Consider the following 54,259-nt stretch of genomic DNA (forward strand, 5'->3'; position numbering starts at 1 on the left):
GCTGCTTCCGCTGAGCCCCCGGGCCGCGGCGGCCCCATGCCCGCCCCGCCGCCGAGGCGCGCCCCCCCCCGGCCCGAGGCCCCCGCACCCGTCGCCCGGTTCCGGGGCCCTCGGCCGTCCGGGGCGCTCCCGGGTTCGTTACTCATCGTGATGGTGAGTCCAGGGCGCCAGGGGTCCGGTTCGTCCGTAGTTGCCACCTGTGACCCGTACTTGGCGGTTGTTTTGCCCGTACTTGGGAGTCCGCTCACCGAAGTCCTACCCCGCCGCGACCGGGCCGAGATGTGACGCTCCGACACTTGTTAGGCAAGCCTTTCCTGCCTTAGGTTCTCGTGCCGTCAGGCCGCCGACCCTCGCTTTCCGAGGGCCCCGGCGGCCGTCCCCTGCCCTTCCGGAGGACCCTCACCATGCCCGGTACCGTGCGGCCCCTGGCCGGCCTGTCCCTCGTCGCCGTCTGCGCCCTCGCCCTCACCGCCTGCGGCAGCTCCGGCGGGACGGGAGGCGCGGACAGCGCCACCGCCGCGGCCGGCCAGACCGTCACCGTCTACAGCGGTCAGCACGAACAGACCGTCAAGGCCCTCACCGAGGACTTCACCAAGCGCACCGGCATCAAGGTCGAACTGCGTTCCGGCGACGAGGCCGAGCTCGCCAACCAGATCCTCCAGGAGGGCGACGCCTCCCCGGCCGACGTCTTCTACGCCGAGAACCCGCCCGCGCTCACCGTTCTTGACGACAAGGGCCTGCTCGCCAAGGTCGCCCCCGACACCCTCAAGTCCGTCCCGGCCGCCGACAGTTCCGGCAACGGCGACTGGGTCGGCGTCTCCGCCCGCAGCTCGGCCTTCCTGGCCGGCACCGGCAAGGCCGCCGACACCGCGCCGCCCGCCTCCGTGCTCGACCTGGCCAAGCCCGAGTGGAAGGGCCGCCTCGGCATCGCCCCCGGCGAGACCGACTTCGCCCCGGTCGTCACCCAGGTCCTCAAGGCCAAGGGCGAGGACGCGACCAAGCAGTGGCTCAAGGGCCTCAAGGACAACGCCAAGGTCTACGACAGCAACGAGACCCTCTCCGCCGCGATCAACAGCGGCGAGGTCGAGGGCGGCGTCATCGACCACTACTACTTCTACCGGATGCGCGACGAGAAGGGCGCCGCCGGGACCCACGCGACCCTGCACTACTTCCCCAAGGGCGACCCGGGCTCGCTGATCGACGTCTCCGGCGCCGGGATCCTCAAGCACGGCAAGCACCAGGCCGCCGCCCAGGCCTTCCTCGGCTACCTCGCCTCCGCGCCCGCCCAGACCGTCATCGCCGACTCCGCCAGCTACGAGTACCCGCTGGTCACCGGTGTCCAGGGCAAGCCCGAACTGCCCGCCCTGGCCGGCCTCGGCACCGTCGCCGACCCGGCCGCGCTCGGCGACGGCAAGCAGGCCCTGGTCCTGCTCCAGGACGCCGGACTGCTCCAGTGACGACCCCCCTGCCCGGGTGGCGGTGGCGGGCCGGCGGCCTGCTCGCCCCCGTCGCCGTCGCCGTCGTCGCGGTGGTCGCCTCGCCGCTCGGCTTCGTCACCGCCCAGGCCGCCCAGGCCGGTTGGCAGCAGGCCCGGCGGCTGCTCGGCCGCCCGCTGATCGCCACCCTGCTCTGGCACACCCTCGGCCTGGCCACCGCCGTCACCCTCGCCACCGCCGTCCTCGGCTTCGGCGCCGCCTACCTGGTCGAGCGCACCACCCTGCCCGGCCGCCGGGCCTGGACCGTCGCGCTCGCCCTGCCGCTCGCCGTACCGGAGTTCGTCCGCGGCTACTCCTGGGTCTCGCTGTTCCGCTCCGTCCACGGCTACTGGGGCGCCGTCCTGGTGATGACCTGCTCGCTCTACCCCCTGGTGTTCCTGCCGGTCGCGGCCGCCCTGCGGCACGGCGACGCCGCCGCCGAGGAGGTGTCCCGCTCGCTCGGCCGCGGCCGGCTCGCCACCCTGTGGCGGGTCACCCTGCCGCTCACCCGGCCCGCCCTGGCCGGCGGCGTCCTGCTGGTCTCGCTCTACCTGCTCGGCGAGTACGGCGCCTTCGCGATGCTGCGCTACACCACCTTCGCCACCGCCGTGTTCACCCAGTACAAGCTCGGCTTCGACGCGGCCTCCGCCTCCCTGCTCACCCTGGTGCTGGTCGGCCTCGCCCTGCTGCTGGTCACCCTGGAGGCCTGGGCCGGCCGCCGGGCGCGCACCACCCGGCACGGCGCCCTGGCCCGCCCCGCCGTGCCCGTACGGCTCGGCGGCTGGACCGCCCCCGCCCTCGGCGCGCTGGCCGCACTGGTCGGCGTCTCGCTCGGGGTGCCGCTGTACGCGCTGGCGTACTGGCTGGTCAAGGGCAGCTCCACCACCCTGCCCTCCGCCTCCGTGCTCGGCGCCACCCTGGCCACCCTCGGCTACGCGCTCGGCGCGGCCGTCGTCGCCACGGCCGCCGCCCTCCCCGTCGCCCTGTACGGCTGGCGGCGCGGCACCCGGCCCGCCCGCACCGTCGAGCGGATCGCCTACCTCACCCGGGCGCTGCCCGGCATCGCGGTCGCCCTCGCGGTGGTCTTCTTCGCCGTCCGCTGGGCCCGGCCGCTCTACCAGCAGCCGCCGATGCTGGTCCTCGGGTACGTCCTGCTGTTCTTCCCGCTGGCCCTCACCGCCGTCCGCGCCGCCCTCGCCCAGGTGCCGCCCGGCGTCGAGGAGGCCGCCCGCTCGCTCGGCACCCGGCCGCTCGCCGTCCTCGGCCGGGTCACCCTGCCGCTGGTGCTGCCCGGCCTCGGCGCCGCCGTCGCCATGGTCGGCCTCACCGCGTCCACCGAACTCACCGCCACCCTGCTGCTGCGCCCCACCGGCACCCAGACCCTGGCCACCCAGTTCTGGGTCTACACCAGCGGCCTCGCCTACGGGGCGGCGGCGCCGTACGCGGCCCTGATGGTGGCGCTGTCCGTCCCCTCCGTCCTGCTGCTCACCCGCCGTACATCCGGGAGCCCCCGATGACCGGACTCTCCGTCGTCGACCTGCACGCCGCCCACGGACGCAGCCCCGTCCTGCACGGCATCGACCTGACCGTGCCGGACGGCGCGCTCGCCTGTGTCCTCGGCCCCTCCGGCTGCGGCAAGTCCACCCTGCTGCGGGTGCTGGCCGGCTTCCACCCGGCCGCCGCCGGGCAGGTCGTGCTGCACGGCCGCGTGCTCGACGACGGCCGCCGCAGGCTCGCCGCCGAACAGCGGGGCGTCGGCCTCGTCCCGCAGGACGGCGCGCTCTTCCCGCACCTCAGCGTCGCCGCGAACATCGGCTTCGGGCTGCCCCGTTCGCAGCGCCGCGCCCGGGTCGCCGAACTGCTCGACCTGGTCGGCCTGTCCGGCCTGGGGGAGCGCCGCCCGCACCAGCTCTCCGGCGGCCAGCAGCAACGCGTCGCCCTGGCACGGGCGTTGGCGCCCCGCCCGCGCCTGCTGCTGCTCGACGAACCGTTCGCCGCCCTGGACGCGGCCCTGCGGGCCGACCTGCGCCGCGAAGTCGCCTCCGCCCTGCGGCAGTCCGGCACCACGGCGGTGCTGGTCACCCACGACCAGGACGAGGCGCTCTCCTTCGCCGACACCGTCGCCGTCCTGCGCGACGGCCGGATCGCCCAGGCGGGCAGCCCCGAGGAGCTCTACCACCGCCCGGCCGACGCCGCCGTCGCGGGCGTCCTCGGCGAGGCGAACCTGATCCCGGCCGAGGCCAGGGGAGTCGAGGCGCTGACCGCCCTGGGCGCCCTTCCGCTGGCCGACCCCGCGGTCGACTCCGGCGGCGCGCTCGCGCTGCTCCGGCCGGGCCAACTGCGGCTCACCGCCGAGCCGGTGGCGGGCGCCGTCCCGGCGAAGGTGCTCGGCAGCGACTTCCGGGGCCACGACCACCGGGTCGAACTACGGCCCGGGGCAGCGGGGTTGCCCGAGGTGCTGATCGTCTCCGCCGACCGTCCGTGGCCGGTGGGCGGTGAGGCCTACCTGGCCGCCGCGGGGCCGGTGCACCTGCTGCCGGGGGAGTGAGCGTCCGGGCAGCGCCGGGCGGCCGGGCGGTTGGGCACGCACCTCGCCGACCGGCCGCGTACCTGTGGCGCCTACGGCCCCTCGGGCAGGTCCACCGCCTGCCAGCGGTAGGCCGCGTCCTCCTGCCAGACCTGCAACTCGCCCTCCACCACGGCCGCCAGGCACAGGCGCCAGTCGTCCCCCATGGCGAGGGCGACCCGGGTGGCGGGGCGCAGGGTCGGCCGCCACCAGCGGGGGCGCCGGGAGGCTCCGCCGGGCGGCAGGCGCAGCCGGACGCCGCCCGCGCCGGCCAGGGCGACGGTGGGGCCGCCGCGGTGGCCGACCATGGCGATGCCGAGGGAGGGTTCCCCGTCGCCGATCTCGGTGGCGGTGGCGGTCGCCGAGCCGAGGGTGTGCAACTGGGCGGAGCCGTCCGTGCGCAGGATGGCGGCCTGCGGTCCGGCGGAGGCGCGGGCCAGCGCGCCGGCGCGCAGGGTGCCGGGCGGGCCGAGCGGGACGGGTGGTGAGCCGGAGCCCGGGCGCCAGCTGAGCACGCGCTCGCGGTGCTCGACCAGGACCAGCCAGGCGCCGGGCCGTTCCTCCTCGGCGGCGAGCACCCGGTCGGCGGGGCAGCCGGGGTGCTCCTGGCCGGTGAGGGTGAGGCCGGGGGCCCAGCGGTAGGAGCGCAGGGCGCCGGCGGCGGCGGTCCACACGGTCAGCTCCCCGGCCGCGCCGACCGCCCCGGCCAGGCCGCTGACCCCGCGGGCGGCCTCCCACCAGCCGGCCGCGGTGCCGACCCACAGGGTGCCGGAGCGGTCCTCGGCGCAGACCACCAGCTCGCCCTGGCGCCCGGCCCAGCCCGCCGCCAACTCCCTTACCGCACCGGGCCCCTGGCCGGCGGGCGGCCGGTGGCCGGTGCGTCCGGGGCCGGCCAGCGCGGTGCCGTCGGCGCCGGCCGTGACCACCAGCGGCCGGCCGGCCCGGTCCGGCAGTACGGCCAGGCCCGCGGTGCGCGCCACCGGGCGGTGGGCGCGCAGCAGTTCGCGGCCGCGGGCGGCCCAGGGGCCGAGCGGGGCGGGGCGCCGGTCGGGCTCGCGGGCGAGCGGTTCGCAGGCCCAGCGGGCCAGTTCCTCGCCGTAACCGGCGGCCAGCAGCTCGGCGCGGGCCTGTTCGGCGGCGAGCCGGTGGTCGAGCCGGCCGTGGTCGGGCAGCAGCAGGGTGCGGGCGAGGGTGCCGACCGCGAAGAGGTCCTTGGCGGTGGTGGGGAAGCCGCCGACCTGTTCGGCCTCCGGCGGTACGTGCCCGGGGGTGAACACGGCGACGGTCAGGGTGTGGTCGAGCGGGGCGAGGAAGGTCAGGTCGATCAGTTTGACCAGGCCCTGGCCGTCCACCAGCACGTTGGCGGGGGAGATGTCGCGGTGGACCCAGCGTTTGCGGTGCAGCTCGTCGACGATCCGGCACAGCCGGGCCAGCACCTCGGCCATCGCGGCCGGACCGCCGCGCTGGGCCCGGGCCCAGGTGTGCAGCGGCACGCCGTCGACCCAGGGCGAGATCTGGTAGCCGAGCAGCCCGCCGGAGGGCGCCGCGCCGGGCCGGTGCGGGGAGGGGCCGAGCAGGAAGCTGGGCACCACCAGGTCGGTGACGCCGAGCCGGTGGGCGTTGTGCGAGACGTCGTCCCAGCGGCCGAGCCAGCGCCGCACCTCGGACGGGTCGCGCTCCAGCATGATCTTCGCGGCGACGAGTTCCCTGATCCCGTTGTGCCCGGTGCGCACCGCCCGCCACACCTCGGCCTCGCCGCCCCGGTGGTGGAACTCCAGCAGCTCGTACTGTTCGGGGTCGAACTCGGGCCCGAAGCGGAGCCCGGGCACCCAACGAGATTCTGACACGCGACCCCCGACGCTTCCTCACCACTGCGGACGCGCGACTGCCGTACGGCCTGCGCGCTGCCCAGGATAGTGCGCATTTCTGTTCGTCCGACCGGAGGAGGGCCTATTCTGATGGGCGCCCGAGCAACATCACGAAACAACGTCAACTCATGGTCGTACGGGGAATGTTGATCATGGAGCGGGACGACATCGAGGCACAGGGGGACGGTGCATGCTGCAGCTTGCGGTGCTGCTGATCGTGGTGGCACTGGCCGGGGCGGCCGCCGTCCTGCTCGCCCGTAGGCGAACCACCCTGGACCCGGCCGGAGTCGCCAAGGCCCTGGCCGCGGCCGCCGGACAGCTCGCCGCCGGAAAGGCCCCGCAGGCCCGCCGCCGCTACGCCCGGCTGGCCCGCCAACTCGCCACCGGGCCCGCTGAACTGCGCACCCAGCGCGGCCTCGCCCTGCTCGGCCAGGCCGAGGCCACCATCCCCACCGGCGACCAGCAGGCCACCCTCGCCCTGCACCGCGAGGCCTTCCCGCTGCTCACCGACCCGGCCCGGCAACTGCCCCGCTGGAGCCTGCGCCGGCTCGCCGAGGAACGGACCCAGGCCCCGGACGGCGACCTCGGCCCGGTCCTCGCCTACCTCCGGGCCGCCGCCACCACCGGCACCGGCAGCGCCACCGGCACCGGCACCGCCACCGAAACCGGCAGCGCCACCGGCACCGATTCGGGCGAGGACGCCGTCGCCGTCGCCCGCACCGTACGGTGGCTCCAGCACCTCTGCCGCGAGGGCACGCCCGAGCAGCGCGACCACGCCACCGACCGGGCCCTCGCCGCCCTGCCCGGCCAGGACTGGCCGGTCCTCGCCCGGGCCGCCCTGCTGAACGCCACCGGCCGCGCCGAGCAGGCCGAACCGCTGCTCGCCGCCGCGGCCCCCGGCGGCGGCGCCGAACTCTGGTTCCGCTGGGGCGCCCAGCTGTTCACCGCGCACCGGGACGAACCCGCCGCCGCCGCCTTCGACGAAGCCCTGCGCCGCGGCCCCGGCGACCCCGGCCCCTGGGGCCGCGGCCCGGCCCTGCGCACCGACAGCCTGCTCTTCCGCGGCCTCGCCCGGCAGCGCCTCGGCGCCACCGACGCCGCCTGGGCCGACCTCGCGGCCGCCGCCACCGAGACCCCCGGCGACCCGCGCCCGCGCTACGCCCTCGGCCGGCTCGCCCTGCTGCTCGGCGCCGACGACCAGGCCCGGGAGCAGTTCACCGCCGCACTCACCGTCCAACCCTCCTTCGCCCCGGCCCGGTTCGGCCTCGCCCTGGTCCACGAACGGGCCCAGCGGCACGCCGAGGCCGCCGCCGACTACCGCACCGGCCTCGGCCAGGTCCCCGACTGGCGCCCCGCCAGGGTCCGGCTCGGCGCCGCCCTGACCGCCGCCGACCGGGCCGCCGAGGCCGAGCCGCTGCTGCACGCCGAGGCCGACACCGAACCCGACTCCCGCTGGAGCCGGATCGCCGCCTACCACCACGGCCTCGCCCTCGCCCGCACCGGCGACCCGGCCGGCGCCCTCGCCCGCTGGGAACCCCTGGACGACCCCGAACTGCACGTCCGCCAGGCCCTGGCCCGCGACCGGCTCGCCCGCACCCGGCTGGCCGCCGACCCGGCCGCCGCCCGCGCCCTGTGGCAGCGGGCCGCCGCCGAACACCCCGGCGCCCCCGGCTACCGGTCCGCGCTGCGCGAGGCCGCCCTGCGCGAGGCCGCCCACCTGCTGGTCACCGGCCGCGACCGCGCCGAGGCGCGCGAGGCCGCCGCCGCCGCGCTCGCCCTGGCCGACGCCCTGCCCGGCGCGCTCACCCACCGGCAGTCCCGGCTGCGCGCCGCGCTCGCCCTCGCCGAGGGCGCGACCGAGCGGGTCACCGCGCTGCTCGACCCCGCCGCCGCGCCCCGCGACCGCTACCACCTGGCCGCCGCCGCCCTGCTGGCGGGCCGTCCGGTGCAGACCATCGCCCTGCTCGGTCCGCTCGACCCCGACCCGGCCGGCGACCCGGCGCTCGCCCGGCTGCGCGCCCTGCTCGCCGAACGGGCCGGCAACTGGGCCGCCGCACTGGACTGGTACCGGCACTTCCTCACCGCCCCCGCGGCCGGGTGCGCCGCCGGTTCCCCCGAGGCCGGTTCCTTCGAGGCCGCTTCCGCCGCAGACCCGGTCGGCGACTGCGCGGCCTGCGCCCGCCCCGCCACCGGCGCCTGCGGAGGCTGCGGGCGGGAGGCCTGCGCCGAGCACCTGCACGCCCCGGCCGGATCCGCCTCGCCCCGCTGCACCCACTGCACCGGCCCCGCCCTGCGCGCCCTCCTGGACTGCGCCCGCCGGGCCGGTACCCCCGAACAGGCCGAACCCGTCCTGGCCGGCTGGGCCGAGGCGCTCGGCGACGGCGCCGCCGCCGCACCGGTACGGCTCGACCTCGCCCTGCTGCGCGCCGAACTCGGCCGCCTCGACGAGGCCCTGGCCGATCTGCCCGAGGAGGCCGGCCCGGCCCGGGCGGCCGTCCTGGTCCGCCGGGCCGGCGCCGCCCTCGCGGCCGAGCAGCACGGCCGGGCGGCCGGCGACCTGCGCCGGGCCCTCGCCCTCGCGCCCGGCCACCCGCAGGCGGCCGCCGCGCTGGTGCTGCTCGGCGAGCACGAGGCCCACCGGCACGCCGTCGAGGGCCGCCACCGCGAGGCCTACCGGGCCTACCGCGCGCTGCTGCTCGACGACCCCGCCCACCCCCGGCTGCTGCACGCCCTCGGGCTGGCCGGCTACCGCTTCGCGGCCGCCACCGGGGCGACGGCGACGGGAGCGGCCGACGGGACCGTGGCCGAGGCCGCCGACGAGCAGGCCTGGGCCTGGACGATCGGCTGCCTGGTCGCCGCCCTGCACCGCGAGGAGCTCTGGACCGAGACCGCCCGGACCACCGGCCGCGAGGCCGACCCCCAGCGCACCGCCGCCGCCCGCACCGCGCTCACCGACCGCCTCCGCGAGGACCTGCGCGCCCTCGACCGGGCCGCCGGCCGCAGCGGCGACGAGACCACCGCGTGGACGCTGCGCCTGGGCATGGAGTCCCACGCCGCGGACGCCTTCGCCCAGGAGGACGTCCGGATAGCCCTGCCCGGGCGCCCCACCCGCCGGCTGGTCCTCGGCCCGGGCCTGGACCGGCTGCTGCGCGCCGAACTGGCCGGCTGGGGCGAGGCCTACCAGCAGGCCGTCGGCGCCTGGCGGCGCGGCCCCGGGGCCGCCTCGGGGCCCGCGCTCGGCCGAGCCCTCGGCCTGTTCGGCGCGCTCGGCCCGCAGCAGTACCTGCACCTCCAGGGCCGGCAGGCGGCCGCCGTCGCCGCGCTGGACGCGGTCGCCGAGGGCGAGCGCGGCGCCGCCTGGCAGTCGCTGCTCGGCGCGGCCCTGGTCAGCCAGGCCCGGGAGCACCACCGCAACCAGGACTGGCGGGAGGCGCTGGACTGCCTCACCCGGGCCCGGAGCGTCCCCGGCCTGGTGCTGCCCGTCGAGGTGGCCAAGGTGGCCGCCGAGTCCGGGGTCCGGGCCGCCCGCGCCCTGTTGAAGAGCAGCGTGGACGACCAGGAGGGCGCGGCCGGACTGCTGGAGAAGGCCTTCGCGCTGGCCCCGGACGACCCGGAGGTGCGCGGCGACCTCGGCGCGACCTACGCCCAGTGGGCCCGCAAGATCAACAACGAGGAGAAGGACTACCTGCGCGCCCTCGAACTGCTGGCCAAGAGCGCCGAGCTCGCCCCCGGCGACCCGACCGCCCGGCACTTCCTGCGCGCCGCCCTCGGCAACCGGGCCGGTCAGCTCAGCCGGGTGGACGCCTCCGACGCGGAACTCCAGGAAGCCGTCGGGACGTGGAAGCGGCTGATCGAACTCGACGACGACCCCGAGAACCGCCGGGGCCTCGCCTTCGTGCTGCGCCAACTGGCCCGCTCCGCCGCCTTCGTCGACGACAGCGCCCGCGCCCTCGCCCGGATGCTGGAGGCGCTGGTCTGGGACCCGGACTGGGAGGGCGACGCCGCGAGCGAGGCGGGCCGCCGGGTCTCGGTGCTGCTCGCCAACCACGTCATCGACCACATGCAGAACAGCACCTTCCAGGCCCAGGCCGCGATGCTCCACAAGGCCAGGTCCTACGACGACTCGGCCGAGATCCGCGGCCTGATGGTCAGCGTCTGGCGCAGCCGGGCGATCTCGTTCTACGAGGAGCGCCTCTACGCCGAGGCGATCGGCCTGCTGCGCGAGGCGCTCGAACTCGCCGTCGCGCCGGAGGACACCGCCAAGCTCAAGACCGAACTCGGCATCGTCCTCAGCTCGTTCGCCGTCGCCCGGGCCAACGCCGGCAACCACCTGGAGGCCCAGGGGGCGATGGAACTCGCCCTCCAGCACAATCCCCACGACCGCGAACTGCGTGCCCTGGCGGACCGGATCAACAAGCTCGGCCGCCGCTACTGACCGGCCCCGCAACCGCCGGACGGCCGGCGCCGTCGTAACCCGTGCACCGCGTCCGCACCGACCGCACCGCCCAGCCCGCTACCCCCAACCCCCCTGCCCCGTCCGGACCGTGAGGAGAGAGACCGCCCGCCATGCCACTGCACGAACCGTCGCCGTACGAGGTCCTGGGCATCCCGCTCACGGCCGGGGTACGCGAGATCAACCTCTCGGTCGGGAAGGCGCTCAAGGCGGGCCGGTACAGCCGCCAGCAGATCCAGGACGCCGCGGCCCTGCTGCGCAACCCGGACCGGCGCCTGGAGGTGGACCTCCAACAGCCGCTGCCGCCCGAACCGGTCGACCAGGCCGCCGAGTTGCTCGCCCCCGCGCTGGCCGAACCGCTGCTGGTGATCGAGCGCCCCGGCCTCCCGCCGGCCCCGGCCCTGCTCGCCCTGCACCGGGCCGAGGCCGCCGCCGACTTCGCCGAGCCCGCCCCCGGCGGCGCCGACCCCGAACCGCCCGTCCCCGCCCGCTACGCGGCCGACCTGTCCGTGCTGCCCCAGATCGAGGTCCCGCAATGACCGACGCACCGACCGCACCCGCCGGGCCGACCGCACCGACCGCACCGGCCGGTGTACCGACCGCAGCCCTGCTCGACGGCCACCGGCCGCTGGAGGTCCCGCCGGGTGCGGAGGCCGTCGACCTGGAGGCCAAGTTCACCCAACTGCTCTTCCGGTCCTCCCTGTTGGGCAACAAGCTGACCGAGCAGAAGCAGCAGGCCCGGGCCGAGCAGCGGGAACTGCTGGGCGTCCTGATCGAGGTGGACGACGCGCTGACCGCCCTCGGGCTGGACCGCGAGCTGGTGGCGCTCGGCCGCGGCGCCGGGCTGGAGGCGACCCGTCGGCGGCTGCTCGGCCGGCTGGCCAAGGCCGGGGTCCGGCCGATGCGGCTGGAGGGGTTGGCGGCCGACCCGGCGCTGACCGAGATCGTGGGCACCGAGGTGCGGCCGGGGGTGGCGCCGGAGACGGTGCTGCAGACGGTGGTGACCGGCTTCTTCTGGGAGCAGGAGGTGCTGCGCCGGGCCCAAGTGGTGGTCGCCGCAGCGGAGTCGGCGGCGGAGTCGGCACCGGAGTCGGTGCCGGAGCCGGTGCCGGTGCCGGTCGAGGACCCGCGCAGCGCGCGGATCGGGCTTGAGGAACCGGAGCAGTCCGAGGAGCCGAAGGAGCCCGAGCAGCCGACGGCCGCCGCGCCCGACCCCGCCGCCAGGCCGGTGCCGCCCCGGGTCCGTCGGCACGCCAAGGCGCCGGGCCGGCCGGCCAAGCGCGCCAAACGCAAGAAGTAGCCAGGACCACGAGGGGCAAGAGGGGAACGACATGTACCGCACACTCGGCATCGACCTGGGCACCACCAACTCCGTGGTGGCCCACCTGCGCCGGGGCGCGCCGGAGATCATCTTCAACCGGCAGAACCAGGAGGCCACGCCCTCCGTGGTCGGCAGCGGCCGCAAGGGCGAGCTGCTGGTCGGTTCGACCGCGCGCAGCCGGATCGCCATCGACGGCGCGAACGTGATCCGCTCGGTCAAGCGCTTCATGGGCCGCAAGTTCAAGGACCCGCAGGTCCAGGCGGCGCTCAAGGAGGTCGACTACAAGGTCACCGCGGGCACCGACGGCGACGTCAACGTCTGGTTCAACGGCCGCTCCTACACCCCGATCGAGATCTCCGCGATCATCCTGCACCGGCTCAAGCAGGACGCCGAGCAGCGCCTCGGGGAGCCCTTCCACCGGGCGGTGATCACCGTCCCCGCGTACTTCGGCGAGCGGCAGGTGGCCGCCACCCAGGAGGCGGGCCGGATGGCCGGCCTGCACGTGCTGCGGATCATCAACGAGCCGACCGCCGCCGCGCTCGCGTACGGGCTGGCGAGCGACGCCGGGGACGAGGGCCGCACCGTCCTGGTGTACGACCTCGGCGGCGGCACCTTCGACATCTCCATCCTGCTGCTGGTGCCCGGTTCGGTCTCGGTGCTCGGCATCGAGGGCGACAACCTGCTGGGCGGCGACGACTTCGACCGGGCGATCACCACCGCGCTGCTGGAGGACATCCGCGAGGAGTACGGCTCCGACTACCAGCCGGACCTGCGGGACCGCCCGAAGATCGCCTCGACGGCCGAGACGGTCAAGATCGAGCTGTCCAACCAGCAGTCCTCCGAGGTGATCCTGCCCGGCCTGGGCGCCGGACAGCTGGTGCTGGAGACGGAGTTCGAGCGGGCCCGCTTCGAGGAGCTGATCGAGGCCCAGATCGAGCGGACCATCGAGCTGACCCACAAGGCGATCATGCAGGCCAACCTGACCGTCGGGGACGTCGACGAGGTGGTGCTGGTCGGCGGTTCGACCGCGATCCCGCTGGTCGAGCGGCGCCTCGGCGAGGTGTTCGGCACCCGCCGGATCAAGCGCGGCGTCAACCCGATGCAGTGCGTGGCGCTCGGCGCGGCCGTGCAGTCCGCCCTGGTCGGCGAGGTGGAGTGCCCGGAGTGCCGGGCCCCCGGGGACCTCTCGGCCTCCAACTGCGCCAACTGCGCGACCTCCCTGCTCGGCGGCGACCGGGTCTCCTGCCCGACCTGCCACGTCCCGGTCGAGGCCGGGGCGTCGGCCTGCCCCAAGTGCGCCCAGGAGATGGACGGTTCGTCCGCCGACGGCTCGGCCGGGTCCGGCTCGGCCGGCTCCGGCGCGAGGATCCCGCAGCAGTCCCAGGCCACCACCGCGCTGCGCGCCGACAACTGCCCGCAGTGCGGCACCCCGGCCGCCCCCGGCGTCACCGCCTGCGAACTGTGCGCTGAGCCGCTCAACTCGGCCGCCCCCGGCCACACCAAGGTGGCCTCCACCGCCGCCGAGGACGTCGGCCTGCGCTGCTCCTCCTGCGCCACCGTCAACCCACCGGGCAGCGAAGTCTGCGCGGGCTGCGGCGAGTTGATGCAGGTCACCAACCCCTTCGACATCACCCCGAAGAACCTCGGCATCGAGCTCAACGACGGCCGGCTGGCCGTCATGATCCCCAAGAACACCAGCTACCCGACCAGTTCGCCGGTCGGCCGGGAGTTCGTGGTCTCCGGCAGCGGCCGCCAACGGCTGGAGATCGCCGTCTACGAGGGCGAGCACGAGATCGCCCAGCAGAACGAGCTGATCGGCCACCTCACCCTGCGCCTGCCCGAGGGCCTCGGCGGCCGCACCCCGGTGGAGGTCTCCTTCGGCCTGGACCGCGACCGCACCATCACCCTGTCGGTGCGGATCCAGGGCGGCGCCGAGAAGACCGTCAAGCTGGAGCGGGTCACCCTCGACCCCGAGTTGAAGGTGCAGGTCGAGGAGCAGCAGCGGCAGATCGAGTCCTTCACCGACCGCTGGGGCGGCGAGCTCACCGAGGCCGAGATGCGCGAGGCGCAGCGGCTGATGGACGCCCTGGACGACCTGGCGGCCGGGCAGACCCGCGGCCGGTCGGTGGACGAGGCGCTGGAGCGGGCGCAGCGCCAGCTCAAGGCGCAGCGCTGGGTGCGCGGCTCGGAGGCCTACCTGAGCCTGTTCATCCACTACTGCGAGAAGCACCTGGACCCGAGCGACCTGGACCGGCTGCGCTCGGTGGCCGCCGAGCTGCGCCTGCGCCGGGAGGCGGCCGACTGGGAGGGCGCGATGCGCGCGGCCCAGAAGGCGGACGAGCTGTGCGACTCGCTCGGCCACACCTTCCGGATGCTCACCATGTGCAACATCTACGTCAACCAGAACATGGTGTCGCCGGCCCTCGGGCAGCGGATCATGGCGGAGCTGCGCGGCCTGGACGAGGCGGTGGAGGCGCCCAACATGGAGGCGGTCAACACCCACATGTCGAACCTGCTGGCGCTGTACGCCCAGGCGCAGCGGGAACTGGGCAGCGAGCCGGCCGCCGAGTCGCTCGGCCCGGTGCGCCCGGAGGAGGCCGGTCCGCGATGACCACTCCCGACGTACCTGCCGTGCCCGGAGCGCCCGAGGAGCCGGAGGTCCGCTGCCCGCTGTGCAAGGTCCCGGCGGACCGGCGGTCGCTGGGCTGCCCGTCCTGCCGGGAGGACCTGGGCGTGCTGTTCCGGCTGCGTTACGCCGGTCGGATCGACTACAACCGGGCCCTGACGGCGCTGGGGGCGGGGGAGGGGGCGCTCGCGCTCGGCCTGCTGCACCGCGCGCTGGAGGCCGAACCGGGGCTGGAACCGGCCCGGGAGCTGCTGGGATCACTGAGCGTGTCCGGGTTCGGCGGGTCGGGCGCGGAGCCGGGGGAGGGCCTGCGGGAGGGTCGGCGGGAGGGCGACACGCCCTCGGGCTGACCAATTCGGCCGCTTCCGGCCTGCCGTGGAGTTCGATCGGTGCGAGTGTGATCGTCACACGGAGTTCCGCCACCCTCTCAAGGAGTGACGCAATGCGTATTCGCACCACCCTCGCCGCCACCGCGCTCGCCGCGGTGGCCGTCATCGCCGGTGCCGGCACCGCCGCCGCCAGCGGCGCGACCGCGAACGGTGTCGCCTTCGGTTCGCCCGGTGTGCTCTCCGGCAACCAGATCCAGATCCCGATCAACCTCGAGGCCAACGTCTGCGGCAACTCGATCGGCGTCATCAGCATCCTCAACCCGGCCTTCGGCAACACCTGCATCAACGCCTGACCCGCGCACCGGGGCCGTCCGTCGCAGCCGACGGGCGGCCCCGGTGCCGTGCCGGTACCCCCGTTCGGGGGTGGCGGCGCGGGCCGGGGACCGCGAGCATGGTCCCCTGTCCCGCACCGCCGCACCCAGGAGCCCGCCCGTGCCGACACCGCCCGCCCAGCGCAGCTACGCCTCCGGGGCCTCGGCCGTCCCGCTGCTCGGCGACACCATCGGGGAGAACCTCGACCGCGCGGTGCGCGCCTTCCCCGACCGCGACGCCCTGGTCGACCGCCCCACCGGCCGCCGCTGGACGTACGCCCAACTCGCCGCCGACGTCGACGCGCTGGCCCTCGGCCTGCTGGAGCTCGGCATCGCCAAGGGCGACCGGGTCGGCATCTGGGCCCCCAACTGCGCGGAGTGGACGCTCACCCAGTACGCCACCGCCAAGCTCGGCGCCGTCCTGGTCACCGTCAACCCGGCCTACCGGGCGCACGAGCTGGAGTACGTGCTGAACCAGGCCGGGATCCGGCTGCTGGTCGCCGCCGAGCGCTTCAAGACCTCGGACTACGCCGGGATGATCGGCGAAGTCCGGCCCCGCTGCGCCGGGTTGGAGCGGGTGCTGCTGCTCGGCAGCCCCGCCTGGGACGAGGTGCTGGCCGCCGGCCGCGCCGCCGACCCCGCCCCGCTGGCCGCCCGCCAGGGCGAGCTGGCCCCCGACGACCCGATCAACATCCAGTACACCTCGGGCACCACCGGCTTCCCCAAGGGCGCCACCCTCTCGCACCACAACATCCTCAACAACGGTTACTTCGTGGGCGAGTTGCTCGACTACACCGAGCAGGACCGGATCTGCGTCCCGGTGCCCTTCTACCACTGCTTCGGCATGGTCATGGGCAACCTCGCCGCCACCTCGCACGGCGCCTGCGTGGTCATCCCGGCCCCCTCCTTCGAACCCGGCGCCACCCTGGCCGCCGTCGCCGCCGAGCGCTGCACCTCGCTGTACGGCGTGCCGACCATGTTCATCGCCGAACTCGCCGACCCGGACTTCGACCGCTACGACCTGGGCAGCCTGCGCACCGGCATCATGGCGGGCTCGCCCTGCCCGGCCGAGGTGATGAAGGAGGTCATCGAGCGGATGGGCATGGCGGAGGTGTCGATCTGCTACGGCATGACCGAGACCTCGCCGGTCTCCACCCAGACCCGCACCGACGACCCGGTCGAGCGCCGGGTCTCCACCGTCGGCCGGGTCGGCCCGCACCTGGAGGTCAAGGTCGTCGACCCGGCCACCGGCCGCACCGTCCCGCGCGGCGAGCCCGGCGAGCTGTGCACCCGCGGCTACTCCGTCATGCTCGGCTACTGGGACGAGCCCGAGCGCACCGCCGAGGCCGTCGACGCGGCCCGCTGGATGCACACCGGGGACCTCGCGGTGATGGACGCGGACGGCTACCTCGCCATCACCGGCCGGATCAAGGACATGGTCATCCGCGGCGGGGAGAACCTCTACCCGCGCGAGATCGAGGAGTTCCTCTACACCCACCCCGACGTCCTCGACGTCCAGGTGATCGGCGTCCCCGACCCCAGGTACGGCGAGGAGCTGATGGCCTGGATCCGGATGCGCGAGGGCGCCGAGCCGCTCACCGCCGAGGCCGTGGCCGCCTACTGCGCCGGGCGGCTGGCCCACTTCAAGGTCCCGCGCTACGTGCACGTGGTCGAGGAGTTCCCGATGACCGTCACCGGCAAGATCCGCAAGGTCGAGATGCGCGCGCAGGCGCTGCGCATTCTCGGCCTCTGACCCCGGGAACGCCCGCGGCCCGCCCCCGGGCGGGGACGGGCCGCGGCGTCGCCGATCCGCCGCCCGTGGGAGGCGCGCGTTACGCGGCGAGGTCGGCGTAGAAGATGATGTTGTCGGTGCGGTGCCCGTGCTCGATCCCGCCGCCGCAGGTCAGCAGGCGGAGTTCGGCGTGGTCGGTCGCACCGTAGACCTTGTCGGTCGGGAAGTCCTTCTTGTTCACGTTCTGGATCTCACGGATCCTGAACTCCGCGGTGCTGCCGTCCTCGCGCCGGACGACGACGGTGTCGCCCAGCTCGACCTTCTCGACGTCCTTCATCAGCGCAGGGCCGTGCCTGGTGTCGAAGTGCGTCACCAGGACGGCGATCCCGGTCTCACCCGGGGTGACGCTCCCGGTCCACCAGCCGGGGCTGTTCGCGTCGGTGTCGGGATCCGGGACACCGAGCTCGCCCGTGGCGTCGAGCTCGAGGTCGACCATCTTCCTGCTGTCGACACCGGCCGCCTCGATCCTCATCCCGGTCGGGCGCGCCTTCGGCATCGCCCGTGCGACGGCACTGGGGGTCGAAGCGGCCGAGGTGCTGGTGACCTTGGGCTCCGGGGGCAGGTCGATAACGAGGGCCTTCGGCCTGGCGGACCTGATCGACCGTATCGTGATCGGCGCTGCCCCGCCCGAGGTTGAGGACGCCGTCTACAGGCTGGTGCTCGAGGCACTCATCAACATCCGCCGACATTCTTCCCGCGCTACCCGGTTCTCGGTTTCGGCCACCCGTTCCTCTGTCGGCGCTGTGTCGGTGTCCGTGGCCGACCACGGCGGCAGGAAGGCGCTGCGAACACGCAACCGCACCGGAGGTGGCACCGGACTTCTCGCCCTTGCCGAGCGCATCCAGAGCCTGGCCGGCACTGTCAGTGCCGGCCCGCACCAGGACGGTTGGCACGTCCGCGCCACCGTTCCTCTCGACTGAGAGGTCCGGGCGAGGATCGATCGTCCACGCGGCCGGAGAACAATCGATACATCGTCGACAGAGGATGAATCCCCATTCACCTTTGTCGCCCCCACAGATGCACTTGAGGAGTCATCTCAGGTGGGGAGTCTGCCGAGCCAGATGAGGGCTGCGGCGACGCGACTCGGTCGGAGCCGACCTGTGAGGGCGTCCACAACTGGCCGGCAAGCCCGAGCTCACAGGGTCGATGCTCCACCACGGCCTGCCGCTCCACCTCCTGTGCCGACGGCGACAAGAGCAGAGGGTCCCCAGGCGGCTCACCCACGCAAGGTCAATAACTCAGAACCCCAACGGTTTCAGGACTGCAGGACCTTCTGGGGCGGGTTCGGTAACCTTTGGTGAATCCACTGAAGTGAACTCCCGGCGGGCGGTTGGTCTTGTACCTGAAGGCCCGTTCAGGCGTATTACTTGTCTCTCCTTGGTCGAACGTACGCTTCCCGAAATTCATCCGATGAGTCGCTGATCTCGGTCAGCGAGACAAGGGGATTCGCGAAAAATGCGTTCCGCTCTCCGAGTTGCTGTCACCGTCGTGGGTGCCACGGCGGCCCTGTCCCTCCCCCTGGGCCTAGCCCACGCCGCCGACACCGGGCACGCCCCTTCGTCCAACGCACTGCAGGCCGCGTCGAAGGCAAAGTCCCACGACCTGCCCGACGGTTACAGCACGCGGTACAAGAGCGACAATCCGATCGGGGTGACCATCACCTATGACCTGACTGGCGAGTCCATCGAGCTGAGGGTCGATCGTGTGAGGACCGGCCGCCTCCACAACTACGACTTCACCATGGACTCCAAGGGAATCCTGACGGTCGAGGAGGTGCCGAACACGCAGGAGCTGGCCGACGGCTATGTGGCCGACGTCCACGAGCAGGTCGTCTCGACCCGGACGGGCAAGATCACGGCGTACACCGCGAAGATCCACGATGCCTCGGGCAAGATCCAGCTCACGCTGACCAACCCCGGCGATTCCACCGGCCGGCACGGTCACTACAGCTTTGCCCTGGCTTCCGACGGCAAGGTGACGGCCACCAAGCTCGCCCCGGGTGACAAGGGTGACAAGGGCCAGCCCGGTGACAAGAAGGCGGCGGTCACGCCCAAGGGCGGCGTGAAGGCCGGTGCCGAGGGCGTCGGCACCGGTGACAGCGCCGAGCTGGTGTACGGCGGGGCCGGTGCGGCCGCCGTCGGCGCCGCCGGCCTCGGCTTCGTGCTGCTGTGGCGCGGCCGCAGCAACGTCTGATCCCTCGATCGACGGCCGCCGCGCGAGTGGGTTTCCCCCCGCCCGGCGGCCGTTCCATGCCTGCCCGGAGGACACTCATGACCCGAACCCGCGTCACCGTCGTTGCGGTCGCCGTCGCGGCGGCTGCCCTGCTCACCGCCTGCGGCGGTGGGGACAGCCCTGTGCTCCCCGCCGCCCCCGAGATCGTCAGCACCGCTACCGCGTCGCCGGCCACTGCGGCGGCCTCCCTTCCGAAGTCCCGGCCGACGGGGCTCAAGATCGGGTCGGCCGGTGTCGACGCGAAGAGGATGGTCGATCTGAAGATCGACGACAAGGGCGAGCTCGGGGTGCCGGATCCCGCCAAGGAGGCGGACCTTCCGGGGTGGTGGGAGGGGAGTCCGACCCCGGGTGAACCGGGGGCGTCCGTGCTCGTGGCCCACTTCGACACCAGGCACGGGCCGGCCCTGATGAAGGACGTCGAGAAGATCAGGCTCGGCGACCGGATCGCGGTGCCCCGTGAGGACGGCACCACGGCCGTCTTCGCGGTCCGCGAGATCGAGAAGGTGGACAAGAAGGCCTTCCCGACCGAGAAGGTCTACGGCGCCACCGACCGGCCGGAACTGCGGCTGCTGACCTGCGGTGGTGAGATCAGGGACGGGCACCGGACCGGGAACGTGATCTTCTACGCGGACCTGGTACCGGCCTGATCCTGCACCTCGGCAGCGGTTCCGGGGCCGGCGGGTGGAGGCAGAAGCGCAGACGTTCGTGGTCCAGGGTGATGCCCGCAGATCTGACCAGCGCAAACGCTGATGGCCGACGAGGAGGCTCCCTCGTCGGCCATCAGCGTCGGTGGTGGCGCTCAGTAGCGGGTGCCCCAGGCCTCGTCGGTGGAGACGATCTCGCGGCCGAGCGGCATCAGCGAGATCGGGATCATCTTGAGGTTGGCCCAGCCGAAGGGGATCCCGATGATCGACAGGAACAGCGGGATGCTGGTCACCAGGTGCGCGATCGCCAGCCACCACCCGGCGAAGACGAACCAGATCACGTTGCCGACGCAGGACGCCGCCCCGGCGTCCGGCCGCTCGACGGTCGTCCGTCCGAAGGGCCACAGTATGAAGCCGGCGATCCGGAACGAGGCGATGCCGAACGGGATGGTCACGATCAGCACGCAGCAGATGATTCCGGCGACGACGTACCCGATGGCCATCCAGATGCCGCAGAAGAGCAGCCAGATGACGTTGAGGACGAAATTGATGGGCTTCATGCGCGTTACCTTCTCACGCTCGACGGACTGACTGCCACGACCTGCCATGCCCTCTGGCGTGCGCGTTCACTCCCTTAGGGGGTGCTCTTGGGGGATGACTCGGGGGTCGGGAGGGTGGGGAACTCGGTGGCGGAGGGGCTCGTGTAGTGGCAGTCGCCGGAGGTGGGGCAGAGGTACACCGTGAGGTCCTCGCCGTGGGTGGGCGACAGGAGGCGGAACTCGGCGAAGGTGACGAACCTGCCGCCACCGAGGTCGACCGCGCGGAAGCGGGGTGGGGCGGCGACGTGGTCGGTGTCGCCGGTCACCTTGACGTCGTCCTGGCGGCCGGAGAAGGCGGTGAACAGGTACTGCTCCGGCCCCAGTACCCCGTTCGCCACCAGCTCCGTGTCCCTGGTCTGATCGTCGATCGGGATGAACTCGGTTCCGTCCCACGGGTCGCCGAGGTGTACCCAGCAGACGTCGAGGTTGTCTTTCAACCAGAACGCGACCGCTCGGGAGTGCCCGTTGTCGTCGAGTACCGCGAGGGTGGCGAGGGTCGGCTTCGGGCACTGCTTCACCAGGAGCCCCGGCCGGTCGACGGCGTCGACGATCCACTGGGCGGACGGCGGCGCCGGTTCGGGCAGCACCACTGCGTGGCGTGGCGGCCCGTCGTCGGCGAAGACTCCGCAGGCCGTCACGGCGGCCAGGACGGCCACCGAACTCACCAGTCCCGCAAGGCCTTTCATCGCGTACCCCCTGTAGCGCTCCGATGGATCCAGGGTCGGCCAGGGCGGGGTGGCCGACAAGGCGCTGCGGGGTCACGGAACCGTCCCGGTCCCGCACGGAGGTGACGGTGCGTCAGTGGGCGTCGCGGCAGGTGCCGGTGGGGGTGCAGAGGGTGAGGGTGAGCGGGCGGCCGGTCGGGGGGATCCGGTAGTGGTAGGCGGCGAAGGTGACGAGGTCGCCGGCGCCGAGGTCGAGGGTGCGGCGCCGGACGGGGCTGACGAGGTGGTCCGGGTCGCCGGAGACCGTGATGTCGTCCACCTGGCCGCGGTAGGCCGTGAAGGCGTAGGAGTCCACGCCCGCCGTGGTGTCGGCGGGCATCGGGGTGCGGGGGACGAGGTCGGCGATGGCGGCGAACCAGACGGTGGTGGGCGTGACGCCCGCGTGGTTGACGACGGCGTAGCAGACGTCGAGGTTGTCCGGCAGCCAGAGGGCCACGGCCCGGGTCCGCCCGTCGGTGTCGAGGACGACCATGGTCGCCAGGGCCGGCTTCGGGCACTGCGGCGGCAGGTTGAGCCCGCCGACGAGGTCCGCGATCCACTGGGCGGAGGGCGGGGCGGCCTCGGGGAGCGGCACCGGGTGGCGGTAGGTGCCGGGGTCGAGGGCCGGATCGCAGGCGGTGGCCGGGCCGAGCGCCGTCACCAGTGCCAGCGTCGACCAGAGCGCCCCGAGGCGGCGTCGCATCCTGTCCCCTCTCCTTCCCGGTACGACGGGTGGGCCCCAGGATGCGCCCGGCACCGGGCGGCGGCAAGACTCCTGCCGCGGCCCGGAGCACGGAGCCGGGAGGGGTCAGGCCGGGCGGGGCAGGTAGGCCAGGCCGTGGGCGCCGGGCTCGGCGAGCTTGGGGGCGGTGAGGCGGGTGACCGGGGTCAGGGTGTCGAGGTCGACGACGTCCACGGTCGAGGAGACGACGGAGGCGACGTAGCCGAACCGGCCGTCGGGGGAGGAGGTGATGGTCAGCGGGAAGCGGCCGACCTCGACGGAGCCGAGCCTGCGGTGGGTGGCCGCGGAGAAGACGGTGAGGCAGCCGGGGTCCTGCCGGCCGAGCGGCGAGTCGGGGCTGGTGGTGGCGTGGATCTCGCCGGCCAGGAGGCGGCCGCTGCTGGTCAGGTGGACCGGCAGGACGGCGGAGCCGGTGGGCAGCACGTCGACCACGGAGGCCGTACGGGTGTCCAGGACGCGGATGCCGGGCGCGGCGTCGGGCTTCCCGGCGAAGCCGAGGTAGGGCCCGCCGACGTACACCCGGGCGCCGTCGGCGGAGACGGCCAGGCCCTCGCTGCCGGGGACGGTGATCTTGGCGGTCAGTGTGCCGCGGTCGAGGTCGACCACGGAGACGTACGGGGCCTCCTTGTTGGTGGCGTAACCGGTGCGCCCGTCCGGGGAGATGGCGAACCAGTGCGGGCCCGGGGCGTCGGTGTCGATCCGGCCGAGCGGGCGGCGGGTCGCGGTGTCGACGACCACCACGCCGCCGGGTCGGTCCGCCGAGGCCTCGACGCTGACGTAGAGCCGGCCGCGGACCGGGTCCAGGGCCAGGCCGTGCGGGCCGTGCTCGGGGGCGAGGTCGATCACCTCGACGACGGTGCGGGTGTCGGCGTCGATGACGGTCAGTTCGGTGCTGTGGCCGTCGTGGGCGTTGTAGTAGCCGGAGCGGTACGCGCTGGTGCACCAGAGCAGGCGCTGCGTCGGGTCGAAGCACAACTCGTGCGGCTGGGCCGGGACCTCGACGGTGTCGAGCAGGGCGTCGGTGGCGGCGTCGAAGAAGGAGACGGTCGGGCCGCTCTGGCTGACGACGGCGAGGACGTCGCCGGCGAGGTGGGCGCGGGCGTCGAGCTGGGCGCGGGTGTCGAGGTGGGCGCGGGCGTCGAGGGGGGTGTTCGGCACGGGAACTCCTGGTGGGTGGCCGGTGGGTGCCGGCGGGTGCTTCGTGAACGGTTCCCACTGTGCTCGCCCCAGGCCGGTCGAGCCATGCAAGGATCGGCACGGGATCATTGCCCCGGACGTAAAAATGCAGCTCAGGAGCCCACTGATGGACCTCAACCTGCTGCGGGCGCTGGACGCCCTGCTCCAGGAGAACAGCGTGACCCGGGCCGCCGAGCGGCTCGGCACCTCGCCGGCGGCGGCGAGCCGGATGCTGGCCCGGCTGCGCCGCGCGGTCGGCGACCCGCTGCTGGTGCGGGCCGGGCAGGGGCTGGTGCCGACCCCGCGGGCGCTGGAACTGCGGGAGGAGGTGGCGGAGTTGCTGCGGGGCTGCGACAACGTGCTGCGGCCCGGGGCGGGTTTCGACCCGGTCCACCTGGAGCGGACCTTCACGGTGCAGAGCACGGACGCGGTGCTGGTCCGGGCGGCCGGCCGGCTGACCGGGCGGATCCGGGCCGAGGCCCCGGGCGTGGACGTGCTGTTCCTGCCGGAGTCGCTGGAGGGCGGACCGGGCCTGCGCCAGGGGCGGGTGGACGTCGAGGTCGGCGTGCTGGGGCAGTTGGACCCGGAGATCCGCACCCGGCCGCTGGTGACGGCGCCGGTGGCCGGCGTGGCGCGGGCCGGGCACCCGCTGTTCGACGGGCGGATCACCGCCCGGCGGTTCGCCGCCGCCGACCACATCGGCGTCTCGCGGCGCGGCAAGCGGCTCGGGCCGATCGACGCGGCGCTGGCCGAGCGCGGCCTGCGCCGCCGGGTCGCGGTGGTGGTGCCCAGCCACACCGCCGCGATGCTGCTGGCCCGGGACTCCGACCTGGTGACGCTCGGGGCCGCGGACTGGCTGCCGGAGGCCTTCGAGGCGCTGGGCCTGCGCACCTTCCCGATCCCGCTCGAACTCCCGCCGTTGGAACTGGGGATGGCCTGGCACCCGCGCAACTCGGCCGATCCTGCCCACCGTTGGTTCCGTGCGCACCTGGCGGCGGCCGTGCGGCAGGAGTAGCGGCAGGAGCAGGGACGGCGGCAGGGGCCGCACCCGGTGTGAACGGCTGCGGCCCCGGACCGCCGAGGAGGCGGCCGCTACGTGCCCGCGATGACCCGCCCCATCGCGGCCAGCGTCGGCGAGCCGTTGTTCCAGTAGTCGGAGTGCCCGGCCTTGGGGTCGACCGGCATGACGTTCGCGCCGAAGTCGGACACGGTGGTCTGGCGGCCGTGGATCAGGTGGTGGTCGTCGTCGTCGACGAAGGGCAGGTTGCTCACCGTGTTGTCCCAGACGTTCTGCGCCATTCCGCCGGGGTCGATGGCGGCGGCCATGCCGATCATGTCGGACGGGCTCTGCGCCGCGTACACGTGGGACGGGTCGATGCGGAGGTCCTTGGCGGAGTCGACGCCGGCGCCGGGGCTGGCGATCAGGACGACGTTGTCGACCGGGAGCCCGTGGTCCTTCATGGTGTAGCCGATGGTCGTGGTGCCGTAGCTGTGCCCGAGGATCGTGTTGTTGCCGATGGTCCCGTTGTGGGTGGCGTGCAGTCCGTTCTCGAAGCCGACCAGCTTCTTCTCCGCGTCCTTCGCGTACTGGTCGTCCGTGGCATCGGCGAGGGACTGCGGGGCGTCGTAGCCGATCCAGGTGATCGAGGAGGTGGTCTTCCCGGTGCCGGCGGCGTTGGCCGCAGCGACCATGGCGTCCGAGCGCTCGATGTCGCTGCCGATGTGTCCGAGCCGCGCTCCGGTGCCGGGGACGTACGTCGAGACGTTGTCGGCGGTGTCCGGGTTGCCGCTCGCGACGATGGCGTGGCCGCGACCGGCGTTGTCGTAGCCGAGCAGGTAGGTCTGCGGATGGTTGGCGTCGACGGGGACCTTCATCCGGTCCTCGATCGCCTTGATGCCGTTCAGCTGGTCGACGAGCCCGTCGTGCTCCTGCTTCCAGAGCTTGTGGTCCGGGGGCTCGACGGCGCCGTACGGCGTGCCCACCACCGAGTCGGGCTCCGGGCCGAGGGCGTCGAGCCGCTGCTGGAGGTCGGCGTGCGTCTTGGCGAGGGTGATCCGGTTGGCCTGGTCGCGGCCGGTGGCGGGGATGCCGTCGAGGTTGCCGATCTGCTCCGGGTGGGTGAGGGCCATCATCCGCTGCTGCTCGTCGGTCAGGCTGTCCCACCAGGCCTTGACGCTGTTGGGGTCGGTGCCCGCGGCGGGGACCTGGTGGAGCGCGTTCGCGGCGGCCGTGTCGTTCTTCGCGACGGTGGAGTCGAGTCCGGTGGCGTTGGTCGCGTTGGTGGTGAGGTGGGCGAGTCGGCCGCTGATCGTCCGGTCCGCGTGGTCGGCCTCGGTGAGGGCGGCGGTGATCCGGCTCTGGATGTCCTTGGCCAGGGTGTCGGCGTCCGTGCCCGCGAAGTTGGGGGAGTTGGGGTCCTTGTCCCAGGTGATCCCGCCGTCGGGGGCGACGGTCAGCTTGTGGGCCTTGGCGTCGTTGAGGGCGTTGGACAGGTGGGTCTGGGCGGCGACGAAGGCCTCGGAGGCGTCCTGGAGGGCCCGGCTGATGAGCCCGATCTCCTGTTGGGCGGCCTGGAGTTCGTCGTGCAGCGTCTGCATCCGGGTCTGGGCGTGGCCGCCGGCCGTCCCGGTCCACTCGGAGCGGGTCAGCCGGTCGACGACCTCGTGCTGCCAGTTCTCCACGTGCTGTCCGAAGGCGGTGGAGAGGGTGTCGAAGGCGCCCTTGGCGGTGGCGAGGTTGCCGAAGTCGGCGCCGTTCAGCGTCTTGATGTCCATCGGCTACTCCACCGCCTTCGCACTGCGCGGTCCCACCGGGCCGGGGATGACGACGGTGTCGAACGGGTCGGGCTCCTTGGTGGTCGGGACCGGGGTGTCCGGGTGGATCATGTTGGTGTGGATGTCCTGCTCGACCTGCCGGTAGTAGGCCGCCGAGGTGCCGAGCTTGGTGCCGAAGTCGCCCATGTCGCCGCCGAGCCTGTCCAGCAGGGTCTTCCAGCTGCTGCCGCAGGTGGTCAACGCGGCGGCGGTGAGCCAGCCTTGCAGGGTGCCGGCGGCCTGGCTGCACGGATCGGTGATCTTCGCGGTCTCGCCGGGTATGAGACCGCCGATGTGTTGCGCGCTCTGTCCGCAGCCGTCCAGCTCGGACGGTTTGACCTTGAACGCCAAACCCGCATCGGGTTCTGCCATGTCTTCGTTCCCCCGTCAGTTCCGGACCGGTGGCCGGACGGGTCGCCGGGCCGGTCCGAGCGACAACTGACGACGCATGCTAGCGGATCGTCGAGAACGGAAAAGGGGTTCGACCGGGGCGTGTGCGAAGGGGCCGCACCTCGGTAAAGGTGCGGCCCCGAAGGGGAGTTGGGCTACTTGGCCGGCGTGCCGTCGGGCCAGACGCAGGGCGAGCCGACCTGGAGGGTGAGGTCGTGGCCGGAGTCGGAGGTTCCGTTCAGGATCGCGAGGAACTGGTTCTGCGGGTTCCTCAGCCGGATCCGGTCGATGTGGGAGCCCGTCGGCTCCGGCACGGCCTGGAAGCCCTGTCCGGTCAGGTAGTCGCGGAAGGCGGTCACCGTCCTGGCCTTGGCGTCCGACGGCACGTCACCGAGGTCGCGGACCCGGCTGGTCTGCTTCCGGCCGTGCGGGCCGATGTCGTTGGCGTCGCACTCCAGATCGCTGAACGCGGGCGGCGAGGACACCGGCTGGACCGGCAGTCGGGCCTGGACGGCGGCGAGGTAGCCGTCGATCTGCGTCTTCGCCTGGTCCAGGGTGATGGTGGGCTGCGCGCGCTCCTGGAGGGTGTCGGCCCCGCAGGCGCTCAGGGCCGTGGCGGTGACCGCCAGGAGGGCCGCGGCGGTGACCCGCCCGATCAGCGGGACGGGTGCGGTGGCGGTCATGAGTTGGGCTTTCCGGCGATGACCTGGCCCATGGCGGCCAGGGTGGGTGAACCGTTGTTCCAGTAGTCGGAGTGGCCGGCGTCGGGGTCGACGGGCATCACGTTCGCACCGAACTGCGGGGCGGTGGTCTGCCGGCCGTACATCAGGTGGTGGTCGCCGTCGCCGAAGCCGAAGTCGGTCTTGATGTTGTCCCAGAGGTTGTCGCCCATCCCGCCGGGGTCGGTGGCGGCGGCCCAGCCGATCGCGTCGGCCGGGCTCTGCGCGGCGTACACGTGGGAGGGGTCGATCCGCAGGTCCTTGGCGTTCTCGACGCCGGCGCCGGGGCTGGCGATCAGGACGGCGTTGTCGACCGGGAGGCCGTGGTCGCGCATGGTGTAGCCGACGACCGTGGTGCCGTAGCTGTGGGCCAGGATGGTGTTGTTCCCGATGGCCCCGTTGTGGGTGGCGTGCAGTCCGTTCTCGAAGCCGACCAGCTTGTCCTCCGCGTTCTTCGCGTAGGTGTCGTCCGCGGCCTCGGGGATGATGTTCTGGGGTGCGTCGTAGCCGACCCAGGTGATCGACGAGGTGGTCTTGCCCGTGCCCGCGGCGTTGGCGGAGGCGACCATCGCGTCCGAGCGGTTGATGTCGCTGTTGATGCTGCCGAGCCGGGCGCCGGTGCCGGGGACGTACGTCGACACGTTGTCGGCCGTGTCGGGGTTGTTGACCGCGACGATGGCGTGGCCCTTGCCGTTGGTGTCGAAGCCCATCAGGAAGGTCGGCGGGTGCTGGGCGTCGACGGGCGTGTTCAGCCGGCTCTCGATGGCGTTGATGCCGTTCATCTTGTCGGCCAGCTCGTCGTGCTTGTGCTGCCAGTCCGTGTAGGCGGGGTTCGGGCGGATGAACCTGCCGTTGCCCACGGTCGCCGGCGGCGCGGCGCCGAGCGCGTCGAGCTGGTGCTGGACGTCCTGCTTGCCGCGCGCCAGGTTGATCCGGTTGGCCTCGTCCCGGCCGGTGGCGGGGATGCCGTCGAGGTTGCCGATCTGGTCGGGGTGGTTGAGGACCATCCGGTGCTGCTGCTCGTCGGTCAGCCCGTTCCACCAGGCCTTGACGCTGTTCGGGTCGGTGCCGGCGGGAGGGATCTGGCCGAGGGCGTCCGCGGCGGCCTGGTCGGCCTTCGCGGTGGCGGAGTCCAGGCCGGTGCCGTTGCTCGCGTTGGTGGCGAGGTGGCCGAGCCGGGTGTTGATGGTCTGGTCGGCGTGGTCGGCCTCGTTGAGGGCGGCGGTGATCCGGGCCTGGATCTGCTTGGCCTGCGCCTCGGCGTCCGTGCCCGCGAAGTTGGGGGAGTTGGGGTCCTTCTCCCAGGTGATCCCACCGTCCGCGGCGACGGTCAGCTTGTGGGTCTTGGCGTCGTCCAGGGCGTTGATCAGGTGGGCCTGGGCGGCCGCGAAGCCGTCGTAGGCGTCCTGCAGGGCCCGGCTGACCAGGCCGAGTTCCTGCTTGGCGGCCTGGAGTTCGTTTCCCAGGTCCTGGATCCGGGTGTTGGCGTGCCCGGCGGCCGTCCCGGTCCACTCGGAGTGGTTCAGCCGGTCGACGACCTCGTGCTGCCAGTTCTCGATGTGCTGGCCGAAGGCGGTGGCCAGGGTGTCGAAGGCGTTCTTCGCGCCGGTGATGCCGATGACGTCGGCGTCGTGCAGGGTCTTGATGTCCATGGCTACTCGGCCGCCTTCGCGCTGCGCGGCTTGACCGGGCCGGGGACGACGGCGGTGTCGAAGGGGTCCGGCTCCGTGCCGTTCGAGGCGGGCGCGTTCGGGTTGCGCATGCTGTTGTGGGCGTTCTGCTCGGCCTGGCGGTAGTAGGTCGCCGAGGTGCCGAGCTTGGTGCCGACGTCGCCCATGTCGCCGCCGAGCTTGTCGAGCAGGGTCTTCCAGCTGGTGCTGCAACTGGTGATCGCGCCGGCGGTGAGGAAGCCCTTGAGGCCTCCGGCGGCCGTGTTGCACGGATCGGTGATCTTGGCGGTCTCGCCCGGTATCAGGCCGCCGATGTGCTGCGCGCTCTGCCCGCAACCGTCCAGCTCGCCCGGCTTGACCTTGAACTCCAGTCCCGCGTCAGGTACTGCCATCTCTTCGTTCCCCCGTCAGTTCCGGACCGCGGCGTCCTCCCGGCCCGGGATCGTGCGTAACTGCCGGGCATGTTAACGGATCTTGTACACGGAAAGTCCGCCGGAACCCGGGGGGATGTGGTATGGGATCGAACGATCCGGTGGCGGCCCCCGGCGCACGGCCCGGTCGTAGCCCGGTCGCAGCTCGGGATACCCTGCGGGGGTAAGCGGACACGGTGGGGCGGACGGGAGGCGGGGCATGGCGCAGCAGCGGCCGTACGGCGCCCCGGTGCCCGGGGTGCTGCGCCTGCTGCTGCTCGCCGCGCTGCTGCTCGGCATCGTGACGATGCACACGCTCGGGCACCCGAGTGGCGGGCACGGCGGGCACGGCGGGTCGGAGGGGCACGGGCCCCGGGTGGCGGTGGTCCAGCAGCTGCCGGACCACCACGGGCCGGCCGTCGATTCCGCGGCCGTCGATTCCGCGACTGCCGATTCCGCGACTGCTGATCCCGCGACCGCCGACGGCATGGACCCGATGACGGTCTGTCTCGCCGTGCTGGTCGGCTGGGGCGTGGTGCTGCTGGTCGTCGGCCCGCTGCTGCGCCGCAGTGGTGACGCCGCCGCCGAGGTGCGGGCCCGGCTGCTGCGGGCCGTCCGCGCACTGCCGCCGCCCGGGGGTGGGCGGCTCCTCCTCAGCAGACTGTCGGTGCTGCGTCAGTAGGCGTGCGCCCGCCGTCCCGTGCCCGCGCCCGCGCCATCGCGCCTGCGCGCCCGCGCACGGAACGGCCGACGCGCCGTCCTGTACGTCCACACCACCCCTGTACGAGGTGCACTCCGCCATGCGCACACCCACCCGTCGTACCGTCCTCGGCGCCGCGCTCGCCGCCGCCGGGACCGGCCTGCTCACCGCCTGCTCCTCCGGTTCGGACCCGATGAGCGGCATGGACCACTCGTCCATGGACCGTTCCCCGATGACCGGCAGCCCTTCCCCCGCCGGCTTCGTCGCCCCGAACGGTCCCGAGGTCGCCGCCGCCGAGGCGCGGCGCAAGCCCGGACCCGAGCGCAAGGTCGCGCTCACCGCCACCGAGACCACCCTCGACCTGGGCGGACGCACCGTCCGCAGCTGGGCCTACGGCGACCGCCTGCCCGGCCAGGAGGTGCGCGCCACCGTCGGCGACACCCTCGCCCTCACCCTCGCCAACCACCTGCCGCAGCCCACCTCGCTGCACTGGCACGGCCTCGCGCTGCGCAACGACATGGACGGCGTGCCGGGCCTGACCCAGGACCCCGTCCGGGCGGGGGCCTCCTTCGACTACCGCTTCGCCCTCTCCCACCCCGGCACCTACTGGTTCCACCCGCACTCCGGCGTCCAGCAGGACCGCGGCCTGTACGCCCCGCTGATCGTCGAGGACCCGAAGGAGCCGCTGCGCTACGACAGGGAGTGGGTGGTCGTCCTGGACGACTGGGTGGACGGGGTCGACGGCAGCACCCCGGACGCCGTCCTCGCCGAACTCGCCAAGGGCATGGGCGACATGGGCGGTACGGGTGGCATGGACCACTCGGGGCACGGCATGCCGGGCATGTCGGGCACCCCCGCCGCAGCCGACGGCCCGTCCCGGATGCTGATGGGCGCCACCAGCCCGCTGCTCGGTGGCGACGCGGGCGACGTCGCCTACCCCTTCCACCTGGTCAACGGCCGCCTGGCGACCGCCCCCGAGACCTTCACCGCCAAGCCCGGCGACCGGATCCGGCTCCGGCTGATCAACGCGGGCGGCGACACCGCCTACCGGGTCGCCCTCGGCGGCCACGAGCTGACCGTCACCCACACCGACGGCTTCCCGGTCGAACCGGCCACCACCCAGGCCCTGTTGCTCGGCATGGGCGAGCGCTACGACGTGCTGGTCACCGCGAAGGACGGCGCCTTCCCGCTGACCGCCCTGGCCGAGGGCAAGAACGCCGCCGCGCTGGCCGTGCTGCGCACCGGCGCCGGCGCCCCGCCGGACGCCTCGACCCGCCCCGCCGAACTGGACGGCCGGCTGCTGACCGCCGGGCAGTTGAGGGCCGATCCGGCCGTCCGGCTGCCGGACCGGGCGCCGGACCGCACGGTGGCGCTGGAGCTCACCGGCGGCATGGCCAGGGCCGACTGGGCGTTCAACGGCCGCAGGTACGACCCGGCGCAGCGCCACCCGGTCGCGGCCGGGGAGCGGGTGCGGCTGGAGTTCCGCAACAGCACCGCCATGTGGCACCCCGTCCACCTGCACGGACACAGCTTCGCGCTGGGCGTCGGCGGCCCCCGCAAGGACACCGCGATCGTGCTGCCGGGCACGACCCTGGCGGTGGACTTCGACGCCGACAACCCGGGTCTGTGGATGGTGCACTGCCACAACGTGTACCACGCGGAGACCGGCATGATGACGGTCCTCGGTTACCGGGCGTAACCCCGTCCGGTCCGTGAGACGCCGGGGCGGGGTGCTCCACCGCCCCGCCCCGGCGCCGGCCCCGACCCGCCGCGCCACCCGTTCCGACCTGCGCAGCCATGACGTTTTCTTAACGCGGGCCGATGACGTCTCCTTAACGGCTGTCGCATAGCCTGGCGCACTGCCGTCGCCCGACGGCGCTTTACGGGGTCTTTAAACAAGAGGTGCAAGGTGGTTTCGTCGGGTTCGACGGAGGCGACGACGGAGGCTCCGTCGTCGGCGCGAATACGGCTGCGCAGCTGGCTCCTGGAGGACATGTCCCCGGAGAAGGCCGCCAGGGACGCCGCCGCGAAGGCGCAGCAGGACGGCGCGGAGTCGGGGGACTCCGCCGCCGAGGCCGGTCACGCTGCGCACACGGGCCAGCCGTGGTGGCGCGTGATGTGCCTGACCGGTCTGGACTACTTCTCGACGCTCGGCTACCAGCCGGGCATCGCCGCGCTCGCGGCCGGACTGCTGTCGCCGATCGCCACGATCGTGCTGGTGCTGGTCACCCTGCTGGGCGCGCTGCCGGTCTACCGGCGGGTCGCCCAGGAGAGCCCGCGCGGTGAGGGCTCGATCGCGATGCTGGAGCGGCTGCTGTCGTTCTGGAAGGGCAAGCTGTTCGTCCTCGCGCTGCTCGGCTTCGCGGCGACGGACTTCATCATCACGATCACCCTCTCCGCCGCCGACGCCAGCGCCCACCTGGTCGAGAACCCGCACCTGACGGGCGCCCTCGGCGGCAAGCAGATGGTCATCACGCTGATCCTGGTCGCCCTGCTCGGTGCCGTCTTCCTCAAGGGCTTCGGCGAGGCGATCGGCCTGGCCGTGGGGCTGGTCGGGGTCTACCTGGCGCTCAACGTGGTGGTCGTGGCGGTCGGCATCTGGAAGATCGTCCAGGCGCCGCACGTCGTCACCGACTGGTCCAACGCGCTCACCACCCAGCACGGCAACGTGTTCGTGATGATCGGCGTCGCGCTCGTCGTCTTCCCGAAGCTCGCGCTCGGCATGTCCGGCTTCGAGACCGGCGTCGCCGTGATGCCGCACATCAAGGGCGACGCGGACGACACCGAGGCGAACCCGGTCGGCCGGATCCGCGGCACCCGCAAGTTGCTCACCACCGCCGCCGTGATCATGAGCAGCTTCCTGATCGCGACCAGCTTCATCTGCACCCTGCTCATCCCCGCCAAGGAGTTCGAGAGCGGCGGCCAGGCCAACGGCCGCGCCCTGGCCTTCCTGGCGCACGAGTACCTGGGCGGCGCCTTCGGCAGCGTCTACGACCTGTCGACCATCGCGATCCTTTGGTTCGCCGGCGCCTCCGCCATGGCGGGCATGCTCAACCTGCTGCCCCGCTACCTCCCGCGCTACGGCATGGCCCCGCACTGGGCCCGCGCCGTGCGCCCGATGGTGATCGTGCTGACCGTCGTCGGCTTCCTGATCACCTGGCTGTTCGACGCCAGCGTCGACGCCCAGGGCGGCGCCTACGCCACCGGTGTGCTGGTCCTGATCAGCTCGGCGGCCATCGCCGTCACCATCGCCGCGTACAAGAAGCGCCAGCGCGGCTGGACCGTCGCCTTCGGGGTCATCGCCGCGGTCTTCCTCTACACCACCGTGGTGAACACCATGGAGCGCCCGGACGGCGTCAAGATCGGCGCCTGCTTCATCGCCGGCATCATCCTGGTGTCGCTGCTCTCCCGCCTCAAGCGCGCCTTCGAGCTGCGCGTCACCGACGTGCTGCTGGACGAGACGGCCGAGCGGTTCATCCGCGACTACGCCCACCGCCCGCTGCGCCTGATCGCCAACGAGCCGACCAACCGGGACGTCGCAGAGTACCGCGACAAGATCCGGCAGATCCGCGCCGACAACGACATCCCCGGCGAGGACGACCTGGTCTTCGTCGAGGTGACCGTCCGGGACGCCTCGGACTTCGAGTCCGAGCTGACCGTCCGCGGCGAGGTGCTGCACAACCGGTACCGGGTGCTCACCCTGGAGAGCTCCAGCATCCCGAACGCGATCGCCGCCCTGGCGCTCACCGTCCGGGACCGCACCGGGCAGCGGCCGCACCTGTACTTCGAGTGGACCGAGGGGCACCCCTTCGCCCAGTTCCTGCGCTTCATCCTGTTCGGTCAGGGCGAGGTCGCGCCGGTCACCCGCGAGGTGCTGCGCGAGGCGGAGCCGGACCGGACGAAGCGTCCGCGGGTCCACGTCGGCTGACGCCGCCGCCTGCGCCACGGCCCGCCCGCTGCGCAACGGCCCGCCCGGTCCTCCAGGACCGGGCGGGCCGTCGGCGTTCAGGAGGGGGTCAGTTCAGGAGGTCAGGACGGGAGCCGCAGGACCAGGCCGGGCTGGATGAGGTCCGGGTCCTCGCCGACGGTGGCGCGGTTGAGCTCGTACAGCGCCGGCCAGCCACCGGGGACGCGCAGGGTGGCGGCGAGCTGGTCCAGGGTGTCGTCCTCGCGGACGGTCCACCGGCCGTCCACGGCCGAGCCGGGGGCGGGCGGCGGCAGGACGGCGTCGCGCCCGTGGTCGCGGGTGGCCTCGGCGGCCTCCTCGTCATGGGTCCGGTCGCCGGTCCGGTCCTGGGTCCGGCCACGGGCCTCGGCGCGGGCCTCGTCCCGGTCCGGGGCGGCGGTCCCGTGGGCGCGGCCGCCCAGGGCGTGGGAGCCGCAGACCGGCCAGGGGGAGAGGCCGCGCCGCTCGGCCAGGTGCTGGGCGACGGCCATCTGCTCCTCGCGGCTGGCGAGGTCGGGGCGCGGGGCGTAGGCCAGGCCGCCGTTCTCCCGCCAGGTGGACCGGTCGAACTGGAGGCCGCCGAAGTAGCCGTTGCCGGTGTTGATGTGCCAGTTGCCGCTGCTCTCGCAGTCCGCCACCCGCTCCCAGTCGTACCGGCCGCCGTCCGTCCTCCCGCCCGGGTCGGCCCCGCTGTCGCCGCCCGGGGGCGCGGCGTGGGCCGCGGGGGCGGCGAGGGCCACGGCGAGGGCGCAGAGCGCGGTGGGAACGAGGCGGCGGAGGCGCGCGGTGGGAGGCATGGGCGGCTCTCAGGTCCGGGGACAGGGCGTGCACCGCCCGGAGACGGCGCGTTCCAACCGACGCACGCCGAGCCGGGCGCGCCGCCGCCGACACGACCGGGAGGTCACCCGCTCGGCCGTCCCGCACCACCCCGGCGGCCCGCGGCCATCCGGCCGTACCCCCTGCCCGGGACCTCCGCCCGTACCCGGCTCCCGGACACCGGTCGCCGGGCAGCTGGTCCGGACCAGCGTTCAACTGCCGTTCGCCGTCCGCACGGTTGATGGTGGTGCGGCCGTACCGTCCGACTGCGAGCCTCCTGGGCGTTTCTCGTAGCCCAGGAGGCGGCAGTGGCACATTCCCCGGCACAACCCTCGCGCAGAACGGTCCTCCGGACGGGGACGGTGGCCGGCGCGCTCGCCGCGCTGCCCGCGTCCACCCTGCTGTGGACCCAGCCGGCCGTCGCCGGCACCCCCGGACCGGAGCAGGTCCACCTCCAGTGGGGCAACGAGCCCTCCCGCGAGATGACCGTCTCCTGGGCGACCGGCGCCTCCGTGAAGCGCCCCCGGGTGCGGATCGGCACCCCGCGCGGCGGCGCCGGCCGCAGCGTCGACGCGAGCAGCCGCAGCTACGTCGACGGCCTCAACAAGGTGGAGACCTTCACCCACCACGCCCGCCTGGACGGGCTGCGCCCCGACACCACCTACGTGTACGAGGTGCTGCACGACGGCGCCCAGCCCGTCCGCGGCACCTTCCGCACCGCCCCCGCCCGCGGCCGCGCCGCCTTCCGCTTCACCAGCTTCGGCGACCTCGGCACCGGCGACAACGTGTTCGCGAAGTCCTCCATCCACGGCGCCGCCGCCGTCCGGCAGGTCGAACAGTTCAACCCGCTGTTCCACCTGCTCAACGGCGACCTCGCCTACGCCAACAACAACCCGCAGCTCCAGCCGCAGGCCTGGAACGCGTTCATGAACAACCTGTCCAAGTCCGCCGCCAACCGCCCCTGGATGCCCGCCCCCGGCAACCACGAGGTCGAGGCGGGCGGCGGCGACCTCGGGTACGCCTCGTACCTCACCCGCTTCGAACTGCCCGACAACGGCACCCGCGACCACTGCGGCAACTGGTACAGCTTCCAGGTCGGTTCGGTGCTGTTCGTCAGCCTGGACGGCAACGAGATCGCCGTCGAGGACGACGCCAGCCTCGACCCCGCCACCGGGCAGTCCATCTACATCAGCGGCTACAGCGAGGGCGCCCAACTCCGCTGGCTGGAGCGGGTCCTGTCGCGCGCCCGGAACGGCAGCGCGGTCGACTGGATCGTCGTCAACCTGCACCAGTTCGCGATGTCCTCCTCCGCCGCCAGCCACGGCGGCGACATGGGCATCCGGGAGCAGCTGCTGCCGCTGCTCGACCGCTACTCCGTCGACCTCGTCCTGGCCGGCCACGACCACGACTACGAGCGCACCCACCCCGTGCGCGGCACGGAGCCGGGCGGGCTGCTCACCCCCGCCGTCGTCGACGACGACCTGCGGCAGATCGACACCTCCGAGGGCACCGTCCACCTCATCCTCGGCGGCGGCGGCACCGCCGGCCACGACGACGTGTACCTCCCGCCCGAAGCGGACGGCGTCCGCCAGGCCAGCGTCCGCACCCAGCGGCTCACCTTCAAGGCCGACCCGGACGCCAAGGAGAAGGCCCACTGGTCCGCGGTCACCGACCCGGACACCAAGTACCCGTACGGCGTCGCCGTCTTCGACGTCGACCCGGGCCGGTACCCCGGCGACCGCACCACCATCACCGTCTCCTACTACCACTCGGTGCCCGCCACCGCCGCCAACCCGCTGCCGACACCGGTGCTGTACGACCGGTTCACGCTCTACCGCGACCGCAGCGACGGCTGGTCCGACGACGACGAGTAGGCGGTAGTCGCCTGTACGCCGGGCGCCCGGGCATCCCCCGGCGCCCGGCACGGTTGCCACCGGTGGTCCACGCACGACCGTCAACTGCCGGAGGGCGCACGTGAAGATCGGTGACATCGAGATCCTGGCGATCACGGACGGGGTGGGTCGTGAGGTGGCCGCCGATATCCTCACCCGCCCCGGCATGGCCGACCCGTGGGCCTGCCACGGGCACCACCGGGCGGCCGACGGCAGCCTCGACCTGCCGCTCGGCGGCTTCCTGGTCCGCATCGGGGAGCGGACCGTCCTGGTCGACGCCGGGGTCGGCCCGTACGACGACGGCAAGTACCGCGGCGGCGCGCTGCTCGACTCCCTTGCCGCCCACGGCGTCACCGTCGAGGACATCACCGACGTGGTCTTCACCCACCTGCACTTCGACCACATCGGCTGGGCCACCGTCGACGGCCACCCCGTCTTCCCCCGCGCCACCTACCGCGCCCACCGTGCCGACTGGCAGCACTTCGTGACGGGGGAGACCGCCCAGCCCGAGGCCGTCGCCAAACTCAGCCCGCTCGGCCCCCAACTGGAGATGTTCGACGCCGATTTCACCATCGCCCCCGGCCTCGACGCCCTCCACCTCCCCGGCCACACCCCCGGCACCACCGTCTACGTCGCCTCCTCCGGCGGCCGCCGCGCCCTGCTGCTGGGCGATGTCGCCCACTCCGTGGTCCAGTTCGGCGAACGCGACTGGCAGGTCATCTGGGACATCGACCCGGAGGCCGCCTCCGCCGTCCGCAACCGCATCGCCGACCAGGCCGCCGACACGGACGATGTGCTGGTCGCCGCCCACTTCCCCGCCATGCGCTTCGGCCGAATCCTGACCGGGGACGGCCCCCGCCGCTTCGTCGCCGTGTAGCCCCTCACGACCCGGTAGCCCGGACGTACACGTCGGCGGCGCCGGGCCGTTCGCCCGGGTGCTCCACCACGAACACCTGCCGCCCGGGTTGCCCTTCCGGCAGCAACACGCCCTCGGCCGGCTCGTCGCCGGGGAGTGCTGTTCTCAGGTCCTCAGGCAGTGGGGCGGGGGCGCCGGCCCTCGGCAGGCGGTAGGTGGACAGGAAGTCGTCGATGTTGACCTCGTCGCCGCCGACCATCCCGTAATGAAGGAAGGCGACCTGCGCCCCGTCGGGAGTCCGTGACAGCACGGCGGCCGCCGGTATGTAGTACCGCCCTAGTCTGGCGTCGTTCCTGTAGTGCAGACCCGCCAGCCGCTCGGCGCGCGCCGCGACGGTGTCCGGCGGTTCGGCGCTCCGCCGCAACCCGGCCACCCCCCACCAGACGCACCCCACGGTGATCAGCACGCACAGCGCGAGGAATCCGCGCAGGAGCCAACGAGCCCAAGGCTTCTCTGGGGTCCAATCGGACGTCATCTCAGAGCTTCCTGGTTCGCGTGTCGCCGGCACCACCCATGTCGAACTCCCGTGCCAGGCCGGTGCGATGGAGGCGCTGGAGGTCCTCGTCCGAGACGTACCCCAGGCCCGGTACGTTCGTTCCCTTCTGATGAAGCGGGTCGTTCTTGTCGAAGTCCCAGTTGTACCGGTCGCGGACGTGGGTCTTGTAGGTGACGGTCACCTCTGGCGGAGCGCCGGGTGAGGTCGGCTTGACCTCGATCTTCGCCTCGGTGTTGTAGTGGAAGGACCCGACCGCGTAGAACCAGTCCTTGCTGCTGTCCGGGGTGGCGGACATGGGTTGCCAACCGGTCTGCTGGACCAGCGCGACCGGCTTGCCCGTGCGCCGGTACTCCGCCAGGGCCTCGGCCTGCCAGCCCGGGAGGTTGCCGTCGAGGGTGGTGGCCACGCTGTTCTGGAAGTCGGGAATGTCCTTCAACATGTCCTCGACGTTCAGGTTCAGCGGTTCGCCGGTGCCGGAAAGGTAGTGGGCCATGTTGGCGCTGGCATTGGTGCCGCCTGTTGCGAACGGCAGACCCGCGATTCCGGCCCCGAGGGTGGCGGCCAGCTTGCGGTCTCGGTCGGTCGGGGCCTCGGTGTTGTAGGCGCCCGCCCCCCGGTCGTACGCATCGGGCGGCAGCAGTACTCCACCCTCGCCGCCGAAGACCTTTGAGAGGTCCCGCGCGCCCGCCAGGTCCTCGCCCACCACCCGCTTGGTCCAGTCGTCGAGGTGGCGGTACTTCACAGCGTCGTTGATGCGGTCGAGCTCGTGCCCCGCCGTGTTGCTGACATCGGACGCGTACTTCGTCGCAGCCGTCAGCAGATTGCGGATGTCTCCGGCCACCGTGCCCAGGCGCCGGGACTCGCCCCCGCTCTCCGGGTCGTTGCTCCTGGTCAGCCAGGCCGGATAGCCGATGTCGCCGTCGTCCTTGATCGTGAGGTCGTTGGCACGGGCCAGATCGTCCGCTTCGGCGACCCATCGGCGGGCGAGGGCCAGGCCGGTCGCGGTGTTCGTCAGCGTGAGCTTCGCCGCCTCCATCTCCTGTTCGGCGATGGACATTTCGTCGACCAGGTCGGTGAGTGCCTGGCGTCCGAGGGTCGCGGCGTCGCCACTCCAGCCTTCCTGGAGAGTGGAGAGCACATCGACGGCGATGAACTTGGCAGAACTCATGGCCGACCCGACCTTGTCCCACTCCTCCGCGGCCCGGTGGAACGCTTCTGGGTCGCAGGAGCGGATCTGCTGGAGGGTGACGGGTTTCGCGAAACGGCGGTCATGAAGGGGTTCGGAGGCCTTGCGGCGGCCGTCGGGATCCTCGGCGTAGATGGACGGCATCAGCTCTTGTCCTCCAACAGATCGGCAGCACGCTGCAGTTGTTCCGCGACGGCGGCTTCCTGCCGGTAGTAGTTGGCGGCAGTGACGCGGAGTCCCTCGGCGATCTTCTTCACCGCATCGGTGACCTTGCCGGCTTCCGTGGACCAGTGGCCGGTGGCCGCGCCGAGGGACGAACCGACGGTCCACTCGTTGTGACGGGTCGCGGCAGCGGTCGACTCGCCGAAACCGGTGTTCGCCTGCGTGAGTTTGTCCGCCCCCTCGTCCAGCTTGGCCGCCGCCACCGGAAGCCGTTCCGGCTCCGAGATGTATCCACCCATCGGGTTCCCCCCCAACTGTGCTCTGTGGTTCTGGTCTTCACACTAACGAGCGGCTGGGGCGGGCGCAGGAAGTCGGCCAGGTCGACTTCCTGTGTGGGGGTCAGGCGGCTTTGGGCTGGTCCAGGGCGGCGGTGTTCGGGTGGGCGAGCCAGACGAGGCGGGCGGTGAGACCCGGGCGCCCGGCGAAGTGGCGGAGGGCTCGTTCGGGGGAGGCGAGGGTCAGGCGGGCCCGGCCGTCGAGGCTGATCACGTGGGTCGGCCCGTCGGGTTCGGCGAGGCCCCAGGCCACTACCCAGCCGTCGGCGTCCGCGCTGCTGTCGCCGCACACCTGGACGACGGCGAAGAGCCGGGGCGCGGTGTCGAGCACGAGTTCGCACAGCTCCTGGTTGAAGGAGGGGCCAGGGTTTGGCGAGGGTGCAGCAGCCATGGAAGTCTCCTAAGAGAACGGGAGTTGGACGCCAGTTGCCACCAGCCAGAGCGGCGAACATCCCTGACGCTTAGTCAAGGGTATCCAGTAGGTAGTATGTAATCCACCGCCTTTGGATGATTCTTAGCACCACCACTCCAATGAGTGAACGGTGCCGAGGATGGTGGTCGAGAGTGAGGAGAGAGCGGATGCCGCCCAGCAAGTTTCCGCCGACCATCCGGCAGCGGCGGCTCGGCGCAGAGCTGCGTCGACTGCGCGAGCAGGCAGGTCTGTCAGTCACGCGAGCCGGGGAATTGCACGGCACCCAGCAGTCCCGGATCAGCAACATCGAATCCGGCGGCTACCCGGTGAGCGCGGACCGGGTACGGACCCTGGCGCGCCTCTACGGCTGCGTTGATGAAGCCCTGATCGATGCACTGACGCGCCTGACCGGCGGGCGTACCCGGGGCTGGTGGGAGGAGTATCGCGAGATCCTTCCGGCCGGAGCGCTTGACCTGGCCGAACTCGAACACCACACCCGGTCGATGCGGATCGCTTCCGCGATCCACATCCCTGGACTTCTCCAGACCCCGGAACACGCTCGCGCACTCTTCCGCGATGCGGTTCCACCCCTTTCGCCGCCCGAGGTGGAGCATCTCGTCTCCCATCGAATCAAGCGGCAGGCAGTGATCTATGGTGATCAGCCGGTCCAGTTGTCGGCCATCGTCCATGAGGCCGCCCTGCGGATGGGGTTCGGTGGCCCCGAGGTTGCACGCGCACAGTTGGATCACCTGCTGGCCATGAGCGAGAATCCTCACATCGACCTGCGGGTGATTCCGTTCGGTACCGGCAGCTATCCGGGTTCGGGCGCTGGCGTTGTGTACTTCCATGCTGTGGTGCCGCGGCTGGACACTGTTCAAGTCGACACGGACAAGTCGGAGTTCATCGACACCGAGCCACAGCTGATCAAGTATCGAGCCGTGATGGATCGGCTGGAGACGCACTCGCTCAAGCCGGGCGCGTCCCGTGACCTCATCCGCCGCGTTGCTCAGAGCATCTGAAGACAGGAACGAACATGGCCGCTCATGACTGGCAGAAGTCCAGCTACAGCGCAGATGCAGCAAACTGCATCTACCTTGCGGCTGCTGCTGGCGGCGCCATCAGGATTCGTGAGAGCGATGACCCTGACATCATCCTCACCACTGCGCCGGAGAATCTCCGTGCGCTCATATGCGCGGCCAAGGCCGGGGAGTTCGACCACCTGACGGCGTAGCTACCCTGACCCGCATGGACTGGCTGGAGCGGGTGGCGAAACTCAGGCGCTGGACGAACAACGGCGTCCGGGCGCCGCACAAGCCGTTGTTGCTGCTGTACGCACTCGGCAGTTACCAGCGGGATGCGGACGGCGAGCTGCGCTACAGCGCGGTCGAGGAGGAGCTGAAGCGGCTGCTCGCCGACTACGGGCCGTCGAATCCGACCACCCCCGGCTACCCGTTCCACCACATGGTCAGCGACGGGGTGTGGGAGGTCCGGACCGATCACGGGCCGGGGAGCCCCGGCAGCGGGGTCGGGGTTCTCCGCGCGAGCGGGGCGACGGGCAGGCTCGCGGCGGAACTGCGCCTGGCGCTGGGGGAGGAACCGGCGCTGCTGGGGCGGATGGCCAGGGTGCTGCTGGACGCCCACTTCCCCTCCTCCCTGCACGCCGATCTCTGCGAGGCGGTCGGTCTCGACCTGGAGCAGGCCGAGGCCACCGCGACCGCCGCCGCCCGGCGGCAGCGGGATCGGCGGATGCGTGACCTGATACTCACCGCTTACGAGTTCCAGTGCGCGTTCTGCGGCTACGACGGCGCCCTCGGGGCGAGCGCGGTCGGGCTGGAGGCCGCGCACGTGCGCTGGTGGTCGTATGACGGGCCGGACGACGTCGACAACGGCCTGTGCCTGTGCTCGCTGCACCACAAGCTGTTCGACAAGGGCGTCCTGGGCTTGGGGGAGGGGCGGCGGATCCTCGTGTCCCAGCGGTTCGTCGGCCGAAGTGAGGCCAGCCGGCAGCAGGTGCTCGCACTCGCCGGACGACCCGTCATCGGCCCGCAGCCGGGCGTCCCGCCGGTCGCGGACCGGCACCGGGAGTGGCATGCGCGGGAGGTGTTCCGCGGGACTCCGCGTCAGGTGGCGTAGCCGCGCTCTGCCCGTGGCGAATCTGCGGTGGGCAGAGAAACGGGGGGCGGGGGGCGGTGCGAGGTGAGAGTGGAGGGGACGGCAGTTCCGCCTCGACCAGGAGGACCAGATGACTCCATTCGCCACCGCGCTCGCGCCCCGCGCGGGGGACGGTGATACCCGGCCCGGGCCCTTCGATGACCAGCTCGCGGCCCAACTGCTGGCCCAGCGCATCGTGTTGTTGGGCACGCAGGTCGACGATGTGTCGGCGAACCGGGTGTGCGCCCAGTTGCTGTTGCTGTCGGCGGAGGATCCGCGGAGCGACATCGGCCTGTACATCAACAGTCCCGGTGGGTCGGTGTCGGCCGGGCTGGCCGTCTACGACACGATGCGGCTGATCCCCAACGACGTCTCGACGCTGGCGATGGGGTTCGCGGCGAGCATGGGGCAGTTCCTCCTCACGACGGGGGCGCGCGGTAAGCGGTTCGTGCTCCCGAACGCGCGGATCATGATGCACCAGCCGTCGGCGGGCATCGGCGGGACGACCGCGGACATCGAGATCCAAGCCGAGAACCTGGAGTACACCAAGCGCACCATCGAGCGGATCACCGCCGAGCACACCGGGCAGAGCACGGAGACCATCGCCCGGGACGGTGACCGGGACCGCTGGTTCACGGCCGAGCAGGCCGTGGCGTACGGGCTCGTGGACCGGGTGGTGGAGTCGGTCGACGACATCCGCCCGGCCTCCTCGCGGCGACGGATGGGGCTCTGACATGGGGTCGTACACGGTTCCGTACGTGATCGAGCGGACGGCGAAGGGCGAGCGGACGTACGACGTGTTCAGCCGGCTGCTGAACGAGCGGATCATCTTCCTCGGCACCGAGATCGACGACGGGGTCGCGAACGTGGTCATCGCGCAGCTCCTGCACCTGGAGTCGGAGAATCCGGAGCGGGAGATCTCGATCTACCTCAACTCGCCCGGAGGGTCGTTCACTTCGCTGATGGCGATCTACGACACGATGACCTTCGTGCAGGCGCCGATCTCGACGTTCTGCGTCGGACAGGCGGCGTCGACGGCGGCGGTGCTGCTGGCGGGTGGGGATGCGGGGCGGCGGTTCGTGCTGCGGCACGCGCGGGTGCTGCTCGGGCAGCCGGCCAGTGGTGGGCGGCAGGGGACGGTCTCGGACCTGAGCCTCGCGGCGAAGGAGATGGTCCGGATCCGGTCGCAGGTGGAGGAGGTCCTTGCCCGGCACACCCACCACGACGTGGCGACGCTGCGCGCGGACATGGATCGGGACAAGGTGCTCAGTGCCGAGGAGGCCGTCGCGTACGGGCTCGCGGACCAGGTGCTGAGCCGGCGGTGAGCGTCGGCGGTGGCCGGTACGACGGGGGTGTACCGGCCACCGCTGTGGTCAAGCCGCCATGCAGAGCCCGTCGTACTGCGCCCGGGGCCCGCTCGTCCGGTTCGGCCGGGTGTGCCGGACCAGCTCGTCCTGGGCGAGCGAGAGGAGGTCGCCGAGGCGGAGTCCGAGGGCCTTGGCGGCGGCCGCGAGCACCTCGGAGGAGGCCTCCTTGCGGCCGCGCTCCAGCTCGGACAGGTACGGGACCGAGATCCGGGCGGTCTCCGCGACGTCCTTCAACGTCCGCTCCTGGGCGAGCCGTTCGCGCCGCAGCACGTCGCCGACGAGGTCGCGCCAGAGCGGTTCCTTCGGCGCGGGAGGTGCGGGCGGCGTGGCCTGCGGGCGGCGCAGCGGGATGACGCGGGCTTCGTTCGGCGCATGAGTGCTCACCCCTCCAGCCTAGGGATCCGGGGCGCGGGGGGAAGGGCGCCGCGTTCTGCCCTGGGTGAAGCGGTGCTACGCAGGGAGGACCCGGCCGAGGTGGTAGCGGAGGACGGCCGTGGCGTCCTCCGCCGTCCGCTGGTCGAGCAGCACGCTGAGGCCCAGGCCCGCCGAGACCGCCAGCAGGACGACGGCCTCCTGGCGCGGGTCGGCGGCGCCGGCGGCGGCGAGTTGGGCGGCGAGGAAGGACTCCATCTCGTCGGGTGCGGCGAGGAAGGGCTGTCCGCCGAGGGCCGGGTCGGTGACGGAGAGGACGGCGTACTCGGTGTAGATGAGGTGGAAGGCGCGGCTCTCCTCGTCGGTGGGGACGGCTTCGAGCAGCACCGCCTCGACGACGGCGCGCGGGTCGCTGCCCGCGCCGGTGGCGCGGACGCGGCGCTGGACGCGCTCGCCCATCCGGGTGGCGAGGCGGGTCATGGCGGCGAGGAGCAGTTGCTCCTTGGTGTCGAAGTAGTACTGGACGAGCCGCACGGAGACGCCGGCCTCGACCGCCACGGAGCGCATGGTGACGGAGTGGAGGCCGCTGCTCGCCGCCGAGCGGAGCAGGGCGTCGATGATGTGGGCCCGTCGCTCCTCGTGGTCCACCAGCTTGGGCATCGGGTTCCTTCCGGATGTTTTTGTGGTACAACCATACCATCAAAACCGGGAGGGATCATGACCAGGACCAGCGTCGGGCACTTCACCAGCGAGACGGCGAAGGCGAAGTTCCTTGAGGCGTACGACCGGGCGATGGAGCTGTGGCCCGGCCCGCGGCAGGAGTTCGACGTCGAGACCGGGTACGGGAGCGTGCACGTCCACCGCTACGGCGCGGGGACCGGCGAGCCGATCGTGCTGCTGCACGGCCACGCCGGGCACCCGTCCAACTGGTACCCGCAGATCGCGGCCCTGGGCGCGCACCACCCGGTCTACGCCGTCGACACCCTGGACGACCCCGGCCGCAGTGAGCAGCGCGCCGTCGCGGCCGGATCGGCGGAGAACGCGGAGTGGCTGGGGGAGGTGCTGACGGGGCTCGGACTGGACCGGGTGCACCTGGTCGGGGTCTCGTACGGCGGCTGGCTGGCCCTCAACCAGGCGATCCACGCGCCCGAACGGCTCGCCTCCGTCACCTCGCTGGACCCGGGCGGCATCGAGAAGGTCCCCGCGCGGTTCTACGCCCACATGATCGGCGGACTGTTCGGCATGCTCGCGCCGCGGCCGCTGCGCCCCGGGCTCGGGCGGCTGCTGGCGAACCCGGCGCTCAGTGCGCCGCGCGAGATGATCGCCCCGCTGATGCTCGCCATGCGCAGCTACAAGCCGGGCGGCCGGCCACCGGCCCGGCCTTTCACGGACGTGGAGTTGGGGTCGATCGGGCTGCCCGTCCTGGTGCTGGTGGGCCGGCGCAGCGCGCTGCTGCGGCCGCGGCAGGTGGTGGAGCGGGTGACGGCGCTGGTTCCGGAGGTGCGGGCCGAGATCCTCGAACGGGCGGGCCACGGGCTGAACCTGGAGCAGCCCGAGGCGGTCAACGAGCGGCTGCTGGCCTTCGTCGCCTCGGCCGGACGAGGGGAGGAAGCGGCGTAGCGGGCAGCCCCCGGCCGATCAGCCCGGCGGGGTCGGCGGAGGGGGCGGGGGAGGGGTCGGCGTGCAGTGCCGCAGCACCATGCCCCGGCGCCACCCCACGCCGCCGGGCAGGTCGAACTCCCGTCGGCGGCTCAGCAGCGGGATCCGCTCCAGTGCCACCGTCGCGCTCGCCGTGCAGCGACCCGCCCGCACCGCGACCAGTCTGCCCCCGCGTACGACGGCCACGATCCCGTCGAGCTCGAAGACCACCTCGATGTCCACCTCGAGGGTGCCCATCGAGACGCCGTCGACGAGCACGTTCACCGAGGGCTGGTGCACCGACCTGACCCGGTGCTCCAGCAGTGCGACGACCTCCTCGCTGCCGGGGGCCGCGCAGGTCTCCCGGGCGGCCGCGGCGAGCTGTGACTGGGTGCGCCAGCCGCCGGCGAGCAGGTCGATCATGTCCAGCCCCAGGAAGCCGTGCACGACGCTCGCCACCTCCTGCCGGGCGGCCCGGGCGAGCGCGGTGTCCAGCCCGTCCAGGGCGGTGTCCAGGCCGTTCGACCGGAGGACGTCGGCGAACGGCTCGACGGCTCCCAGGAACGTCGCCAGGGAGTACGGGTCATCCGTCGCGACCATCGTCATCGCGCACCTCCTCGAAGCTCTGCCGGCCCGGATCCGGGCGCGGCACCAGGCGGACGCTGTGCCCGGGCCCGGCGGGACCGGGCCGCTCGGTCAGTTCCGTCCGGGCGTCTCCCCACGCGCCCGCCTCGGCCGTCACCGTGCCCGCCCGGCCTGCCCGACCCGCCCGGCCCGCCGTGCCGCCCGGCCGCAGGACGCGGCGCAGCCCGAACGCCGCCAGGGCCACACCCGCGAGAGCGCCGAGGACGATCCAGAGCAGGTGGGGCTTCGGCGGGGGCGGCGGGACGTGCTGGGCGACGACGACCGGGACGATCTCGGTCACCGTGTGGGTGCCCGCGCACTCCACGGTGATCCGGTGGGGGCCGGTGGGCGCGGTGGCCGGGACGGTGGCGATCGACCGGAACCGGCCCGACTCGTCGGCCGTGACCGGGTGGGACCGGGGCCCGCCGTCCCAGGAGAGCACCACCTGGCGCGGGTCGGCGCCCCCGGTGCAGGCGTTCGTCCGGCCGGAGACGTGCAGGGGGGCGCCCGGCGACGCGGTCATCGTCCGGACGGGCGACGGCTGCGGAGGCGTGGGCGTAGTCGGCGAGGACGTGGTCGGACCCGGGGCCGGGACGAGGACGTGGACGTCCGCCGTGATCCGGGGCTCCGCCGCACAGGACGCCCGGACGTCGTGGTCACCGGCGGCCGCGTCCGCGGGCACGGTGACGCCGGTGCGGAAGCCCCCGTCGGCGTCGGGCTTTCCGGGGCCGGGAAGCGCGGTGGTGCCCCAGACCAGGGCGACGGTGTCGTCCGCGGGGCAGGCGAAGCCGGTGCCGACGAGGGTCGTGGTGGACCCGGGCGCCGAGCGGGCCGGATCCGCCGTCAGTGTCGGCGGCGCGACGGTGAAGTGCGCCGTCGCCACGGTCGGGGGGAAGCCCGGGCACGTCGCCGTGACCGTGTGCACGCCGTCGCCGGCGCCTTCGGGCACCGTGAACGTGCCGGAGGACGGCGGCTTCGTCCCGGTCCGGACGGTCGTGAGGCGGGTGGCCGGGGTGTCGTCCCAGGTCACCAGGGCATCGACCGGGTTGGGGCGCGTCGAGAGACCGCTCTCGCAGACCGGGAAGCCGGAGAGCGTCACCTGAACGGTCCCGAACCGGGGTCCGTGCGTCGGCGCCAGGGTGACGGCCGCTGCCGACGAGGTGGCCCCCGAGGTGGCCCCCGAGGTCGACGGCGAGGGCGAGGACGACGAGGTCGTGTCCGTCGGCGAGGGGCTCGCGCCCGTGGTCAGGACGGCGAGGCAGGCGAGGACCGCGACGAGCGCGGTGCGGCCACCCGGTAACGCCTTCACCAGCGACTCCGTCCACTGCCCGGCCCCGCCGCCCATCCTCACCGGCGGCCGGTTCGTGTGCATCCGGTGGCCGCGGGCTCCCGGCGGGTTCCCGGCGGGCCGAGGCGCGCGGCGGCAGGGCGGATCCCGTGACGGTGTGAGACCTTCCGTCAACTGTCGGCCAGGTGTAACTTCTCGGCCACCCGGCTACCGGTCGGTAGCCATCCGGCTGCCCGACAGTCGCCGACGTCGGAGTTGTCCAGACTTCTCGGAGGCCACCCGTGTCACTCGTCACCCGCCGTACCTTCCTCGGCTCGGCCGCCGCCCTCGGCGCCGCCATCGGGCTGGACACGGCCCTGCCCGGCGCGGCGCCGGGCGCGCAGGCCGCCACGACCGGCAGCACCGGCAGCACGGGGACGATCCGGGACGTCAAGCACGTCGTGGTGCTCATGCAGGAGAACCGCAGCTTCGACCACTACTTCGGCACCCTGAAGGGCGTGCGCGGTTTCGGCGACCGCACCGCCCTGCAGATCGCGGGCGGCACCAGCGTGTTCAACCAGCCGAACGGCAGCGGGCGGCAGTACCCCTGGCAGCTCAGCAAGACGAACACCTGGTGGTGGGGCGTCAGCCCCGAGCAGCTCGCGCAGTGCGACGGCTCGCTCGACCACTCCTGGTCCACCCAGCACCAGGCCTGGAACAACGGGAGGATGGACTCCTGGATCGCCGCCAAGGGCTCGGACAGAACCATGGGCTTCATGGCCCGCGAGGACATACCGTTCCACTACGCGCTGGCCGACGCCTACACCGTCTGCGACGCCTACCACTGCTCCATCCTCTCGGCCACCGGCCCCAACCGCACCTACCTGTGGTCCGGCACGATCGACCCGGCCGCCACCGCGGGCGGACCGGCCTACGACGGCGGCTCCGAGTCGGGCCTGCGCTGGCAGACCTACGCCGAGGCCCTCCAGGACGCGGGCGTCAGCTGGAAGGTCTACCAGAACGCCAACGACAACTTCGGCGACAACGGCCTCGCCTACTTCAACCAGTTCACCGGCGCGCCGAGTTCGAGCCCGCTCGCCCAGCGCGGCATGGGCTCGGTGCCCGCCCGCACCGGCTCGACCCCGGACGACATCGCCGCCGCGATCAGGGCCGACGCGCTCGCCGGCACCCTGCCCCAGGTCTCCTGGGTGGTGGCCGACCAGCTGTTCTCCGAGCACCCGGACGGCCCGCCGGAGAACGGCGCGCACTTCGTCAACCTGGTGCTGCAGGCCCTGGCGGCCTCCCCGGAGGTCTTCGACTCCACCGCCCTGTTCCTCAACTACGACGAGAACGACGGCTTCTTCGACCACGTGCCCCCGCCCGCGGCCCCGGCCGGCACCGCCGGCGAGTTCTGCAAGGGTGCGGGCATCGGCCTCGGCTTCCGCGTCCCGATGATCGTGGTCTCGCCGTGGACCCGCGGCGGCTGGGTCGACTCCCGGGTCTACGACCACACCAGCGTCATCCGCTTCCTGGAGACCTGGACCGCCGCGCTGGGCACCCCCGCCGTCTGCCCCAACATCAGCACCTGGCGCCGCCAGGTCTGCGGCGACCTCACCGGTGCCTTCGACTTCGCCAACCCCGTCCACGGGGTGCCCGCGCTGCCCGACACCAGCGCCACCATCAGCCAGGCCACCGCGAACCTCCAGATCAACCCGAGCCCCGGCACCAACTCCATGCCCGTCCAGGAGCCCGGCACCAAGCCCGCCCGCGCGCTGCCCTACCAGCCCAACGCCTGGGTGGACCGGATCGAGTCCACGGCCGACGGCCGGACCCTGCTCTGGATCGACCTGGCCAACCAGGGCCCGCAGGCCACCGCCTGGGCGCACTACTCGATCCACGCCAACGCCTACCGCACCGAAGGCCCCCGGCAGTACACCGTCGCCCCGTACGACGCCGGCAGCGGCACCGACGGCAGCGCCCGCGACTCCTTCGACATCGGCGCCGGCTCCGGCAACGGGCAGTACGACCTCACCGTGCTCGGCCCCAACCGCACCCTGCGCCGGTTCGCCGGAAACGCGACCACCGCGGGCCGCACCGCCGAGGCCACCACCTCGTACGCGCCGGCGCCGGACACCGGCCGGCCGGCGCTCTGGTTCGCCATGACCAACACCGGCACCAGTACGGTGACCTTCACCGTCACGGCCACCAACTACCGGACCGGCAGCTGGACCTACCAGGTCGCCCCGGGGGCCACGGTCAGGGACTACTTCAACGCCGTCACCATCGCGCAGGGCTGGTACGACTTCACCGTGACCGTCGGCAGCGACCCCGCCTGGAGCCGCCGTGCCACCGGCCACCTGGAGACCGGCGCCGCCAGCGTCACGGGCTGACCACCGGAGCCGGGCACCCGGCGGGGGTCGGCCGGACGGTCGGCCCGGTGATCGATCAGGCGGTCGACGGCGGCGCGGGTTCGCGCCGCCGTTCCAGCCAGGTGCGGCTCAGGTCGTCCCAGACCGCCTGGTACCTGCCGAAGACGCCGTCGAGCTGGTGCCGGGTCGGGCCGTCGGCCGTCGTCGACGCCAGCAGGTACTCCAGGTCGTCGGAGAGCCGCCGGAAGCGGTACTGCGCCTCCTCCATCAGCACCCACCGGGAGCGCCAGTTGAAGAACGGCTCGGCGGCCGCCAGCGCCGTCACCAGGGCCACCAGCGCGAACGCCAGGTCCGTCCACCGGTGCAGGCCCAGCAGGATGGTGGAGGCGGCGGACAGCGCCAGCGTCAGGAGCTTCACCGCGGAAGCGCGCCGACGGAACCGTTCCTTCCTCCGGCGGGCGTAGTCGTGCCCCCGGCGGATCTTGTCCAGCAGGAGTGCGGACGTCTCCGTCGGGGTGAGCCCCACACCCACGACCGGTCCACTGTTCGGATCCACCCTGCCCCCACCCGTGCCTCTCGCCCGCTCCCGCCCGCCCCCGCCTCCGCGGGGCTTCCGGTCGACGGTAGCGGAGGCCTGCTCCGGGCATCCGGCAGGGCGGTGCACCGCCGCTCCGAACGCCCGGAGCCGGGGCCCGCGGGGCCGGTCAGGCGGCCGTGGGCAGGGCGGTGGCCGCCAGGGCCTGGTCGTAGCGGTGCAGGACGAGGCGGGCGACGGCCGGGTGGGCGCCCAACGGGGCGGTGGTCCAGGTGGCCGCCGTGGTGGCCGCGCGGCGGGCGAAGAAGCCGGGGGAGAGGAGGTAGCCGGCCAGAGCGACGTCGGGGTGTCCGGCGGCGAGGAGGGCGGCGACGGCCTGCTGCGGGGTGGGGGCGGCGGCGTCCTGGTCGGCGACACCGAGGGCTACGGCGCGCTGCGCCCGCTCGCCGTCGCCGGGAAGCCGCTCACCGTCGCCCCCGAACAGCTGGTGCTGCCCGCCGGGTCCGCCCCCGCCGGACCGCTCGCCCTGCCCGACGACGCGGTGCTCTGCTCCTGCCACAACGTCACCCAGGGCGCCGTCCGGGCCGCCGTCCGCGACCAGGGCGCCGACGGCGTCGCCGCCGTCAAGAAGTGCACCCGGGCCGGGACCGGCTGCGGCAGCTGCCTCAAGCAGCTCGGCACCGTCGTCACCGAGGAACTGGCCGCCGCCGGGGTCGCCACCGTCCAGGGCCTGTGCGAGCACTTCGCCCACAGCCGTGCCGAGTTGTACGAGATCGTCCGGGTCACCGGACTGACCGGCTTCTCCGACCTGCTCGCCGGGTACGGCAGCGGCGGCGAGGGCTGCGACGTCTGCAAGCCGACCGTCGCCTCCATCCTGGCCAGCCTCGGCAACGGCCACATCCTGGACGGCGAACAGGGCGCTCTCCAGGACTCCAACGACCACTTCCTCGCCAACCTCCAGCGCAACGGCTCCTACTCGGTGGTCCCCCGGGTGCCCGGCGGCGAGATCACCCCCGAGGGCCTGATCGCGATCGGCGAGATCGCCCGCGACCACGGCCTCTACACCAAGATCACCGGCGGCCAGCGGATCGACATGTTCGGCGCCACCGTCGACGGACTCCCCGTCATCTGGCGCAAGCTGGTCGACGCGGGCTTCGAGTCCGGGCACGCCTACGGCAAGTCGCTGCGCACCGTGAAGTCCTGCGTCGGCGAGACCTGGTGCCGCTTCGGCGTCCAGGACTCCACCACCCTCGCCATCGAACTGGAGCTCCGCTACCGGGGGTTGCGCTCCCCGCACAAGCTCAAGGCCGCCGTCTCCGGCTGCGCCCGCGAGTGCGCGGAGGCGCAGAGCAAGGACTTCGGCGTCATCGCCACCTCGGCCGGCTGGAACCTCTACGTCGGCGGCAACGGCGGCACCACCCCCCGGCACGCCGACCTGCTCGCCGCCGACCTCGACCGCGAGACCCTCATCCGCACCATCGACCGCTTCCTGATGTTCTACATCCGCACCGCCGACCGCCTGGAACGCACCTCGGTCTGGCTGGAGCGCCTGGAGGGCGGACTCGACCACCTGCGGGCCGTCGTCCTGGACGACTCGCTCGGCATCGCCGCCGAGCTCGACGAACTGACGATGTGTCACATCAGCGGCTATCGGGACGAATGGGCCGAAACCCTGGCCGACCCCGAGCGGCTGCGGCGGTTCTCCTCCTTTGTCAATGCTCCCGGCACCCCCGACCCCGCCGTTACCTTCGTTCCCGAACGCGGCCAGATCCGCCCCGCCCGCCCCGGCGAGGCCGGCCGCACCCTCAACTCCCCGGTGCTCGTCGCCGGGGCCCGACTGGAGGTGCTCACCCCGTGACCGTACAGATCCACGACGGCAACCACTGGCAGACCGTCTGCGCCCTCGCCGACCTCCAACCCGGCCGCGGCGTCGCCGTGCTGCTCCCCGAGGCCGGGCAGGTCGCCCAGCAGGTCGCCCTGTTCCGCAGCCGCGGCGGCGAGTTGTACGCCGTCGACAACCTCGACCCGTTCAGCGGCGCCCCCGTCCTCTCCCGCGGCCTGCTCGGCAGCCGCGGCGACCGGCCCACCCTCACCTCGCCGATGTACAAGCAGGTGTACGACCTCACCGACGGCCGCTGCCTGGACGAGGACACCGCGCCCGACGGCGCACCCGCGGTGCTGCGCCGCTGGCCGGTCCGGGTGCTCCCCGTGGAGGCCGCGGCATGACCGCCGTCGTGGAGTCCAGAACCCCCGCCCCGCTGGCCGGTTGGGACCCGGAGGACGAGGAGATGTGGGCCCGCGGCGGCGCCCGGATCGCCCGGCGCAACCTGGTCTTCTCCGTCCTCTCCGAGCACATCGGCTTCTCGGTGTGGAGCCTGTGGTCCGTGCTGGTGCTCTTCCTCGGGCCCGAGTACCGCATCGACACCGCGGGCAAGTTCACCCTCACCGCGCTGCCCACCGCGCTCGGCGCCCTGCTCCGGCTGCCGTACACCTTCGCCGTCGCCCGCTTCGGCGGCCGCACCTGGACGGTGGTCAGCGCCCTGCTGCTGCTGGTCCCGACGGCCCTCGCCGCCCTGGTGCTGGAACCCGGCGTCTCCTACGGCACCCTGCTCGCCGTCGCCTGCGTGGCCGGCGTCGGCGGCGGCAACTTCGCCTCCTCGATGGCCAACATCAACGCCTTCTACCCGCACCGGCTCAAGGGCTGGGCCCTCGGGATCAACGCGGGCGGCGGCAACCTCGGCGTCCCCGCCGTCCAGTTGCTCGGGCTGCTCGTGCTGGCCACCGCCGGCGCCGCCCACCCCCGGCTGCTGCCGCTGCTCTACCTGCCGCTGATCGTGCTCGCGGCGGCCGGGGCCCAGTGGCGGATGGACAACCTGCCGAAGGCGCCCAGGGGAGAAGGGCGGGCGCTGCGGGAGGTCGCCCGCGACCCCTACGGCTGGGCGGTCTCCACCCTCTACATCGGCACCTTCGGCTCCTTCATCGGCTTCGGCTTCGCCTTCGGGCAGGTGCTCCAGGTCCAGTTCCACGACCGCTTCGACACCCCGGTCAAGGCCGCCGCCCTCACCTTCCTCGGACCGCTGCTCGGCTCCCTGCTGCGGCCCGTCGGCGGACGCCTCGCCGACCGGTACGGCGGGGCCAGGGTCACGCTGGCGACCTTCGCCGCCATGGGCGCCGGCACGGCGGTCGTGCTGCTCGCCTCCCGGGCCGGCTCGCTGCCGCTCTTCCTCGGCGGGTTCATCGCGCTCTTCGTGCTCAGCGGGATCGGCAACGGGTCCACCTACAAGATGATCCCGGCGCACTACCAGGGCCTCGCCCGGACGGCGGTCGCGGCCGGCGCCGACCCGGCCGCCGCCGAGGCCGACTCCCGGCGGCGGACGGCGGCGCTGATCGGCCTGGCGGGCGCGGTGGGGGCCTTCGGCGGGGTGCTGGTGAACCTGGCCTTCCGGCAGTCCTTCCTGGCCAGCCACAACGGGGACGCCGCGTACCTCGGGTTCCTGGTGGCGTACCTGCTGTGCTCGGCGCTGACCTGGGCGGTGTGGCTGCGGCCGCGACGGTGACGCCGTGCTGCTGCCGGGTCGTCACGAGGTCGTTCGTACGACGATCGGACGACCCGGCGCGCGGGCGGGCGGAGCGGCGGTTAGCGTCGGCCGCACCACGCCCCACATCCTCGGAGGTTGCAGTGCAGCGGTGGATCGTCCTGACGGTACTGACCTCGGCCCTCACCGGCCTCGCCGCCCCGGCCCACGCCGCCGCCCCGACGGCGGCCCCGGCCGACGATGCGTCCGCCATCGCCGTCACCCTCGGTGACGTCGTGATCGACCCGAAGATCCCCAGCAAGGCCCGGGTGAACGTCAGCTACCTGTGCTCGGTCGCCGACGGGGCCCGCTCGCTCACCGTCTCGGTCGAACAGCAGGACCCGGAGGACTCCTCCTCCAAGGCCTTCGGCTCCAGCCGCACCCCGGACACCGACATCGTCTGCGACGGCACCGTCCAGCAGCGGCAGCTGCCCGTCCAGTCCAAGACCGTCAACTGGATCCCCGGCGCGGACGCCGTCGTCATTGCCACCGTCTCCAACATCGGCACCACCCCGTCCGCCGCCGCCGACTCCCGCCAGGTGAAGCTCGCCGTCGGCTGAGCACGGAATCACCGTTCGCGGTGGCCCCCGGGCCTGGCG

50 protein-coding genes and 1 pseudogene are annotated in these 54,259 nt (G+C 73.0%); 30 read left to right on the top strand and 21 right to left on the bottom strand.

What is annotated here, in order from left to right:
• Nucleotides 1-404: 404 nt before the first annotated feature.
• Genes ACFXPX_RS23675 through ACFXPX_RS23685 form a run of 3 tightly spaced genes read left to right on the top strand, consistent with a single transcriptional unit; the run spans nt 405 to nt 4,023 of the window.
• Complete coding sequence (locus ACFXPX_RS23675; protein WP_380643099.1) at nt 405-1,457, top strand: iron ABC transporter substrate-binding protein; 1,053 nt, start codon at nt 405-407, stop codon at nt 1,455-1,457.
• On the top strand, nt 1,454-2,992 hold the full coding sequence (locus ACFXPX_RS23680) for an ABC transporter permease (protein WP_380643101.1): 1,539 nt from the start codon (nt 1,454-1,456) through the stop codon (nt 2,990-2,992). The genes ACFXPX_RS23675 and ACFXPX_RS23680 overlap by 4 nt, the downstream gene beginning before the upstream one ends.
• A complete protein-coding gene (locus ACFXPX_RS23685) occupies nt 2,989-4,023 on the top strand; it encodes an ABC transporter ATP-binding protein (protein ID WP_380527524.1) in 1,035 nt (344 codons plus the stop codon). The genes ACFXPX_RS23680 and ACFXPX_RS23685 overlap by 4 nt, the downstream gene beginning before the upstream one ends.
• Nucleotides 4,024-4,094: 71 nt before the next feature.
• Here the strand turns inward: ACFXPX_RS23685 and ACFXPX_RS23690 are convergent, their stop codons facing one another.
• Nucleotides 4,095-5,870 (bottom strand): hypothetical protein, encoded by a 1,776-nt coding sequence (locus tag ACFXPX_RS23690; RefSeq protein WP_380643103.1) that lies wholly within the window; start codon nt 5,868-5,870, stop codon nt 4,095-4,097.
• 229 nt (nt 5,871-6,099) lie between these two features.
• Between ACFXPX_RS23690 and ACFXPX_RS23695 the strand changes: the two genes are divergently transcribed.
• The 7 genes from ACFXPX_RS23695 to ACFXPX_RS23725 all read left to right on the top strand — a co-directional run bounded on the left by ACFXPX_RS23695 (nt 6,100) and on the right by ACFXPX_RS23725 (nt 16,762).
• On the top strand, nt 6,100-10,344 hold the full coding sequence (locus ACFXPX_RS23695; protein ID WP_380643105.1) for a hypothetical protein: 4,245 nt from the start codon (nt 6,100-6,102) through the stop codon (nt 10,342-10,344).
• Nucleotides 10,345-10,475: 131 nt separating this feature from the next.
• Nucleotides 10,476-10,901, top strand: a complete 426-nt coding sequence (locus tag ACFXPX_RS23700) for a hypothetical protein (protein ID WP_375883557.1) — start codon at nt 10,476-10,478, stop codon at nt 10,899-10,901.
• A complete protein-coding gene (grpE, locus tag ACFXPX_RS23705; RefSeq protein WP_380590186.1) occupies nt 10,898-11,662 on the top strand; it encodes a nucleotide exchange factor GrpE in 765 nt (254 codons plus the stop codon). The genes ACFXPX_RS23700 and grpE overlap by 4 nt, the downstream gene beginning before the upstream one ends.
• A gap of 31 nt (nt 11,663-11,693) precedes the next feature.
• Nucleotides 11,694-14,294: an Hsp70 family protein gene (locus ACFXPX_RS23710; protein WP_380643107.1), complete on the top strand. Its 2,601-nt coding sequence runs from the start codon at nt 11,694-11,696 to the stop codon at nt 14,292-14,294.
• Nucleotides 14,291-14,659: a hypothetical protein gene (locus ACFXPX_RS23715; RefSeq protein ID WP_380590180.1), complete on the top strand. Its 369-nt coding sequence runs from the start codon at nt 14,291-14,293 to the stop codon at nt 14,657-14,659. Before ACFXPX_RS23710 ends, ACFXPX_RS23715 begins: the two co-directional genes overlap by 4 nt.
• A 92-nt stretch (nt 14,660-14,751) precedes the next feature.
• On the top strand, nt 14,752-14,991 hold the full coding sequence (locus tag ACFXPX_RS23720; protein ID WP_375883566.1) for a chaplin: 240 nt from the start codon (nt 14,752-14,754) through the stop codon (nt 14,989-14,991).
• A 139-nt stretch (nt 14,992-15,130) separates the two neighbouring features.
• Entirely contained in the window at nt 15,131-16,762 is a 1,632-nt protein-coding gene (locus ACFXPX_RS23725) for an AMP-binding protein (RefSeq protein WP_380531267.1), read from the top strand.
• 79 nt (nt 16,763-16,841) lie between these two features.
• Here the strand turns inward: ACFXPX_RS23725 and ACFXPX_RS23730 are convergent, their stop codons facing one another.
• Nucleotides 16,842-17,237, bottom strand: coding sequence for a sortase domain-bontaining protein (locus tag ACFXPX_RS23730; RefSeq protein ID WP_380643109.1), 396 nt, complete (start codon nt 17,235-17,237; stop codon nt 16,842-16,844).
• On the opposite strand from ACFXPX_RS23730, the gene ACFXPX_RS23735 reads away from it, so the two are divergent.
• The 3 genes from ACFXPX_RS23735 (at nt 17,212) to ACFXPX_RS23745 (ending at nt 19,680) form a co-directional block, all read left to right on the top strand.
• A complete protein-coding gene (locus ACFXPX_RS23735) occupies nt 17,212-17,721 on the top strand; it encodes a hypothetical protein (protein ID WP_380590171.1) in 510 nt (169 codons plus the stop codon). The genes ACFXPX_RS23730 and ACFXPX_RS23735 overlap by 26 nt on opposite strands.
• A gap of 568 nt (nt 17,722-18,289) precedes the next feature.
• On the top strand, nt 18,290-18,994 hold the full coding sequence (locus ACFXPX_RS23740; protein ID WP_380643111.1) for a hypothetical protein: 705 nt from the start codon (nt 18,290-18,292) through the stop codon (nt 18,992-18,994).
• Nucleotides 18,995-19,071: 77 nt separating this feature from the next.
• Nucleotides 19,072-19,680: a class F sortase gene (locus ACFXPX_RS23745; RefSeq protein ID WP_380531255.1), complete on the top strand. Its 609-nt coding sequence runs from the start codon at nt 19,072-19,074 to the stop codon at nt 19,678-19,680.
• A gap of 152 nt (nt 19,681-19,832) precedes the next feature.
• On the opposite strand, the gene ACFXPX_RS23750 is transcribed toward ACFXPX_RS23745, so the two are convergent.
• The 4 genes from ACFXPX_RS23750 to ACFXPX_RS23765 all read right to left on the bottom strand — a co-directional run bounded on the left by ACFXPX_RS23750 (nt 19,833) and on the right by ACFXPX_RS23765 (nt 22,880).
• Nucleotides 19,833-20,237: a YccF domain-containing protein gene (locus ACFXPX_RS23750; RefSeq protein WP_375883580.1), complete on the bottom strand. Its 405-nt coding sequence runs from the start codon at nt 20,235-20,237 to the stop codon at nt 19,833-19,835.
• 74 nt (nt 20,238-20,311) lie between these two features.
• Nucleotides 20,312-20,962, bottom strand: a complete 651-nt coding sequence (locus ACFXPX_RS23755) for a hypothetical protein (RefSeq protein ID WP_380643113.1) — start codon at nt 20,960-20,962, stop codon at nt 20,312-20,314.
• 112 nt (nt 20,963-21,074) lie between these two features.
• Nucleotides 21,075-21,683, bottom strand: coding sequence for a hypothetical protein (locus ACFXPX_RS23760; RefSeq protein ID WP_380531248.1), 609 nt, complete (start codon nt 21,681-21,683; stop codon nt 21,075-21,077).
• Nucleotides 21,684-21,788: 105 nt separating this feature from the next.
• Nucleotides 21,789-22,880 carry a YncE family protein gene (locus ACFXPX_RS23765; protein WP_380643115.1) on the bottom strand — a complete coding sequence of 364 codons (1,092 nt, stop codon included), beginning with the start codon at nt 22,878-22,880 and terminating at the stop codon, nt 21,789-21,791.
• 145 nt (nt 22,881-23,025) lie between these two features.
• Between ACFXPX_RS23765 and ACFXPX_RS23770 the strand changes: the two genes are divergently transcribed.
• A complete protein-coding gene (locus ACFXPX_RS23770; protein WP_380531242.1) occupies nt 23,026-23,913 on the top strand; it encodes a LysR family transcriptional regulator in 888 nt (295 codons plus the stop codon).
• A gap of 77 nt (nt 23,914-23,990) precedes the next feature.
• Here the strand turns inward: ACFXPX_RS23770 and ACFXPX_RS23775 are convergent, their stop codons facing one another.
• The 5 genes from ACFXPX_RS23775 to ACFXPX_RS23795 all read right to left on the bottom strand — a co-directional run bounded on the left by ACFXPX_RS23775 (nt 23,991) and on the right by ACFXPX_RS23795 (nt 28,883).
• Nucleotides 23,991-25,673: an alpha/beta hydrolase gene (locus ACFXPX_RS23775; RefSeq protein WP_380643117.1), complete on the bottom strand. Its 1,683-nt coding sequence runs from the start codon at nt 25,671-25,673 to the stop codon at nt 23,991-23,993.
• 3 nt (nt 25,674-25,676) lie between these two features.
• Nucleotides 25,677-26,084 (bottom strand): hypothetical protein, encoded by a 408-nt coding sequence (locus ACFXPX_RS23780; RefSeq protein WP_380521625.1) that lies wholly within the window; start codon nt 26,082-26,084, stop codon nt 25,677-25,679.
• Between the two features lie 173 nt (nt 26,085-26,257).
• Nucleotides 26,258-26,785, bottom strand: coding sequence for a hypothetical protein (locus ACFXPX_RS23785; protein ID WP_380521623.1), 528 nt, complete (start codon nt 26,783-26,785; stop codon nt 26,258-26,260).
• Nucleotides 26,782-28,473: an alpha/beta hydrolase gene (locus tag ACFXPX_RS23790; RefSeq protein WP_380521621.1), complete on the bottom strand. Its 1,692-nt coding sequence runs from the start codon at nt 28,471-28,473 to the stop codon at nt 26,782-26,784. Before ACFXPX_RS23790 ends, ACFXPX_RS23785 begins: the two co-directional genes overlap by 4 nt.
• Nucleotides 28,474-28,475: 2 nt before the next feature.
• Nucleotides 28,476-28,883 carry a hypothetical protein gene (locus tag ACFXPX_RS23795; protein WP_375883598.1) on the bottom strand — a complete coding sequence of 136 codons (408 nt, stop codon included), beginning with the start codon at nt 28,881-28,883 and terminating at the stop codon, nt 28,476-28,478.
• 238 nt (nt 28,884-29,121) lie between these two features.
• Between ACFXPX_RS23795 and ACFXPX_RS23800 the strand changes: the two genes are divergently transcribed.
• From ACFXPX_RS23800 to ACFXPX_RS23810, 3 genes are all read left to right on the top strand, one after another.
• Entirely contained in the window at nt 29,122-29,583 is a 462-nt protein-coding gene (locus ACFXPX_RS23800) for a DUF6153 family protein (protein WP_380643118.1), read from the top strand.
• A gap of 118 nt (nt 29,584-29,701) precedes the next feature.
• A complete protein-coding gene (locus ACFXPX_RS23805) occupies nt 29,702-31,300 on the top strand; it encodes a multicopper oxidase family protein (protein ID WP_380643120.1) in 1,599 nt (532 codons plus the stop codon).
• A 294-nt stretch (nt 31,301-31,594) separates the two neighbouring features.
• Nucleotides 31,595-33,529, top strand: coding sequence for an amino acid transporter (locus ACFXPX_RS23810; RefSeq protein WP_380521614.1), 1,935 nt, complete (start codon nt 31,595-31,597; stop codon nt 33,527-33,529).
• Between the two features lie 101 nt (nt 33,530-33,630).
• Here ACFXPX_RS23810 and ACFXPX_RS23815 read toward each other — a convergent pair whose 3' ends face one another.
• Nucleotides 33,631-34,344, bottom strand: a complete 714-nt coding sequence (locus tag ACFXPX_RS23815; RefSeq protein ID WP_380521612.1) for a transglycosylase family protein — start codon at nt 34,342-34,344, stop codon at nt 33,631-33,633.
• 327 nt (nt 34,345-34,671) lie between these two features.
• On the opposite strand from ACFXPX_RS23815, the gene ACFXPX_RS23820 reads away from it, so the two are divergent.
• Both ACFXPX_RS23820 and ACFXPX_RS23825 read left to right on the top strand, forming a co-directional pair.
• Nucleotides 34,672-36,237 (top strand): purple acid phosphatase family protein, encoded by a 1,566-nt coding sequence (locus ACFXPX_RS23820; RefSeq protein ID WP_380643122.1) that lies wholly within the window; start codon nt 34,672-34,674, stop codon nt 36,235-36,237.
• A 100-nt stretch (nt 36,238-36,337) separates the two neighbouring features.
• On the top strand, nt 36,338-37,132 hold the full coding sequence (locus ACFXPX_RS23825) for an MBL fold metallo-hydrolase (RefSeq protein WP_380643124.1): 795 nt from the start codon (nt 36,338-36,340) through the stop codon (nt 37,130-37,132).
• A gap of 4 nt (nt 37,133-37,136) precedes the next feature.
• Here ACFXPX_RS23825 and ACFXPX_RS23830 read toward each other — a convergent pair whose 3' ends face one another.
• The 4 genes from ACFXPX_RS23830 to ACFXPX_RS23845 all read right to left on the bottom strand — a co-directional run bounded on the left by ACFXPX_RS23830 (nt 37,137) and on the right by ACFXPX_RS23845 (nt 39,741).
• Nucleotides 37,137-37,646, bottom strand: a complete 510-nt coding sequence (locus tag ACFXPX_RS23830) for a hypothetical protein (protein ID WP_380590140.1) — start codon at nt 37,644-37,646, stop codon at nt 37,137-37,139.
• Between the two features lies 1 nt (nt 37,647).
• Complete coding sequence (locus ACFXPX_RS23835) at nt 37,648-38,997, bottom strand: hypothetical protein (protein WP_380643126.1); 1,350 nt, start codon at nt 38,995-38,997, stop codon at nt 37,648-37,650.
• On the bottom strand, nt 38,997-39,314 hold the full coding sequence (locus ACFXPX_RS23840; RefSeq protein ID WP_380521605.1) for a type VII secretion target: 318 nt from the start codon (nt 39,312-39,314) through the stop codon (nt 38,997-38,999). The genes ACFXPX_RS23835 and ACFXPX_RS23840 overlap by 1 nt, the downstream gene beginning before the upstream one ends.
• Before the next feature lie 100 nt (nt 39,315-39,414).
• Nucleotides 39,415-39,741, bottom strand: coding sequence for a hypothetical protein (locus ACFXPX_RS23845; protein ID WP_380643128.1), 327 nt, complete (start codon nt 39,739-39,741; stop codon nt 39,415-39,417).
• A gap of 188 nt (nt 39,742-39,929) precedes the next feature.
• On the opposite strand from ACFXPX_RS23845, the gene ACFXPX_RS23850 reads away from it, so the two are divergent.
• The 5 genes from ACFXPX_RS23850 (at nt 39,930) to ACFXPX_RS23870 (ending at nt 43,238) form a co-directional block, all read left to right on the top strand.
• Nucleotides 39,930-40,781, top strand: coding sequence for a helix-turn-helix domain-containing protein (locus tag ACFXPX_RS23850; protein ID WP_380521600.1), 852 nt, complete (start codon nt 39,930-39,932; stop codon nt 40,779-40,781).
• Nucleotides 40,782-40,795: 14 nt separating this feature from the next.
• Entirely contained in the window at nt 40,796-40,993 is a 198-nt protein-coding gene (locus tag ACFXPX_RS23855) for a DUF397 domain-containing protein (RefSeq protein WP_375883626.1), read from the top strand.
• A 14-nt stretch (nt 40,994-41,007) separates the two neighbouring features.
• Entirely contained in the window at nt 41,008-41,895 is an 888-nt protein-coding gene (locus ACFXPX_RS23860; RefSeq protein ID WP_380643130.1) for a phosphorothioated DNA-binding restriction endonuclease, read from the top strand.
• 109 nt (nt 41,896-42,004) lie between these two features.
• Nucleotides 42,005-42,646, top strand: coding sequence for a ClpP family protease (locus ACFXPX_RS23865; RefSeq protein WP_380643132.1), 642 nt, complete (start codon nt 42,005-42,007; stop codon nt 42,644-42,646).
• 1 nt (nt 42,647) lies between these two features.
• Nucleotides 42,648-43,238 carry a ClpP family protease gene (locus tag ACFXPX_RS23870; RefSeq protein WP_375883634.1) on the top strand — a complete coding sequence of 197 codons (591 nt, stop codon included), beginning with the start codon at nt 42,648-42,650 and terminating at the stop codon, nt 43,236-43,238.
• Nucleotides 43,239-43,286: 48 nt separating this feature from the next.
• Here the strand turns inward: ACFXPX_RS23870 and ACFXPX_RS23875 are convergent, their stop codons facing one another.
• Nucleotides 43,287-43,664, bottom strand: a complete 378-nt coding sequence (locus ACFXPX_RS23875; RefSeq protein ID WP_380406314.1) for a helix-turn-helix domain-containing protein — start codon at nt 43,662-43,664, stop codon at nt 43,287-43,289.
• A 66-nt stretch (nt 43,665-43,730) separates the two neighbouring features.
• A complete protein-coding gene (locus tag ACFXPX_RS23880; protein ID WP_380590121.1) occupies nt 43,731-44,312 on the bottom strand; it encodes a TetR/AcrR family transcriptional regulator in 582 nt (193 codons plus the stop codon).
• A 57-nt stretch (nt 44,313-44,369) separates the two neighbouring features.
• On the opposite strand from ACFXPX_RS23880, the gene ACFXPX_RS23885 reads away from it, so the two are divergent.
• Nucleotides 44,370-45,272, top strand: coding sequence for an alpha/beta fold hydrolase (locus tag ACFXPX_RS23885; RefSeq protein ID WP_380643134.1), 903 nt, complete (start codon nt 44,370-44,372; stop codon nt 45,270-45,272).
• Between the two features lie 18 nt (nt 45,273-45,290).
• Here the strand turns inward: ACFXPX_RS23885 and ACFXPX_RS23890 are convergent, their stop codons facing one another.
• A complete protein-coding gene (locus tag ACFXPX_RS23890; RefSeq protein ID WP_380521588.1) occupies nt 45,291-45,896 on the bottom strand; it encodes a hypothetical protein in 606 nt (201 codons plus the stop codon).
• Nucleotides 45,874-47,223: a hypothetical protein gene (locus ACFXPX_RS23895; protein WP_380643136.1), complete on the bottom strand. Its 1,350-nt coding sequence runs from the start codon at nt 47,221-47,223 to the stop codon at nt 45,874-45,876. The genes ACFXPX_RS23890 and ACFXPX_RS23895 overlap by 23 nt, the downstream gene beginning before the upstream one ends.
• Nucleotides 47,224-47,483: 260 nt before the next feature.
• Between ACFXPX_RS23895 and ACFXPX_RS23900 the strand changes: the two genes are divergently transcribed.
• Nucleotides 47,484-49,571 carry a phosphocholine-specific phospholipase C gene (locus tag ACFXPX_RS23900; protein WP_380643138.1) on the top strand — a complete coding sequence of 696 codons (2,088 nt, stop codon included), beginning with the start codon at nt 47,484-47,486 and terminating at the stop codon, nt 49,569-49,571.
• 55 nt (nt 49,572-49,626) lie between these two features.
• Here the strand turns inward: ACFXPX_RS23900 and ACFXPX_RS23905 are convergent, their stop codons facing one another.
• Nucleotides 49,627-50,082, bottom strand: a complete 456-nt coding sequence (locus ACFXPX_RS23905; RefSeq protein WP_380521582.1) for an SLATT domain-containing protein — start codon at nt 50,080-50,082, stop codon at nt 49,627-49,629.
• A gap of 367 nt (nt 50,083-50,449) precedes the next feature.
• On the opposite strand from ACFXPX_RS23905, the pseudogene ACFXPX_RS23910 reads away from it, so the two are divergent.
• The 4 genes and pseudogenes from ACFXPX_RS23910 to ACFXPX_RS23925 all read left to right on the top strand — a co-directional run.
• A pseudogene (locus tag ACFXPX_RS23910) lies at nt 50,450-51,943 on the top strand ((2Fe-2S)-binding protein); the annotation flags it as partial.
• A complete protein-coding gene (gene nirD, locus ACFXPX_RS23915; RefSeq protein WP_380590109.1) occupies nt 51,940-52,311 on the top strand; it encodes a nitrite reductase small subunit NirD in 372 nt (123 codons plus the stop codon). The pseudogene ACFXPX_RS23910 and the gene nirD, both read left to right, overlap by 4 nt.
• Nucleotides 52,308-53,642 (top strand): nitrate/nitrite transporter, encoded by a 1,335-nt coding sequence (locus tag ACFXPX_RS23920; protein WP_380521577.1) that lies wholly within the window; start codon nt 52,308-52,310, stop codon nt 53,640-53,642. Before nirD ends, ACFXPX_RS23920 begins: the two co-directional genes overlap by 4 nt.
• A 122-nt stretch (nt 53,643-53,764) precedes the next feature.
• A complete protein-coding gene (locus ACFXPX_RS23925; protein WP_380643140.1) occupies nt 53,765-54,220 on the top strand; it encodes a hypothetical protein in 456 nt (151 codons plus the stop codon).
• Nucleotides 54,221-54,259 lie beyond the last annotated feature (39 nt).

The sequence above is a fragment of the Kitasatospora sp. NPDC059146 genome (assembly GCF_042786665.1).
Lineage (GTDB): Bacteria > Actinomycetota > Actinomycetes > Streptomycetales > Streptomycetaceae > Kitasatospora.

Coding starts and splice junctions, on each gene's coding strand:
- ACFXPX_RS23675 (WP_380643099.1), top strand. CDS start 405: ATGCCCGGTACCGTGCGGCCCCTGGCCGGCCTGTCCCTCGTCGCCGTC.
- ACFXPX_RS23685 (WP_380527524.1), top strand. CDS start 2,989: ATGACCGGACTCTCCGTCGTCGACCTGCACGCCGCCCACGGACGCAGC.
- ACFXPX_RS23695 (WP_380643105.1), top strand. CDS start 6,100: ATGCTGCAGCTTGCGGTGCTGCTGATCGTGGTGGCACTGGCCGGGGCG.
- ACFXPX_RS23700 (WP_375883557.1), top strand. CDS start 10,476: ATGCCACTGCACGAACCGTCGCCGTACGAGGTCCTGGGCATCCCGCTC.
- grpE (WP_380590186.1), top strand. CDS start 10,898: ATGACCGACGCACCGACCGCACCCGCCGGGCCGACCGCACCGACCGCA.
- ACFXPX_RS23710 (WP_380643107.1), top strand. CDS start 11,694: ATGTACCGCACACTCGGCATCGACCTGGGCACCACCAACTCCGTGGTG.
- ACFXPX_RS23715 (WP_380590180.1), top strand. CDS start 14,291: ATGACCACTCCCGACGTACCTGCCGTGCCCGGAGCGCCCGAGGAGCCG.
- ACFXPX_RS23720 (WP_375883566.1), top strand. CDS start 14,752: ATGCGTATTCGCACCACCCTCGCCGCCACCGCGCTCGCCGCGGTGGCC.
- ACFXPX_RS23730 (WP_380643109.1), bottom strand. CDS start 17,237: ATGGTCGACCTCGAGCTCGACGCCACGGGCGAGCTCGGTGTCCCGGAT.
- ACFXPX_RS23745 (WP_380531255.1), top strand. CDS start 19,072: ATGACCCGAACCCGCGTCACCGTCGTTGCGGTCGCCGTCGCGGCGGCT.
- ACFXPX_RS23750 (WP_375883580.1), bottom strand. CDS start 20,237: ATGAAGCCCATCAATTTCGTCCTCAACGTCATCTGGCTGCTCTTCTGC.
- ACFXPX_RS23755 (WP_380643113.1), bottom strand. CDS start 20,962: ATGAAAGGCCTTGCGGGACTGGTGAGTTCGGTGGCCGTCCTGGCCGCC.
- ACFXPX_RS23760 (WP_380531248.1), bottom strand. CDS start 21,683: ATGCGACGCCGCCTCGGGGCGCTCTGGTCGACGCTGGCACTGGTGACG.
- ACFXPX_RS23770 (WP_380531242.1), top strand. CDS start 23,026: ATGGACCTCAACCTGCTGCGGGCGCTGGACGCCCTGCTCCAGGAGAAC.
- ACFXPX_RS23775 (WP_380643117.1), bottom strand. CDS start 25,673: ATGGACATCAAGACGCTGAACGGCGCCGACTTCGGCAACCTCGCCACC.
- ACFXPX_RS23780 (WP_380521625.1), bottom strand. CDS start 26,084: ATGGCAGAACCCGATGCGGGTTTGGCGTTCAAGGTCAAACCGTCCGAG.
- ACFXPX_RS23785 (WP_380521623.1), bottom strand. CDS start 26,785: ATGACCGCCACCGCACCCGTCCCGCTGATCGGGCGGGTCACCGCCGCG.
- ACFXPX_RS23790 (WP_380521621.1), bottom strand. CDS start 28,473: ATGGACATCAAGACCCTGCACGACGCCGACGTCATCGGCATCACCGGC.
- ACFXPX_RS23795 (WP_375883598.1), bottom strand. CDS start 28,883: ATGGCAGTACCTGACGCGGGACTGGAGTTCAAGGTCAAGCCGGGCGAG.
- ACFXPX_RS23800 (WP_380643118.1), top strand. CDS start 29,122: ATGGCGCAGCAGCGGCCGTACGGCGCCCCGGTGCCCGGGGTGCTGCGC.
- ACFXPX_RS23805 (WP_380643120.1), top strand. CDS start 29,702: ATGCGCACACCCACCCGTCGTACCGTCCTCGGCGCCGCGCTCGCCGCC.
- ACFXPX_RS23810 (WP_380521614.1), top strand. CDS start 31,595: ATGTCCCCGGAGAAGGCCGCCAGGGACGCCGCCGCGAAGGCGCAGCAG.
- ACFXPX_RS23815 (WP_380521612.1), bottom strand. CDS start 34,344: ATGCCTCCCACCGCGCGCCTCCGCCGCCTCGTTCCCACCGCGCTCTGC.
- ACFXPX_RS23830 (WP_380590140.1), bottom strand. CDS start 37,646: ATGACGTCCGATTGGACCCCAGAGAAGCCTTGGGCTCGTTGGCTCCTG.
- ACFXPX_RS23835 (WP_380643126.1), bottom strand. CDS start 38,997: ATGCCGTCCATCTACGCCGAGGATCCCGACGGCCGCCGCAAGGCCTCC.
- ACFXPX_RS23840 (WP_380521605.1), bottom strand. CDS start 39,314: ATGGGTGGATACATCTCGGAGCCGGAACGGCTTCCGGTGGCGGCGGCC.
- ACFXPX_RS23845 (WP_380643128.1), bottom strand. CDS start 39,741: ATGGCTGCTGCACCCTCGCCAAACCCTGGCCCCTCCTTCAACCAGGAG.
- ACFXPX_RS23850 (WP_380521600.1), top strand. CDS start 39,930: ATGCCGCCCAGCAAGTTTCCGCCGACCATCCGGCAGCGGCGGCTCGGC.
- ACFXPX_RS23855 (WP_375883626.1), top strand. CDS start 40,796: ATGGCCGCTCATGACTGGCAGAAGTCCAGCTACAGCGCAGATGCAGCA.
- ACFXPX_RS23860 (WP_380643130.1), top strand. CDS start 41,008: ATGGACTGGCTGGAGCGGGTGGCGAAACTCAGGCGCTGGACGAACAAC.
- ACFXPX_RS23865 (WP_380643132.1), top strand. CDS start 42,005: ATGACTCCATTCGCCACCGCGCTCGCGCCCCGCGCGGGGGACGGTGAT.
- ACFXPX_RS23870 (WP_375883634.1), top strand. CDS start 42,648: ATGGGGTCGTACACGGTTCCGTACGTGATCGAGCGGACGGCGAAGGGC.
- ACFXPX_RS23880 (WP_380590121.1), bottom strand. CDS start 44,312: ATGCCCAAGCTGGTGGACCACGAGGAGCGACGGGCCCACATCATCGAC.
- ACFXPX_RS23885 (WP_380643134.1), top strand. CDS start 44,370: ATGACCAGGACCAGCGTCGGGCACTTCACCAGCGAGACGGCGAAGGCG.
- ACFXPX_RS23890 (WP_380521588.1), bottom strand. CDS start 45,896: ATGACGATGGTCGCGACGGATGACCCGTACTCCCTGGCGACGTTCCTG.
- ACFXPX_RS23920 (WP_380521577.1), top strand. CDS start 52,308: ATGACCGCCGTCGTGGAGTCCAGAACCCCCGCCCCGCTGGCCGGTTGG.